This window comes from Microvirga arsenatis (assembly GCF_009910705.1).
Lineage (GTDB): Bacteria > Pseudomonadota > Alphaproteobacteria > Rhizobiales > Beijerinckiaceae > Microvirga > Microvirga arsenatis.
Genome location: NZ_JAAAXJ010000001.1, coordinates 55458 through 113128, shown reverse-complemented (window position 1 = coordinate 113128; position 57671 = coordinate 55458). Strand labels below are relative to the sequence as shown.

Genomic DNA, 57671 nt, shown 5'->3' with positions numbered 1-57671 from the left:
ACGGGCCGCGCGGCGGAGCTCGGCGTGCTCTTCCGCCAGGGCGAGGCGCTGCAGAGCCTGAAGGAGATCGGCGTCGTCGCCCTCGACAAGACGGGCACCCTCACCCAGGGCCGCCCGGAGCTCACCGACTTCGTCACGACCCCGGAATTCGCGGAGGCGGAGACCCTGAGGCTGGTCGCCGCGGTGGAGAGCCGCTCCGAGCACCCCATCGCCCAGGCCATCGTGGCGGCGGCCGCGGGGCGCGGCCTCGCCCTGCCCTCTCCTGACGACTTCGAGGCCGTGCCCGGCTTCGGCATCTCGGCACGGGTCGAGGGACGGAAGGTCGATGTGGGCGCGGACCGCTTCATGGCCAAGCGCGGCCTGTCCGTGGCCGCCTTCGCCGACACGGCCGCCCGCCTCGGAGCCGAGGGCAGGAGCCCGCTCTATGCGGCCGTCGACGGCCGGATCGCCGCCATCGTCGCCGTGGCCGACCCGATCAAGCCCTCGACTCCCGAGGCCGTCGCCTCCCTCCACGCCCTCGGGCTGAAGGTCGCCATGATCACCGGCGACGATCGCAGGACCGCCGAGGCGATCGCGCGGCGGATCGGCATCGACGAGGTGGTGGCGGAAGTCCTGCCCGACGGCAAGGTCGAGGCGGTGAAGCGCCTGCGGCAGGCCCATGGCCGGATCGCCTTCGTGGGCGACGGCATCAACGACGCGCCGGCGCTCGCCGAGGCTGATACCGGCATCGCCATCGGCACCGGCACGGACATCGCCATCGAGAGCGCCGACGTGGTGCTCATGTCGGGTGACGTGCGCGGCGTGGTGAACGCCATCGCGCTCTCCAAGGCAACGATCCGCAACATCCGCCAGAACCTGTTCTGGGCCTTCGCCTACAATGTCCTGCTGATCCCGGTGGCGGCGGGCGTGCTCTACCCGGTCGACGGCACCCTGCTCTCGCCGATCTTCGCAGCCGGGGCGATGGCGCTCTCCAGCGTCTTCGTGCTCGGCAATGCCCTGCGGCTGCGCCGCTTCAAGGCTCCCATCGCATCCATGCGGGCGGCCTCCCCTGCCGCCCGAACTGTTGAAGGTGTCGCATGAATATCGGACAGGCCGCCAAGGCCTCAGGCGTCTCCGCCAAAATGATCCGCTACTACGAATCCATCGGGCTCATCCCGAAGACATTGCGCACGGAATCCGGCTACCGGGTCTATTCGGATCATGACGTGCACACCCTGCGCTTCATCCGCCGGGCGCGCGACCTCGGCTTCTCCGTCGAGCAGATCGCCGACCTCGTGTCGCTCTGGCAGGACCGGGAGCGCGCGAGCAAGGACGTGAAGGCGATCGCGCTCGAACATGTGGGCGTGCTCGAGCGCAAGATCCGGGAGCTGCAGGAGATGGCCTCGACCCTGAAGCACCTGGCCGTGAACTGCCATGGCGACGCGCGTCCGCATTGTCCGATCCTGGAGGAGCTGGCGAGCGACGGCGCCGAGCCCGCTGCCGCGAAGCCCGACGCGAAGTTCGGCGTGCTGGGCAAGACCGCAGCGCGGTAGGCGATCCGAGTGACGGCCTTTATCAGGCCGCCATCTCCACCTCGCGGCTGCGGCCGAGGTCGTGCATGATCTGCACGTAGCGCGGCATGCGCCGGATCTGGCGGCCATAGTGCCGGCGCAGCGCATCGACGAGGCGCCCGTTGCGGGACAGAAGGTCGTCGGCGAAGGCAACCATCCGGGAGTTCGGCCAGGCCTGCGGCCGGATCTCGACCAGGCGCTCGAAGAGCCGATCCTCGTTCTCGTCGGGATGGACCTGCGCCAGGAGCGTCAGCATCGCGGCCGTCGAGCGCGAGACGCCCATATGACAGTGGACGAGAAGGTGCCCCTCGGCCCGACCGTGCCGCCCCTCCGCCACGGCATCGCCGAAGCGCAGCACCGCCTCGACGTGCTCGGGCTGCGGCAGGATCATGCCCTGGACGGGGGCGATGATGTCGTGGAAGCGCAGCACGGTCCGGTGATGGGGATCGTAGGCCTCGAACGCTTCCGGGTCCGGATGATCCGGATCGAGGATGGAGAGCACATGCGTGACGGACCGCTCCCGCTGGTCCGGAAGTTCCGAGATGCCGCAGATCGTCAGCATCTGTATCGAGAGGGGCTGCATCGGTTCGCTCGCAGGCTGGATAAGGCAGGACCATGACAGGTTCTTGTCTACGGGTTAACCCGCGGCGGCTCGATTGGATCGATGCGATCAAAACACTGTGTCTTGCAAACCACAGCGGGTGTTTGCCACATTCCGGCCATGCGAGATCCACCTTCTCGTCACGGCCGAGACTATGTCTTTGCCTGAGCACCGCCGTCGCCTCCGGGGCCGACGGTCACAGCCAAGAACCAGAAAATGCAGGTTTCCCAACTGATGTTTGCTGCGCCGCTTCCGATTCCGTCCCTGCTGCGAAAGGCACTCCGCTTCCTCACCCTTCTGCTTCCGGTGGCGCTTGCGGCCTGCGTCTCGACGCAGCCGCCCGTTCAACAGGCGGTTCGCCGCATCGACCCCGTCTATGCCGCCATGTACGGGCCGCGCCCGGACGAGCCGCACCCGCTGCCGGCTACGGACATTTCCGAGGTCGACCCGCGCTTCCTGCGCCGGGAGGTGGCCTATTACGGCCGCGAGGAACCCGGCACCATCGTCGTCGATACCGATGCCCGGTATCTCTACCTCGTCCGCGAGGGCGGCCGGGCGATCCGCTACGGCATCGGCGTCGGCAAGGAGGGCTTGGCCTGGAGCGGGCGCGCGCGGGTCGGCCGCAAGGCCGAGTGGCCGCGCTGGACCCCGACGCCCGCGATGATCCGGCGCGAGCCCGAGCGCAACGCCCCCTGGGCCGGCGGCATGCCGGGCGGCTTGAACAATCCCCTCGGGGCGCGCGCGCTCTACCTCTACGACAACGGCCGGGACACCATGTACCGCATCCACGGCACCACGGAGCCCTGGACCATCGGGGAATCCGTGTCGAGCGGCTGCATCCGCATGTTCAACCAGGACATCATCGACCTCTACAACCGCGTGCCGGTCGGCTCCCCCGTGGTCGTGCTGCGGGGGCAGCGCATGTTCGATGCCGATAACGAGATGCGCGTGTCGTCGGCCTACTGACCGCCACCGCACCCGCTGGAACAGGCAAAGGGCTATCCTGCCGGGTAGCCCTTTTTCTTAGGTGACCCATGGGCCCGGGTGTAAGATCATGCCGTCTCTGCTGGAGGCATGGTCATGACAGTCGAACGCGCGATCCTCCTGACCGTCGGCGGGCTCATCATCGTCAGCGTGCTGCTCGCCGTCACCGTCAACATCAACTGGCTCTGGCTCACGGGCATTCTCGGCGCCCATCTGGTGCAGGCGTCCTTCACCGGCCTGTGCCCGGTGGTGATGATGTTCAAGCGCATGGGGCTTCCGAGCAAGCCCGGCTTTACCTGATCCCCGCCTTCGGCTGGCCTCTGGAGGCTTCGGCCGCGCGTCCTATGAATCTCTGCTGAGGGCGGAGACATGGGAGCTTTCATGGACGAGTGGTTTTCCCCGGCGCTGAGGCTGATGACGCGCGCCATCGAGATCGGCGGCATCGCCATCATCGTTCTCGGGCTTCTGGGCGCGAGCATCGCCGTGCTCTGGCAGGTCCTGAGGGGCCGATCCGGCGCGGAGGCCTTCGCGCTCTACCGCTCGAACCTGGGACGCGCCATCCTGTTGGGTCTCGAGTTCCTCGTGGCAGCGGACATCATCAGCACGGTGGCCATCGAACCGACGCTCCAGAGCCTTCTCATCCTCGGGGGCATCGTGCTGATCCGCACCTTCCTGAGCTTCTCTCTCGAGGTGGAGATCGAGGGGCGCTGGCCCTGGGACCGGCACAGGAGCGAAGGCGAGCGCTCCTCCCGCGGCACGGCCTGAGCCCGGTCCGGGTTCGACAGAAGAAATCTTCCGTTAGGGCAATCTCAAGACTTTGCGCCCACTCTTGAGCGGATTGCGCGCGGGAAGGGCATGGACGCTCCAGTGAAGACGACAGAAGCAGGGTGCCGAGGGTGCCGGAACGGCGTGGCGCTGCCCTTCTCCTTCACCATGGCCTTCCATCCGATCATCGACCTCCGGCGGCAGGCGATCTGGGGCTACGAGGCGCTCGTGCGCGGCACCGAGGGGCAGTCGGCAGGGTCGATCCTGAGCCAGGTCGACGAGCAGCGGCAGTACAAGTTCGACCAGGCCTGCCGGGTGAAGGCCATCGAGCTGGCAGGGCAGCTCTTCCCGAAGACGGAGGACACGCGGCTGTCCATCAACTTCATGCCGAACGCGGTCTACGAGCCGGCAGCCTGCATCAGGACCTCCCTCGAAACCGCCCGCCGCGTCGGCTTCGATACGCGGCGCATCATGTTCGAGTTCACCGAGAACGAGCGCATGGCGGACACCAAGCACGTGGCCCGCATCATCGCGGAGTACCGGCGCCTGGGATTCATCACCGCCATCGACGATTTCGGCGCGGGCCATGCGGGCCTCAATCTCCTCGCCAATTTCCAGACGGACCTGATCAAGATCGACATGGAGCTGATCCGCGGCATCGCCGGCTCGGCGGCGCGCCAAGCCATTCTCGCCGGCATCCTGGTCATGGCCCGCGCCCTCGACATCACGATCATCGCCGAGGGCGTGGAAACACGCGACGAGCTGACGATCCTGGCGGAGGCGGGTATCGACCTTTTCCAGGGCTTCCTCTTCGCCAAGCCAGCTCTGGAGAGCCTGCCGGCTGTATCGTTCGCAGGCTGACAGGCGAATCCCAACCGGAGCGATTGACGTCGAAATCGGCCGGGATTACGAACGTGGTCCCGGCCCGCCAGCCGTCGCCACTCTTCCAGTGTCCGCCGGCTCCATCCCTGCTCCTCCATGACGTTTCAGCCGTATGGCTGACGGCCCCTCCCGCGCGACCGTTGCGCGGGGGCATGCGAGCAGGCGTTTTTGCGACCCGGCAGCTGCCTTGCGGCACGAAACCCAGCCGCAGCTGCCTCCGACGGGGCAACCCATCATGAAGAACGTTCAATCGGGTCTTTTCCTGAACAGGATCCCCTATGTGAGGACGGGAGGAGATTCCCGCCCCATCGTCGTGCTCAACGGCGGGCAGGCTTTCGTCAGGCGCCCGACGCCGGCGCGCGCAATCCGGGACGCCAGGCGCATCGCGCGCCTCCTGCCCTCCGACCATGCCATCTACATCCTGGGCTACGAGCAGTCGCCTCCGGCCGACTACTCGCTCGACACGATCGTGCGGGACGTCGCGCAGATTCTGCAGGACGAGACCGGCCCAGCCATCATCATGGGCATCTCCTTCGGCGGCTTCGTCGCGGCCCGCCTGGCGGCGGAGCATCCCGGCCTCGTGGATCGGCTGATCCTCCTGGTCAGCGCGCACCGCTTCTCGCCCGAAGGCCGCCGCAGCATCGACCGGCAAATCGAATGCGCGTGGCAGGGCAACTTCCAGGGCTTTCTGGAGGAGTTCGGCCTCGTCTTCCGCCGCCCGTGGCTGAACTGGCTGATGCGCCTGCGGTTCAGGCAGGAGCGCCCGCGCCTGCACGAGATGATGAACGATCCCGCCATCATCGTTCGCGGCCTCAGCGCGGTCGCCGGCGAGGATTTCGGCAGCGATCCCTCGTGGCTTTCCCGCGTCCGGGCTCCCACCCTCATCGTGGGCGGCACGAGGGACCGCTTCTTCGACGTCGAGGCCCTTCAGGAGACGGCGCGCGCCATTCCCTCGGCCCGGCTCGCGCTGTTCAGGCACGAGACCCACATGCTGCCGGTCGAGCGGCCCCGCGGCGTGGCGAAGCTGGTGAAGGACTTTCTGAAATCATCCTCCTCGCAGAGGAACGGCAGCCTGCGCGAGGCCACCGTTCCTCCATGACGTTCAGCCGCTCACATGGACCAGGACGTGTCGTTTTCTGCCGGCGGTGAGCTTCAACGCTCCATCGGCGAGATCCTCTGCGGAAATGCGGAAATCCGCGTCCTGCACGAGGGTTCCGTTGAGCCTGGCGCCCTGGTTGAGCACCAGGCGCCGGGCGTCGCTCCTCGAGGTCGAGAGGCCCGCATGGACCAGGAGTTGCGCAACGGTGACTCCTGCGTCGAGTTCGGCCCGCGGGAGTTCGACGGTCGGCAGACCTGAGGCGCTCTCGCCCTCCTCAAAGACGCGGCGTGCGGTGTCCGCAGCCTCTCGCGCGGCTTCCTCGCCATGGGCGAGCCGCGTCGCCTCGGTAGCCAGGATCTGCTTCGCCTCGTTGATCTCGGCTCCTTTCAGCTGCCCGAGCCGCTGCACCTCGTTCAGGGGCAATTCGGTGAAGAGACGCAGGAAGCGGGCGACATCGTCGTCCTCTGTGTTGCGCCAGAACTGCCAGAACTCGTAAGGGGTCAGGCGTTCGGCATTGAGCCACACGGCCCCGCCCGCCGTCTTGCCCATCTTGGCTCCGGCGGAGGTGGTGATGAGCGGCGTCGTCAGGCCGAAGAGCCGTCGCCCGTCGATGCGGCGGGCGAGTTCGATGCCGTTGACGATATTGCCCCACTGGTCCGACCCGCCCATCTGCAGCACGCAGGCATGATGCCGCGACAGCTCCAGGAAGTCGAAGGCCTGCAGCACCATGTAGTTGAACTCGAGCAGGGTCAGCGGCTGCTCCCGCTCGAGCCGCTGGCGCACGCTGTCGAAGCTGAGCATCCGGTTGATGGTGAAATGCGTGCCGAAATCCCGGAGGAAAGGCAGGTACCGCAGCGGGTCGAGCCAGTCCGCATTGTCGACCATCACCGCATCGGTCGGCCCGTCGCCGAAGGCGAGGTAGCGGGAGAAGACCTGCTTCAGCCCCGCAGCATTCCTTGCGATCTGCTCAGCCTCAAGCAGCGGCCGGCTCGCATCGCGAAAGCTCGGATCGCCGATCTGCGAGGTGCCGCCGCCGATGAGCACCACAGGCTTGTGGCCGCACTTCTGCAGCCAGCGCAGGGCCATGATCTGCACGAGGCTGCCCACATGAAGGCTGTCGGCCGTGGCGTCGAAGCCGATATAGGCCGCGACCGGTCCGGCCGAGAGCCGCTCGTCGAGCGCTGCCAGATCGGTGCATTGGTGGATGAAGCCGCGCTCCGTGAGCGTCTTCAGGAATTCGGATTGAGGTGTGCTCATGTCTGTCTCCTGGGATTTTAGCGGGAGCCGCTGCCCGGAGACCTGATCACCATATGAAGATGCCGCCGGGAGCGGCGGCATCGCACGTCTGGTCGCAACCGAACGGAGCCGCCCTATGGGGACGGCGTAAAATAGTTCACGAAGCTGGTGCGACCGGTGATCATGGGCGAGAAACTACGCGTGCGAAGCGCGATCGTCAACAGCTCTCAGAAATACGCCTTGAGATTTTCTCGTACCCGCTCCAGCACCGGCACGTTCGGATCCGGCAGGGCAAAAGTCTGCCCGGTGATCCGCTCGAAGGCATGGATGTAGACCCTCGAGGTTTCGAGCACCACGTCCTGCGGGATCTCGGGGATCTCGTCCTTGTAGGGATCGCAGCGCGCCACGACCCAGGTGCGGACGAAATCCTTGTCGAAGCTCTCGGGGCGCTCGCCCGCCTCGAAGCGCTCCCGGTAGCTTTCCAGGAACCAGTAGCGGCTCGAGTCCGGGGTGTGGATCTCGTCGGCGATCATGATGGTGCCGCTCTCGTCGATGCCGAACTCGTACTTCGTGTCGACGAGGATGAGGCCGCGTTCGCGGGCCATTGCCCTGCCCTTCGCGAAAAGCGCAAGCGCGTAATCCGAGACCGTCTGCCACTGCTCGCGGGTCAAGAGACCCTGATCGACGATCCCGGCAGGCGTCAGCGGCTCGTCATGGCCGCCGTCGAAAGCCTTGCTCGTGGGCGTGACGATGGTCTGCGGCAGCTTCTCGTTGTCGCGCATCCCGTCCGGCAGCCGGATGCCGTACATCTCGCGCTCACCCTTCTTGTAGAGGGAGAGGATCGAGGTGCCCGTCGTGCCGGCGAGATAGTCGCGCACCACGATTTCCACGGGCAGGATGGTGAGCCTGCGGCCCACCAGCACGTTCGGGTCGGGATACTCGATCACGTGGTTGGGGCAGATATCCGCCGTCTGCTCGAACCAGAACCGTGCCGTCTGCGTCAGCACCTGGCCCTTCAGGGGGATGGCGGCGAGGTTGCGGTCGAAGGCGCTGAGCCGGTCGGAGGCGATGATGATGCGTCGCCCGTCCGGCAGGTCGTAATTGTCGCGCACCTTGCCGCGGTAGTGGTTCGGCAGCTCCGGGATGGTGGCGTCCTCCAGGACGTAACCGGCATAGGCTTCGAGGGCTGCTTGATCCACCATGTTCATCTGCCAAGGGTTTCGAGGGGCCGTGACTGCCGGAGTTCTAGCCAGAATTCCCGCCCATGCCAGATCCTGCGCGCCAGAAACTTCCCCCTGTCCACGGGAAGAGCCTATTGCCCCGCCCGGACATCCCTGCGGTAGGTTGCGTTGAGCCCTGAGAGGGTCACGGTGGTCTCGTAGCCCTGGGCGTCGATGATGGTCCATTGCTTGAGCGCATTGGCCCGGGTGTCGAAGCGCAGGGTGATCTTAGACGTGCCGCCGAGGGTGGCGCTGTCGTCGAAGCGGACCGTGACCACTCCGTCGCGCCCCACCTGCACGTCGCGAACCTTGGTATCCCGGGACAGATCGATATTGTCCTGGACGAGGAACTTCAGGGGCGTCTGGCCGACGGGATAGACGTCGTTGGTGCCGAGCTTCTTGTCGCGGATCGCCACATTCCGGCCGTCGGACACCACCTCGAGGGTGCTCGGCGGCGCATAGGCGAAGTGGAACTGGCCCGGGCGGCGCAGGGAGAGCGTCCCCTCCGCCTGCTGGCCGTTGGGGTTCTTCTGCACGAAAGTGGCCGACAGCTGATCGATGCTGTTGAAATATGCGTTGACCCGGTCGAGCGCCTCCTCCGGCGATTTCGGCCCGGGCGGGGAGGTCGGAGTGGGAGCGGTCGGAGGCGCCGCTACGGCGGTAGCGGCGGTAGCGGCGGGAGCGGCCTGAGCCGGCGTGGATCGGGCAGGCTTCGGCGGCTCGGCGACCTTCGCCGGGGCCGGAGCAGGTGCTGCGGGCCTGGGCTCCTCGACCGTCTGCGCGGGCGGTGCGGGGGCCGGCTTCGGTGGCTCGGGCGCAGCCGGCTTGACGTCCGCTGAGGGCGCGGCGGCAGGCTGCGGCTTCGCCGCCGTGCGCGGCTCAGGACCCGGCTCGGCCTGGGGCTTTGGCTGGGGCTTCGCCGTCCGCTGCGCTGCCGGCGCCTGCGGCTTCGGGGCCGCGGCCCTCGGCTGCGGCCGGGGCTGAGCCTGCGGCCGCGCGGCCGCCGGGGGAGCGGGCTCGGCCTGCGGCGGCGCCTGGGGCGCGCTCGCAGGAGGAGACGGCTTCTTGAAGATGCCGTCGAGGAAACGGGTCAGCGGATCGGAGGGCTGCTGGGCCGCAGCGGGAGCCGCGCATGCCAGGGCGACGGCAAGGCCAAGAATGCAACGCAAGGACGAATGGAGCATGACGCCACTGCTAACCTGAAAAGTCACCGGAGCCCATGCGCAAAAGCATGGCTCGTCAAGAGTTTATCGCCTCGATTAGAGGCTGAATGAAGGCAGGAGCCTTGGCCGTGGCGGGTGGTGCGTCCGAAACGGCTCGCGACTTCCTCTCACGCCGCATCGGCGAGCTCCTCGTCATCCATGCCCTGGCGGACGGGAGCGGGCTTGGGCCTCGGGCTGCGCGGGCGGGACGGCTGCCGCTTCTTGCCTCTGACAGGCTTCCCGTGGCCCTGCAGCCCCCGCCACCAGGCCTGCCAGCTCCACCCGCCGGGCCCGACGAGGCCATAGAAGAGGAGCCCGGCGAGAACGCCGAGATGGGACAGGAACACGGCCTGCTCCGCCTGCCGCGTGAGGCCGCCATAGTCCCAGAAGCGATGGAGGGTTCCGGTCGTCACCACGAGAGCAGCGATCAGCGCGCCGGCGCTCAGGCGCGGGGCCAGGCCGAAGACGAGGGCCAACGGCCCGAACACCTCGGCCAGGACGACGAGGGTCGCCACGACATCCGCGTAGGGCATGCCCTTCATGGTCAGAGCGACGGCGAACCCCGAGATGTTCGCAGCCCGCCCGATGGCCGCCGGCAGGAAGCAGCCTGCCAGCAGCAGCCGGCCCAGCAGCAGAACTCCGTTGATGCCCGCTCCCCTGCCCTCGCCCATGCCTGCCTCCGCGTCACCGATGCGGCCGCCGGGAATCGGCAGCCGGTCCTGATGAGCATTTGAGGCAGAGGTTCTTAACCCGGTCTTAGCGGGATGGAGGATCCGGTGGATCTCACAGCTTGAGGTTCCGCTCCCGGAGCATGCTCTCCCAGCGCAGGGAATGCTCCACGATGGTGGCAAGATCGTCCAGCCGGGGCTCCCAGCCGAGCCTCGAGCGGATGCGGCCCGAATCCGCGACGATGGTCACGGGATCGCCCGGTCGGCGCGACCCGAAGCGTGCCTCTACGGGCTTTCCGGAGACCTTGCGCACCGTCTCGATCACCTCGGAGACGGAATAGCCGTGCCCGTAGCCGCAATTCACCACCATGCTCTCGCCGCCCCGATCGAGGTGCTCGAGGGCGAGCACATGGGCCGCGATCAGATCGGTGACGTGGATGTAGTCGCGGATGCAGGTCCCGTCCGGCGTCGGATAATCGGTGCCGAAGATCTCCATGTGGGGGCGCAGGCCGAGCGCCGTCTGGATCGCCACCTTGATGAGATGGGTGGCGTTTTCCGTGCACTGGCCGTGTCGCAGGGCCGGGTCGGCTCCCGCCACGTTGAAGTAGCGCAGCGTCACGTAGCGCATGCCGTGGGCGGCGGCCACGTCGCGCAGCATCACCTCGGTGAGCTGCTTGGAGCTGCCGTAGGGAGAAAGAGGCGCAAGAGGCGCATCCTCGCCGAGCGGCTTGTCGGAGGCGTTGCCGTAGACCGCCGCGGTCGACGAGAACACGAACTTCTCGACCCCGGCCGCCACCGCCGCCGCCATGAGGGTGCGGCTCTTGACCGTGTTGTTGAGGTAGTAGCCGAGCGGGTCTGCAACCGATTCCGGCACGACAAGCTTGGCCGCAAAGTGGGCGATGGCATCGATCTGATGGGATTGGAGGGTTCGAAGGACCAGTTCATGATCGCCCACATCGCCGACGACGAGGGGAACCCCCTCCGGAACCGACCAGCGGAAGCCGGTCGACAGGTTGTCGAACACGACCGGGTTGTGCCCTGCATCGCGCAGAGCCAGAACCATATGGCCGCCGATATACCCTGCCCCACCGGTGACGAGGACGTTCATGGGATCTCCTCAAAGCATTCTTCAACCTGTTGTCAGTGTGGCTGTATCGGCTCCGGCTTTCCAGATCAAACCGAGCCGGTTAGGCGTTAGGGTAGCCTGTTGAAACTGGAACCGTGCAGAATGGATGATCGCAAGGAATACTGGTGGGTTCGCTATGAGGCTGCGATCCAGCCGGCGGAGGTCGGGTTCGTGGGTGGCATTCCGGTGAGCTTCCGCTTCATCGGAACGGCAGGCAGCATTCCTGCCGCATCGGCGGAGCTGATCGAGCGCCTGCCTGCGCCTCCCGTGCCGCTCTTTCCGCCCCAGGAGGCACCGCCCCAGCCCCGTAAGCCGGAGAAATCCGGTTCCTGGCTGTGGTTCATCGGCATCATCGTCCTGATCCTGATCGCCCAGTTCTCGGGCCGGCTCTTCGACATGCTCAAATGAGGCAATTCCGCCCAAGCTCCTGCTCTCAGTGCGCACCGGCCTAATCCCAGTGGATATGAGAATGCTTCTTGCTACACCTAAGTAGTTACCTCGCCCCACAGAAATAGTTAGCTCCAAATCGACCGGTCCTGAAAGGATATACCTACTACTCTTGATGAAGAATCCGCCATTTAATCGGGCGAAAGTTCTTCATCGAGAGGAAATCCCAAAATGGCGATGACGATCAACGCGGCTGATTATGGCGCGACTGCAAACGACAACACCGACGATACTGCAGCCATCAATGCCGCTCTTAAGGCTGCCCATGAGGCGTACCTTGCCAATCCCGGCGGAGGTAAAGTCACCGTCGTCCTCACGGGCGGAACCTTCATCGTCTCGGGCACGGGCGACAAGAGCGACGGCGCCATTCAACTGCTCAGCGGCACCTCTCTGCAGGGTGCCGGCATGGGGAACACCGTCCTCAAGGTCGCTACCAACTGGGTCGGAGACATCACGGGCGTGGTGCGCACGCCGTTCGACGAAGTCACCAACAATGTCGGCCTGTTCGATCTGAGCATCGACGGCAACCGTAACGGCACGGCCGGCAAGATCGACGGCTTCTATACGGGCGTACGTCCCGGCAGCACGCAGCAGGACGCCGACATTCATGTGTCCCGCGTGGAGATCATGAACTGCTCGGGCTACGGCTTCGACCCGCACGAGCAGACCGTCAACCTCACGATCGAGAACAGCGTCGCGCATCACAACGGCCTCGACGGATTCGTGGCCGACTACATCGTCGACGGCGTTTACCGGAACAACATCGCCTACAGCAACGACCGGCACGGTTTCAACGTGACCACGTCTACGACCAATCTGTTGATGGAAGGCAACAAGGCCTATGCGAACGGATCGGCAGGCATCGTCGTCCAGCGCGGTTCCGAGAACATCGAATGGCCGGATGGGGTGCGCATCATCGGCGGCGAGTACTACAACAATGCCCGCGAAGGCATCCTCGTCAACATGGCGGAGAATGTCACCATCGACGGCGCCAAGATCTATGGCAACCAGCGCCAGGGCGTGAAGATCGAGGGTGGCAAGAACACCACCGTTCAGAACAGCAACATCTACAACAATTCGCAGGAGGGCGACAGCGCCTACGACGAGATCAACATCCGCTTCGACGCGGATGCGGTCACCGGCATCACCTACTACTCGACCGGCACGAAGATCATCGGCAATACGATTTCGTCCACCGGCGCAGTCAATGCCCGCTGGGGCGTTCGCGAGGAACCCACCAACGACGACGGCGGACCGACCGGCACTGTCGTCTCCAACAACACCATCACCGGAATGGACAGCGGCGGCGTTTCGGTTCCGGGACAGGCCAATCCCGTTTCGGGCACGAACGGCGACGACACCCTGGTCGGCACCCCCAACGGCGATGAGATGACTGGCCTGCTCGGCAACGACAGCTACGTCGTCAACCATTCGGGCGACTCGGCGATCGAAAAGGCTGGTGAAGGCAACGATACGGTTTACGCCTACATCAACTACACCCTGGAAGCTCACGTTGAGAACCTTGTGCTCCAAACAGGTGCAGCGACAGGCACAGGAAACGAGCTCAACAACATCATCATCGGCAACGCGGGTGCCAACACCCTCAAGGGCGGCGTGGGCGCCGACATTCTCGACGGCGGCGCAGGCGCTGACAGCCTGGAAGGCGGCGACGGCAACGACAGCTATTACGTCGATTCCGCAGCAGACGTCATTCTCGAGAAGGAAAATCTGGGGGCCGGCGGCATCGACACCGTCTACAGCTCCGTGAGCTACTCGGTTTCCGCTTTCAAGGAAGTCGAGAACGTGACGTTGCTCGGCTCCCTCAATATCAACGCCACGGGCAACTCGGGGGCCAACCGCCTGATCGGCAACGCAGGCAACAACGTCCTCGACGGCCAGGGCGGCGCCGACCTGATGGCGGGCGGCCTAGGCCATGACGCCTATGTAGTCGATCACAGCGGCGACGTGGTGACCGAAGAAGCAAATGCAGGATCCGATACGGTCTACAGTGCACTGGGCACCTCGACGCTTCGCGACAATCTCGAGAACCTGGTTCTGATCGGCGCCGCCGTTACCGGCAACGGCAACGGGCTGAACAATGTCATCATCGGCAACGCTCTGGCGAACAAGCTCACCGGAGTGGGCGGGGACGACGCTTTCGACGGCGGCGGCGGCGACGACACCCTGAGCGGTGGCCTCGGCACGGACACGGCCGTCTATGCCGGCAACCGTGCCGACTACGTCATCAGCGGCACGCTGACCAATCGCACGATCAGCGGCGGTGCCTCCGGCACGGACACGCTCGATGACATCGAGATCGTGCAATTCGCCGATGGTCGCCTCGTTGGCGATGTCTGGGAACCGAAGCCCGTTCCGGCTCCGGAGCAGCCCACAGAGAGGAGGACAGGCTCGTCCCGTTCCGAGACCTTCACCGGCAGCGATGCCAAAAACTTCACCAAGGGTATGGGCGGCAACGACTTCATTCGAGGTCTGGGCGGCGACGACAGCCTCTATGGCGGCACCGGCAACGACAGGGTTTATGGCGACAGCGGCAACGATGCGGTCTACGGCGAATCCGGCAACGATCAGCTTTACGGAGGCCTAGGCAATGATCGGGTCAGCGGCAGCTTGGGCAATGACCGGGTGTACGGCCAAGGGAATGACGACCGGGTGTATGGCGGATCCGGTAACGACACCGCGGATGGCGGCTCGGGCAATGACTGGGTTGTAGGCGACAGCGGCAACGACTGGGTCTTCGGCAACTCGGGCAACGACACGGTCTTCGGCGGCTCGGGCAACGATCGCCTCTATGGCGGCTCAGGCGGCGATGCCTTCGTGTTCAACGCGCGGCTGGGCAGCGCCAGCACCGACCGGGCGGTGAGCTTCGACCGGATCGTCGACTTCAGCGTCGCAGCCGACAGCCTGTGGCTCGACAACGCCATCTTCCGGAAGCTCGGCGCCGGCAGCCTCGCCGCTCCGGCCGAGCTCAACAGCGAGTTCTTCGTGATCGGCAGCCGGGCGCGCGAGCGCGACGACTACCTGATCTACAACAAGACCACCGGCGTGCTGTCCTACGATGCGGACGGCTCCGGCGCCCGCCAGGCGGTGGAGTTCGCCCAGCTCGGCAAGAACCTGAAGCTCACCTTCAAGGACTTCCTCATCGTCTGACATCCCTCACCCCACACAGCACCGTGCCCCGCCCCAAAAGGCGGGGCACTTCTGTTACTGGCGCGCGATGAAGTACAACGGGAGGGAAAGCCAAGCTTCCGAGTGGTTACCCCTCAATAAACCGCGCCATACCTTGAGTAGATAATATCCATTCGTCTCGCTGATCGTAGAATCCCAATCTTGAACGTCCGAGACAACGCTGAATCATCGATGCCGCATTGCTTATCAGATCACCTCCACGCCTGCACCTCGGCTCGTGCAGGATCTCGCATGCTGGGTGAAGAAGCGCCCTCGAGCACATCGCGTCTGACGAATATGGATTCTTTTCCAGCTGATGCGCCACCGCAATATCGCGGCGGCTCGTCATCTCTGCCGATCGCCACTCCCCCTCGTTCGAGCATCCAAGCCCCAGCTGGTGTCCCGAGCCGGGTCTACTCGTAAGGATTTCGAGAATGGCCACTATTTTTGTCAAAGGGCCCACCGGCAAGGCAAAGCAAGATACGGCGGCCATCAACAACGCCATTCAGAAGGCTTATGAAGCCTATCTCGCTGATCCTACGAAGACTCCAGTCAAGGTTCAGCTTGCCAAGGGCACCTATGTTGTCACCGGCGACAAGACCAATCCCTCCAAGGGCGCTATCGAACTCCCCTCAGGCATCGAGCTGACGGGCTCGGGCACGCGGGAGTCTATCGTCAAGCTTGAGAACCACTTCGATGCCAGGATCAACGGCATCGTGCGCACGAAGCTGGAAACGGTCGAGAACGTCACGGTTTCGAACCTCATCATCGACGGCAACCGCGCCAACAACACGGACCACCAAGCCGGCTTCATCTGCGGCGTCAAAGAAGACGGCAGCGGGCGCATCCAGAAGAACATCACCATCGACGGGGTCGAGGTCAGGAACTGCACCGCCTACGGCCTCAACCCCCATGAAGTCACCTACAACATGGTGATCAAGAACAGCACCGCGCACAACAACGGCCTCGACGGATTCGTCGCCGATGCGGTCCGCGGCGGCGTCTACATCAACAACAAGGCCTACAACAACGACCGTCACGGCTTCAACATCCAGAACGAGACCAAGGGCCTTAAGCTGCAGGACAACCTCGCCTACGACAACGGCTACAGATACCTGTATCAGGGGCAGCTGGCGGGCGGAGCCGGCCTTACCATCCAGCGCGGGAACATCCCTCCTGTGGGCTCGACAATCATCCCCTGGGTTTCGGACGTCGAGATCATCGGAGGCCAATACTACAACAACGGCAAGGAAGGCATTCTCGTCAAGCTCTCGGAAAGGATCCTCATCAAAGGCGCCTGGATCTATGGAAACGAGCGCCAGGGCGTGAGGATCGAAGGCTCGAAGGACGTCACCGTCGACTCGAGCCGCGTCTACAACAATTCGCAGGAGGCCAATGGCGTCTACGACGAGATCAACATCCGCCTGCGCTTCGACGACGATTATTCCCAGCTGACCTACTACTCGCTGAACACGCGGATCACCAACAACACGATCTACGCCGACGGTGCGATCCGGTCGCGCTACGGCATCCGGGAAGAGCCGACCAATGACGACGGCGGGCCGACAGGCACCTTCCTGGACGCCAATACGATCTACGGCATGGTGTCCGGCTTCGTGTCCGTTCCCGGTTATCTCAACCCCGTCGTCGGCACGAGCGGCGCCGACAACCTGGTCGGCACGCCCGACGGCGACGAGATGAAGGGCCTCGGCGGCGACGACACCTATACCGTCAATCATACGAGCGACGTGGTGATCGAGGATGCCGGCGCAGGCACCGACCACGTCTTCTCGTCGATCAAGTTTATCCTCGGCCCCAATGTCGAGAACCTGACCCTGACGGGGACCGCCGTCATCAACGGCACCGGCAACGAACTCGCGAACAAGCTCTTCGGCAATGGCGCACGAAACGAGCTGAAGGGCCTCGGCGGCAGCGACACTCTCGATGGCGGCGGTGGCGACGACGAGCTCCAGGGCGGCGACGGCAACGACACCTATTACATCGACTCGACGGGCGATGTGGTCATCGAAAAGGAGAACCTCGGCGCCGGCGGCGTGGACACGGTCAACAGCACCATCAGCTATACCCTCACGCAGGATGTCGAGAACCTCACCCTTCTGGGATCGGCCAACATCAACGCCACCGGCAACGCGTCCGCGAACGTGCTGACCGGCAACTCGGGCGCCAACGTCCTCGACGGCTTGGCGGGCGCAGACCGCATGATCGGCGGGGCCGGCGACGATACGTATTTCGTGAACAATACCGGGGATGTCGTTGTCGAGAATGCCGATGAGGGACTCGACCGTGTTGTCAGCACCATTTCCCACGTCCTGGCGCAGAACGTCGAGAACCTGACTCTCCTCGGGGCAGCCCTCAACGGAACCGGCAACGCCCTGGACAACACCATCCTGGGCAACGACCAGGCCAACAAGCTCACAGGCGCGGATGGCAACGACACCCTCGATGGAGGCTTGGGCAACGACACCCTGGACGGCGGCATCGGCACGGATACGGCGGTGTATGCCGGCAATCGGGCCGATTATGCGATCACCGGCACGCTTTCCGACCGCACCATCACCGGCGGCACCTCCGGCACCGATGCGCTCAGGGGAATCGAGATCCTGCAGTTCGCCGACGGGCGTCTCGTCGGCGACACATGGGAGCCGACCACTCCGCCAGATCCGGGCAATCCAGGTGGCGGCTCGGGCGGCGCACAACCCGGCAATCAGCCTGCCCCCGCCCCTTCCCCGATCGTGTCGAGTCGGACGGGCACGAACCGTTCCGAAATCCTCAATGGCAGCGGTGCCGACAACATCATCAAAGGCATGGGCGGTCACGACGTCATCAGGGGCTTCGGTGGCAACGATAGTCTCTACGGCAATTCGGGGCACGACCGCTTGAACGGCCATTCGGGCAATGACCGGGTATCCGGCGGGGCCGGCAACGACAGCGTGGACGGCGGGGCCGGCAACGACCGTGTCTTAGGCGATAGCGGCAACGACCGGGTTGCGGGCAGCGACGGGGATGATTGGGTCCATGGAGGCACGGGTTCCGATACCGTCGGAGGCGGTGCGGGCAACGACACAGTCTTCGGCGGGTCCGGCAATGACACCCTGTATGGTCGCGGGGGCCTGGATGCCTTCGTGTTCAACGCGCGGCTGGGCAGCGCCAGCACCGACCGGGCGGTGAGCTTCGACCGGATCGTCGACTTCAGCGTCGCAGCCGACAGCCTGTGGCTCGACAACGCCATCTTCCGGAAGCTCGGCGCCGGCAGCCTCGCCGCTCCGGCCGAGCTCAACAGCGAGTTCTTCGTGATCGGCAGCCGGGCGCGCGAGCGCGACGACTACCTGATCTACAACAAGACCACCGGCGTGCTGTCCTACGATGCGGACGGCTCCGGCGCCCGCCAGGCGGTGGAGTTCGCCCAGCTCGGCAAGAACCTGAAGCTCACCTTCAAGGACTTCCTCATCGTCTGACATCCCTCACCCCACACAGCACCGTGCCCCGCCCTAAAAGGCGGGGCTTTTTCTTCGGGACCCTAGGGTGCGGATCGCAGTTGAGTGATCGCTGAGCCAGGTGACAATTCACGTCGGCAGCTATAAGGAGAAGAAAATTCTACATATGCAATAGCCAACGCTCTAGATTAAACATAAGAAAGACGTGAAATGGCGGCTCATGGAGCTCTGGACCTGATCGGAAGGACCCCTCTCGTGGAGGTGACGCATCTCGATGCCGGTCCCTGCAGGCTCTTCCTCAAGCTGGAGAGCGCCAATCCCAGCGGCTCCATCAAGGACCGCCCAGCCCGCGCCATGATCGAGGCGGCGGAAGCCGATGGTCGGCTGAAGCCCGGCGGCACCATCGTCGAGGCGACGGCCGGCAACACCGGCGTCGGGCTGGCGCTGGTCGGCGCGAGCAAGGGCTACCGCACCCTCCTCGTGGTGCCGGACAAGATGTCCCGGGAAAAGGTGCTCCACGCCAAGGCTCTGGGCGCAGAGGTGGTGATCACCCGCTCCGACGTGGGCAAGGGTCACCCGGACTATTATCAGGACCTCGCCCAGGAGATCGCCCGCAGGACGCCGGGCGCCGTCTACATCAACCAGTTCGAGAACCCCGCCAACCCGGCCGCCCATGAAGCGAGCACCGGCCCCGAGATCCTGGGCGGGATGGATGGGGATGTGGACGCGGTCGTGGTCGGCGTCGGATCCGGCGGCACGCTCACCGGCGTCGGGCGCTTCCTCAGGAAGGCCTCGCCGAAAACCGCCATGGTGCTGGCCGATCCGGCGGGCTCGATCCTCGCGCCGCTGGTGGAGACCGGGCAGATGACCGAGGCCGGTTCCTGGGCTGTCGAAGGCATCGGCGAGGACTTCGTGCCGCCGAACTGCGATCTCTCCCTGGTCAAGAAGGCCTATTCCATCACCGACAAGGAGAGCTTCTCGGCAGCCCGCGAGCTCCTGCGCAAGGAAGGAATCCTGGCAGGCTCCTCCTCCGGCACGCTGCTGGCGGCGGCTCTCCGCTACTGCCGCGAGCAGACCGAGCCAAAGCGGGTCGTCACCCTCGTCTGCGATACGGGCGCCAAGTACCTGTCGAAGGTGTTCAACGATGCCTTCATCGCGCAGGAGGGCTGGCTCGACCGCAAGGTCACCGGCACGGCCCGCGACGTGGTGATCAATCCCTTCGGCGAGGGCGCCACCGTCTTCGTCTCGCCGGGCGAGACCCTGCGCTCGGCCTTCGCCCGTATGCGCTCGTCGGACATCTCGCAGCTGCCCGTGATCGAGAACGGCCGCGTGGTCGGGCTGATCGACGAAAGCGACATCCTCGATGCGCTGGTGGCGAACGAGGGCGCGCCCCAGGGCGTGTTCGACAAGCCGGTGCGCGACGTGATGGTGACGCGCCTCAAGACCATCGCCGCCGATGCTCCCGTCCGGGAGCTTCTGCCCCTCTTCGCCGCCGGCCTCGTGCCGGTGATCGTGGATGGCGACGCCTTCGTGGGCCTCGCCACCCGCATCGATCTCATCAACTTCTTCCGGATCCAGCCCCAATGACCGTCCGCAACCAGCTCGATTTCGCCACCCGCTGCATTCATGCGGGCCAGTCGCCGGATCCCACCACCGGCGCGGTGATGATGCCGATCTACGCCACCTCCACCTTCGCGCAGGAGAGCCCCGGCGTGCACAAGGGCTTCGAATATGCCCGCTCGCAGAACCCGACCCGCATGGCCTTCGAGCGCTGCATCGCGGATCTCGAAGGGGGCTCGGCCGCCTTCGCCTTCTCGTCGGGACTTGCAGCGAGCGCCACCGTGCTCGACATGCTGGAGCACGGCTCGCACATCGTCGCCTCGGACGACCTCTATGGCGGCACGCGCCGCCTGTTCGAGCGCGTGCGCCGGAAATCGGCGGGGCTCGACATCACCTATGTGGATCTCGGCGATGCCGATGCCGTGAAGGCGGCCTTGCGCCCCAACACGAAGCTCGTCTGGGTCGAGACGCCGACGAACCCGCTCCTGAAGCTCGCCGATCTCGAGGCCATTGCTGCGGCGACGCGCGGGCATGGCACCTGGCTCGTGGCCGACAACACCTTCGCCAGCCCTTATGTGCAGCGCCCGCTCGAATTCGGCTTCGACATCGTGGTGCATTCCACCACGAAGTACCTGAACGGTCATTCCGACATGGTGGGCGGCGTGGTCGTCGTGGGCCAGAACCAGGAGATTCGCGAGAAGATCGCGTTCCTGCAGAACGCGGTCGGCTCCGTCTCCGGTCCCTTCGACAGCTTCCTGGCCCTGCGCGGTCTCAAGACCCTCTCGCTGCGCATGGAGCGGCACTGCACCTCGGCGCTCAAGATTGCGCAGTTTCTGGAGTCCCATTCAGGCGTGGACGGCGTGATCTATCCGGGTCTCGCCTCGCATCCGCAGCACGAATTGGCCAAGCGCCAGATGCGCGGCTTCGGCGGCATCATCACCGCCCGCATCAAGGGCGGGCTCGACGGCGCGACGCGCTTCCTGGAACGCTGCCAGCTCTTCACGCTGGCGGAGAGCCTGGGCGGCGTCGAGAGCCTCATCGAGCATCCGGCGATCATGACGCACGCTTCGGTGCCTCCGGAGGTGCGGGCCGAACTCGGCATCGACGACGGCCTCGTGCGCCTCTCGGTCGGCATCGAGGATGCGGACGACCTGATCGAGGATCTGCGCTCCGCGCTCGCATAAAGGTTGTCGAAGCCGCGATCCCGACTGCATGGGGCACAGAGCTTCACGGCCTCCTTGGCTTCCATGCGGGAGGGTCGCGGCTCGTTTCTCTTGTCACAGAGCCAGCGCCTTCGGGCCCGCAGCGTGAGCTGCGGGCCGTCAGGGTTGCTCGAGGGTGGCGCTTGGGGCAGCCCGGCTCGATGGGTGATGGTGGTGAGTGTGAGAGCCGGACTGCTCGTCACGCGCGGTTCTTTTCAGGCGGACCTGGAACAAGCCAGGATCGGCCTCCCGCGACCACAGGCGTGCGAGACCTGCGGCGGGACCGCGCCCCGTCCCGCATCTGCGACGCCTCGCGAGCGCGCCCCTCACCGGACGAGGATGAGCCATGATATAGCCCAGCTTGCAGCCGAAGTCAAGAACAAAGTGAGAACATTGCACCTACCCGCACCTCGCCCTCTCCCCGCAGCGGGAGAGGGTGGCCTGCGCCCTCTCCTGCACGCGATCCCGGATCGCCGCTGCGCGTCGTCATGCGACCGGCGAGAAGCGCCCGACGAGCTGGTGCCGGTCGCCGGGATAGGTGATCCGCGCCTCGGTGACGAAGGCGCCTGCCTGCCAGGTGCGCCGCTCCAGCACGAGACAGGCCGCGCCCGACTGGATCTGGAGCCGCTTCGCCATGGTGCCGTCCGCGTTGACGGCGCGCACGATATGCTCCGCATCCGTCCAAGGCACGCGGCGCAGAAGCCACGTGCCCGGCGGATCGTCCTTGAACGGCTCCGTGCCCGCCTCCGGCACGGTGGCGAGGTTGATCAGGCGCTGCTCGAAGGCCTGGGGCACATTGTCCATCACATGCAGGGTCGAGAGGCAGAGCATCTGCGTGCCCGCCGGCAGGCCGGTGCGCTGCGCGGCGGCGACGTCGATGGGCTCGACGGAGCGGCTCAGGATCTTGAAGCGATACTCGACGCCGGCACGCGCGGCCTCCAGGGCAAAATCCTGGATCTGCAGCACCGCCTGCTGGCTGCTCGGCTCCGCCACGACCGTGCCCGCGCGGCGCCGGCGCGTGATGAGGCCGTTGGCGGCGAGCGTCGAGAGCACCTTGTTCACGGTCATGCGCGAGCAGCCGTATTCCGCCATCAGCTCATGCTCGAACGGGATGCGGTGCCCCGGCGCCCATTCGCCGGACATGATCCTGGCCTCGATGTCGTCGCGGATGCGCTGGTGCAGATGTTTCATGCCGGCGGGATCCTCCTTCATGCCAGGATGCGGGCCATGGCGCGCGCGTAGCGGGCGCGGATCGCCGCGCGGTTCACGTGCCGGCCGCTCCTTACCACGGCCTTGCCCGCAGCGAACACCGTATCGATGGCGGCCCTGCCGGCCACGAACGCGTAAGAATCGATCCAGCGGTCGCCCGACACGGTTGCAAGATCGGGATGCTCCGCATCGAGCACGACGAGGTCGGCGCGATGCCCCTCGGCGATGGCGCCGATCCGCCGGCCGAGCGCCTGCGCCCCGCCTGCCAGCGCCTTCTCGTAGAGGCTGCGCCCAGTCGACTGCCCTTCCCGCTCGGCCAGAACGTTGCGGGCCCGGTGCTTGAGCCGCTGGCTGTATTCGAACTGCTTGAGTTCCCCAGGCGCGCTGATCTCGATGTTGGAATCGGATCCGACGCCGAAACGCCCACCGGCTGACAGATAATCGACCCCTTCGAAGATGCCGTCGCCGAGATTGGCCTCGGTGATCGGGCACAGGCCCGCCACTGCCCCGCTTGCAGCGATGCCCTTCACCTCCTGCGTGTCGAGATGGGTGGCGTGAATCAGGCACCAGCGCCGGTCGACGGGCGCATGATCGAGCAGCCATGCGACCGGGCGCTGGCCCGACCAGGCGAGGCAATCCTCCACCTCCTTGACCTGCTCGGCGATATGGATGTGAATCGGCCCCTCGCCTGCCATCGCGACGACTGCGCGAAGGCTCTCGGGCGTGACCGCGCGCAGGCTGTGAGGCGCGATGCCGACAACGGCATCGTCAAGACCGGCAACGGCTTTCCGCGCACCCTCGAGCAGGCGGGCATAACTCTCGACGTCGTTGATAAAGCGCCGCTGCCCTTCCGTCGGCGCGGCCCCGCCGAAGCCGCCCTGCGCGTAGAACACCGGCAGCAGCGTCAGGCCCATGCCCGTCTCGTGCGCGGCTGCTGCGATACGACCCGACAGTTCCGCGATGTCGGCATAGGGGCGGCCCTCCGCCTCGTGATGGAGGTAATGGAACTCGGCGAGCGCGGTGAAGCCGCCCTCCAGCATCTCCATCATGGCGAAGGCCGCGATGGCCTCCACATCGTCCGGCGTGAGGGAGCCCAGGAAACGGTACATCACCTGCCGCCAGGTCCAGAAGCTGTCTCCTTGAGGCCCGCGCGTCTCGGCAAGGCCCGCCATGCCGCGCTGGAAGGTGTGGCTGTGGAGGTTCGGCAATCCGGGCAGCGCGATTCCGGCGACGCGCTCCCGTCCCTCGGCCGGGGCCTCCGGGTGCACGGCGGCGATCGTGCCGCCCTCGATGTCGAGACCGACATTCCGGGCCCAGCCGCGGGCAAGGAGGGCATGATCGAGAATGAGCCTGCGCATCGCTGTCACCTTTGCTGAGAAGCGGCAGCCGCCAAAAAGCCATGCCGCCGCCCGACCATCAGAGCCGATCGAATACGTCTAGACAATATCGATCATTCGCGATTATGTATAGACATTATCGGAACCTCACCGGAGCAGGAACATGCGCTTCGACCGGGTCTGGCTCAACGCTCGCCTCGCCACGCTCAGGGGCAACGGTCTCGGGATCGTGGAGAGCGGAGCCGTCGCTGCGAAAGACGGACGCATCGCCTTTGCCGGACCGGCGCAGGACATGCCCGCAGGCTGGGATGCCGCCGAACGCATCGACTGCGAGGGCCGCTGGATCACCCCCGGGCTCGTCGATTGCCACACCCATCTGGTCTATGGCGGCGACCGGGCGCATGAGTTCGAGCTGCGCCTCAAGGGGGCGAGCTACGAGGAGATCGCCCGGGCCGGCGGCGGCATCGTCTCCACCGTGAAGGCGACCCGTGCGGCGGGCGAAGATGAGCTCGTTGCGAGCGCCCTGCCCCGCCTCGACCATCTCATCAGTGAGGGCTGCACCACCATCGAGATCAAGTCAGGCTATGGCCTCGACCTGGAGACGGAGGCCCGGTGCCTGCGGGCGGCGCGGCGCCTCGCCCATGAGCGCCCCGTCTCCGTCTCCACTACCTTTCTCGGCGCCCATGCCCTGCCGCCGGAGGCGAACGGCGACAAGGACGCCTTCATCGACACGGTCTGCCGCGAGATGCTGCCGGCTCTCGCCCGCGAAGGTCTGGCCGATGCGGTGGATGCCTTCTGCGAGGGCATTGCCTTCTCGCCGGAGCAGACCGCCCGCGTGTTCGATGCCGCGAAGGCGTTGGGTCTGAAGATCAAGCTCCATGCCGACCAGCTTTCCAACCTGCATGGCGCGAAGCTCGCGGCCGAGCATGGCGCCCTCTCCGCCGACCATCTCGAGTACACGGACGAGGAGGGTGCCGCCGCCCTGGCGAAGGCCGGCACGGTGGCGGTGCTGCTGCCGGGCGCCTTCTACATGCTGCGCGAGACGAAGGTTCCGCCGATTGCCGCGTTCCGCGAGGCTGGCACGCGCATGGCGCTCGCGACCGACTGCAACCCCGGCACCTCGCCGCTCACCTCGCTGCTGCTCACCATGAACATGGGTGCGACGCTGTTCCGCCTGACGGTCGAGGAATGCATCGCCGGCGTGACGCGCGAGGCGGCCCGCGCCCTCGGCAAGCTCGACGAGATCGGCACGCTCGAACCCGGCAAGAGCTGCGATCTCGCCATCTGGAACATCGAACGGCCCGCGGAGCTCGTCTACCGCATCGGCTTCAACCCGCTTCACGCCCGTGTCTGGAGGGGACAGTGACACAAATCATCATGCTTCATCCCGGCTCCGTCTCTCTCGCCGATTGGCGTAGCATCTATTTCGGCGCCGACATCGCCCTCGACCAGGATTGCCGCGCCGCCATCGAGGCGGGAGCCAAGACCATCGAGGCCATCGTCGCCAAGGGCGATCCGGTCTACGGCATCAACACGGGCTTCGGAAAGCTCGCCAGCGTGCGCATCGGCACCGCGGATCTCGCGGCGCTCCAGCGCAACATCGTGCTCTCGCATGCGGCCGGCGTCGGCGAACCTCTGCCGCCGTCCGTCGTGCGGCTCGTCATGGCGCTCAAGCTCGCGAGCCTCGCTCAAGGAGCGTCGGGCGTGCGCTGGTCCACCATCGAGCACCTGACCGCCTGCCTGAAGGCCAATCTCATCCCCGTCATTCCGGGCCAGGGCTCGGTCGGCGCCTCAGGGGACCTCGCACCGCTGGCCCACATGACCGCAGCCCTCATGGGCGTCGGCGAATTTTTCGTGGACGGGGTTCGCATGAAGGCGGAGGCGGCCCTTGCCCGCGCCGGTCTTACGCCGCTGACCCTCGGCCCCAAGGAGGGTCTTGCGCTTCTCAACGGCACGCAGGTCTCGACCGCGCTCGCCCTCGCGGGCCTGTTCGAGGCCGAGCGGGTGTTCCGCGCGGCCCTCGTGACGGGAGCGCTGGCGACCGACGCGGCCAAGGGGTCCGACGGGCCGTTCGACGAGCGCATCCAGAAGCTGCGCCGTCATCGCGGGCAGATCGAGGTGGCGGCGGCGCTTCGCGCCCTGATGCAGGGCAGCGCCATCCGCGCCTCTCACCTCACCAACGACGACCGCGTGCAGGACCCTTACTGCCTGCGCTGCCAGCCCCAGGTGATGGGCGCGGTGCTCGACCTTTTGCGCCAGGCGGGCGAGACGCTCGCAACGGAAGCGAACGGCGTCTCCGACAACCCGCTCGTGTTCTCAGAAACCGGCGAGATCATCTCCGGCGGCAACTTCCATGCGGAGCCCGTGGCTTTTGCTGCCGACATGATCGCGATGGCGCTCTGCGAGATCGGCTCGCTCGCCGAGCGGCGCATTGCCATGCTGGTCGACCCGACCCTGTCGGGCCTGCCGGCCTTTCTGACGCCGAAGCCCGGCCTCAATTCCGGTTTCATGATCCCGCAGGTGACGGCTGCGGCCCTCGTGTCCGAGAACAAGCAGCGCGCCTATCCGGCAAGCGTCGACTCGATCCCGACCTCCGCCAATCAGGAAGACCATGTGTCGATGGCGACCCATGGCGCCCGCAGACTCCTGCCGATGGCGGCGAACGCCGCCAATGTCATCGGCATCGAGTACCTCGCCGCCGTGCAGGGCTGCGACTTCCACGCGCCGATGACCTCGAGCGAGCGCCTCGAGCGCGCCCGCGCCCTGCTGCGCGCGAGAGTTCCGCATCTCGACGACGACCGGTACATGGCGCCCGAGATGGAAGTGGCGACCGCCCTCGTGGCCTCCGGAGAGCTTGCGGACGCTGTCGGTGGCGACGTGCTGCCGCTCGTGGCGGATGAGGCAGCCGCATGAGCAGCGAGCATCCCGACTGGCTCACGATCGTCCGCGGCGAGGCGCCCCTCGTGGTGAGCCTGCCGCATACCGGCACCGAGATCCCGGCCGCGTATGAACGCGGCCTCGTCTCGCCCTGGCTCGCGCGCAAGGATGCGGATTGGTGGATCGAGCGGCTCTACGATTTCGCCGCGGGCTTAGGCGCCACGGTGATCCGCACAACGATCTCCCGCACGGTGATCGACGTGAACCGCGACCCGTCCGGCGTCTCGCTCTATCCGGGACAGGCGACGACCGAGCTTTGCCCCACCACCACCTTCGACGGCGAGCCGCTCTATAGGCCGGGCACCGAGCCCATGGCGGAGGAGATCGCCGGTCGCCGCGCCCGCTTCTTCGACCCCTATCACGCGGCGCTTCGCGCCGAGATCGAGCGCCTGCGCTCCAGGCACGCCCATGTGGTGGTCTATGACTGCCACTCGATCCGCTCGGTCATTCCGCGCCTCTTCGACGGCACCCTGCCCCATTTCAACATCGGCACCAATGGCGGCGTCACCTGTTCGCCCGCGCTGAGCGAAGCCATCGAAACGATCTGCGTCGGCAGCGGCTTCAGCCATGTGGTCAACGGTCGCTTCAAGGGCGGCTACATCACCCGCAGCCTGGGCAGGCCCGAGGCAGGCGTGCATGCCGTCCAGATGGAGCTTGCCTGCCGCGGCTACATGCGCGAGCCCCTCGGCTCCGTCTCGGAAGGCCAGTGGCCGACCCCTTACGACGAGGCCTATGCGGCGCCCATGCGCGCGGCGCTCACACTCATCCTTCAGACCTGTCTCACCTTCGCCCAATCCAAAGCCTGAGGATCGTCCCATGACCCGCATCGACAACGCCCGCGTGATCCGCGCTCCCCACGGCACCGAGCTGTCCGCCAAGAGCTGGCTGACGGAAGCACCGCTTCGCATGCTGATGAACAACCTCGATCCGATGGTCGCCGAGAAGCCCGGCGAGCTCGTGGTCTATGGCGGCATCGGCCGCGCCGCGCGCGACTGGGACAGCTTCGACCGCATCGTGGCGGCCTTGAGGAACCTGGAAGCGGACGAGACCCTGCTCGTGCAGTCCGGCAAGCCCGTCGGCGTGTTCCGCACCCACGCGGATGCGCCCCGCGTGCTCATCGCCAATTCCAACCTCGTGCCGCACTGGGCCACCTGGGACAAGTTCCACGAGCTCGACCGCAAGGGGCTCATGATGTACGGCCAGATGACGGCCGGCTCCTGGATCTATATCGGCACCCAGGGCATCGTGCAGGGCACCTACGAAACCTTCGTGGAGGTGGGCCGCCAGCACTATAACGGCGATCTCTCCGGCCGCTGGATCCTCACCGGCGGCCTCGGAGGCATGGGCGGCGCGCAGCCGCTCGCTGCCACCATGGCCGGCGCCTCCTGCCTTGCCGTCGAGTGCCAGCCGAGCCGCATCGAGATGCGCCTGCGCACCGGCTATCTCGACCGGCGCGCCGACACCCTCGACGAGGCGCTCGCCATCATCGAGCAATCCTGCCGCGACAGGAAACCCGTGTCCGTCGGCCTCCTCGGCAACGCCGCCGAGATCTTCCCGGAGATCTACCGCCGCGGCATCCGTCCCGACGCGGTGACGGACCAGACCTCGGCGCATGACCCCATCAACGGCTACCTGCCGAAGGGCTGGACGCTGGCCGAATGGGAGGCGAAGCGCGAGACCGACCCGAAGGCCGTGGAGCATGCCGCCAAGCAATCCATGGCCGAGCACGTGCGCGCCATGCTCGACTTCTACAAGGCCGGCGTGCCGACCCTCGACTACGGCAACAACATCCGCCAGATGGCGAAGGAGGAAGGCGTCGACAACGCCTTCGACTTCCCGGGCTTCGTGCCGGCCTATATCCGCCCGCTCTTCTGCCGCGGCATCGGGCCGTTCCGCTGGTGCGCCCTCTCGGGCGATCCGGAGGACATTTTTAAGACCGACGCCAAGGTGAAGGAGCTGCTGCCGGACAACAAGCACCTGCACAACTGGCTCGACATGGCGCAGAAGCGCATCAAGTTCCAGGGCCTGCCTGCCCGCATCTGCTGGGTGGGTCTCGGCGACCGCCACCGCCTGGGCCTCGCCTTCAACGAGATGGTGGCCAGGGGCGAGCTGAAGGCGCCCATCGTGATCGGCCGCGACCATCTCGATTCCGGTTCGGTCGCAAGCCCGAACCGCGAGACGGAGGCCATGAAGGACGGCTCGGACGCCGTCTCCGACTGGCCGCTCCTGAACGCGCTCCTCAACTGCGCGTCGGGCGCCACCTGGGTGTCGCTGCACCATGGCGGCGGCGTCGGCATGGGCTTCTCGCAGCATTCGGGCATGGTGATCGTCTGCGACGGCACGCCGGAAGCGGCCAAGCGCATCGAGCGCGTGCTCTGGAACGATCCGGCCACCGGCGTGATGCGCCATGCGGATGCGGGCTACGACATCGCCATCGACTGCGCCCGCGAGTTCGGCCTCAACCTGCCGAGCCTGGGCTGATGGCGGCGCGGGTAATCCGCAACCACGATCTCGTGCGCGTTCCCTGGAAGAACGGCGGCGGCACCACCGCGGAGGTCGCCGCCTTTCCGGAGGGCTCGGGCTTCGACACGTTCGGCTGGCGCATCAGCCTGGCGGATGTGGCCTCCGACGGGCCGTTCTCGGTCTTTCCGGGGATCGACCGCACGCTCATCGTGGTCGAAGGCAGCGGCATCGAGCTCAACGTGGAGGGCATCGCCTACCGGCTGGACAGGGACTCTCCCAAGCTCTCCTTCTCCGGCGACGACACGACCGCCGGGCGGCTTCTCGCGGGACCGATCCGCGACCTCAACGTGATGACCCGGCGCGGGCTGTTCCGGCACCGGACGCGGTTCGTGGAATCGGGCGTGGCGCTGCTGGCGGAGGGCACGAGCGTCGCCTTCCTCGTGGCGCTCGACGGCTCCTTCGACGTCACCGTGGCTTCGACGATCCATTCCCTCCAGGTGCTCGACGCGTTGATGCTGGAGGCCCCGCAGGATCTCATCCTGCTCTCCGGATCCGGCCGGGCGATCCTCGTCGAGATCGCGTCGGACACACCGAGATAGGAGTGCAATTTCCGCGGATGATGCCCAAAACAGCAGCATATTTAAATGTCTAGACATTTGACATTGCCGCTTCGTCATGGTGCCATTCGCCCGCTCGGAAAAAGAATGCCCGGTGCAGGGATCTTGAGATCCCCTCGAAGGGCGGAAGACATGACGGGTCAGAGGATCGAAGCAATGGAGGCTGCAATGAAGGCGGTATTGGGTGGTTTGGCCGTGTTGGCGCTGGCGGCAGGATCCGCTTCGGCGCAGGAGACGAAGGTGGCCATCGGCATCTCGGGCTGGACGGGCTTCGCGCCGCTCACGCTCGCGAAGGAGGCCGGCATCTTCAAGAAGAACGGCCTCGACGTGACGATCAAGAAGGTGCCGCAGGCAAGCCGCCACCTCGCCATCCAGTCCGGCGACATCCAGTGCGCCGCCACCACGGTGGAGACCTGGATCGTCTGGAACGCCAACGGCGTGCCCACCAAGCAGATCTTCCAGCTCGACAAGAGCTACGGCGCCGACGGCATGGTCGTGCGCAACGACGTCGCCTCCATCAAGGACATCAAGGGCAAGACGGTGGCGGCCTCCGCGCCGGGGACGTCGCCCTATTTCGTGCTGTCCTGGATGCTGAAGAAGAACGGGTTGTCCGTGAAGGACGTGACCGTCGTGAACATGGAGCCGGGTCCTGCCGCCCAGGCCTTCATCGCGGGCCAGAACGATGCGGCCATGACCTATGAGCCGTACCTGTCTTCCGTGCGCGCGGCGCCCCAGGCCGGCAAGATCATCGCCACCACCCTCGACTATCCGGCCGTGATGGACACCTTCGGTTGCACGCCGAAATTCCTCGCCGACAACCCGAAGGCTGCGAAGGCTCTGGCCGACAGCTATTTCGAGGCCCTCGACATGATCGCCAAGGATCAGGCCAAGGCCTACGAGATCATGGGCGCGGACGTGAAGCAGACCGGCGAGGCCTTCGGCAAGTCGGCCCAGTACCTGCGCTGGCAGGACCGCGAGGCCAACAAGAAGTTCTTTGCCGGCGAGTTCAGGACCTTCTCGGCCGAGGCCGCCGACCTGCTGCTCGAGACCGGCGTCATCAAGCAGAAGCCGGACATGGAAGCGCTGGCGGACACGAGCTTCATCCAGTAACGCATTCTTCCGGCGGCCCGCTTCCGTGCGGGCCGCCCGGTCGTTTCACCATCCTGGCGGTCCGAACCTGTGGTGCGGCCCGCAGAGCAGATCCCATGCCTCGTCCCCTCGAACCCGTCAGCCAGAGCACGCGCATCACGCTCGGCATCTCCTTCTTCGTCCTCTTCGTGGCGGCCTGGGCCTTCGCGACGCTGGGCGGCTTCGTCTCGCGCACCTTCCTGGCCGATCCCATCACCATGGTGCAGGACGGCTGGCTGCTGCTTACGCGCTTCGGATTCTTAAGCGATATCGGCGTCACGGTCTGGCGGGTCGTCGGCGGCTTCATCCTCGCTGCCATCATTGCGGTGCCGCTCGGCATCCTGATGGGCGCCTACAAGACCTTCGAGGCCTTCCTCGAGCCCTTCGTGTCCTTCGCGCGCTACCTGCCCGCCTCCGCCTTCGTGCCGCTGCTCATCCTCTGGGCCGGCATCGGCGAGATGCAGAAGCTCCTCGTGATCTTCATCGGCTCGGTGTTCCAGATCATCCTGATGGTGGCGGTGGCCGTGGGCAACACGCGCCGCGACCTCGTCGAGGCCGCCTACACGCTGGGCTCGAGCGACCGGGGCGTGGTCAGGCGGGTGCTGATCCCCGCCAACGCGCCGGAGATCGCCGAGATCCTGCGCCTCGTGCTCGGCTGGGCCTGGACCTACGTGATCGTGGCGGAGCTGATCGGCTCGTCGTCGGGCATCGGGCACATGATCATCGACAGCCAGGCGCTGCTCGCCACGGGCCAGATGATCTTCGGCATCATCGTCATCGGCATCATCGGCCTGATCTCCGATTTCCTGTTCAAGGCCTTCAACCGCAAGCTCTTCCCGTGGAGGCTCGCATGAGCAGCACGATCCTCCAGATCGACAATGTCTCGCGGGTGTTTCCCGGCGTGCGCGGCGGCGCACCCGTGCGGGCGCTCGAACCCACGAACCTGCAGGTGGCGAAAAACGACTTCATCACCATCCTCGGCCCCTCCGGCTGCGGAAAGTCCACGCTCCTGCGCATCGTGGCGGGCCTCGACCGGCCGAGCGGTGGGCGCGTGCTGCTCAACGGGCGCGAAATCAAGGGCCCGGGCGCCGACCGGGGCATGGTGTTCCAGTCCTACACCCTCTTTCCGTGGCTCACGATCGCCGAGAACATCGCCTACGGCCTGCGCGAAAAGGGGGTGCCGAAAGCCCAGCGCCAGGAGATCGTCGCCTCCTACACGGAGAAGGTGGGCCTGCGCGGCTTCGAGAACCACTACCCCAAGCAGCTCTCCGGCGGCATGCAGCAGCGCACGGCCATCGCCCGGGCGCTCGCCAACGACCCGGAGATTCTTCTGCTCGACGAGCCGTTCGGAGCCCTGGACAACCAGACCCGCGGCCTGATGCAGGAGCTGCTGCTCGGCATCTGGGAGCGCGAGCGCAAGACCGTGCTCTTCGTCACCCACGACATCGAGGAGGCGATCTTCCTCGCCTCGCGCGTCGTTGTGATGTCGGCGCGTCCCGGGCGCATCAAGGCCGACATCCCCGTCGAGCTGCCGCACCCGCGGCACTACACCATGAAGACCACGCCGGAATTCTCAAGCCTGAAGGCGCAGCTGACCGAGGAGATCCGCGTGGAGGCCATGCAGGCGGAGGGCGTGCACTAGCGGCCGGCCGCCCCAGGGCGGCCGGCCTTGCTGCCCATGGACCTCAGATCGTCCTCCGAGGGCGCAAAGGAGCTGTTGAGCGGATGCGGGTTCCAGCCCCGGGACGAGGAGGACGGCACCGCCTTGATCATTCCGGACCAGCGACGCTTGAAGCGCGCTGCCATTTCCGGATCCTCGAACCCGATCAGGCCCCACGTATCGAGCAGATGGTAGAAGTCCCAGGATGCACCCTGCTGGTTGAGCCAGCCGATCACCTCGCGCCTGAGATGTTTCCGGCTCCCGTCCCAGACGTCCCAGTCATTGACCATGAGCACGTGGGGCCAGCGCCTGGCATAGGCTTCGACGCCGTAGCAGGCGGATGAGGCCATCTCCTCGTCGCGCCACTGATCGACGATGATGGCTTTCATTCTCTCCAATTTGGCCATCGTCCTAATCCCATCTGGTATAGTCCGTAAAAACCGGAACCCCACCATTGTTCCCATGGCGGCCCTCTGTTCTACCCCTATAGGGGTAAACAGGAAACTATCTTTTCATCTTGGCCGTGCGATAAGCTGGCGCATGACCGACGAAGCCCCCTACTCCCGCAGCACCACCGCCCTCTCCGAGCTCACCGGCCAGCCCGTGAACACCTGGTCGGAGGAATGGCGGGTCGAGTGCGAGGTGAGAGCCCTCCTGAAGATGTCCAAGGCCGAGCGGGACGCCTTCTTCAATGGCCGGAAGGACGAGAACGGCAAATCCATCGACCGCGGCGTCGTCGCGATCCGCGGCGTGAAGGCGGCCGAGACCCTGAAGGCCCTCATGGAGCAGTTGCAGGAGATCCGCAGCCGCAAGGGCTGATCGGCCTTGCAGACAGAGGGCCCCTAGCTCTTTTGCGGAATTGCGTCCCATCCCGGCGGACGTTAAAAATCCCCTCTAAACGAAGGGGAAAAGAATGGCGACGCTCACCTGGAACGGCTCGTGGGGGTTCAAGCTGTCGGACCTCGACCTGAGCAACCTCTTCTACGCGGACGACTACATCCGAACCTCGACCCGCTTCTCCGCCTATTACTACGACATCGGATACCGGGACGAGTTCAGGGGCTATGGCTTCACCTATGACGTGTACGGGGTTCCGACGGGCGGCGTCGTGACGGGCTACGCGTCCATCGTCTCCGGCAGGAAGGTGGCCTCTCTCGACGGCGGATCCGTCCCGGTGACCAGCCTGGTGAACGCGGCCTCGACCTTCTCCACCTCCGATGATCGCGGCATCTTCCGGTCCGTTCTCTCGGGCAACGACAGGATCACCGGCGGCGGCTACAACGACAGGCTGGAAGGATTCGCCGGCAGAGACGTGCTCTACGGGCGCCAGGGCGCCGACAAGCTCTATGGCGGGCTCGACGCCGACACGTTCACCTTCAAGTCCATCCGGGACAGCACGGTCTCGTCCAGCGGACGGGACACGATCCAGGATTTCTCGTTCTCGCAGGGGGACAGGATCGATCTGCGCGCCATCGATGCCAATGCGACGGCCGCCGGCAACCAGGCTTTCCGCTTCATCGGCAAGGCTGCGTTCCAGGACCGTGCAGGCGAGCTCCGCTCCGAGAAATACGGAAGCGGGTATCTCGTGAGCGGCGATGTCGACGGCGACGGCGGCGCGGACTTTTCGGTCTACCTGAAGGGTGTCGCCAGCGTCTCGAAATCCTATTTCATGCTCTAGGCATTTCGTCGGGTCGAAGGCCGCATGGCCTTCGGCACACCCATTGTTATCATTCGCCGTGGCACACTCGATGTCTTGGCGCGAGCAGCAGAGTTGGGGCGGGAGCATCTCATGAAGGGAATGAAAGCCGGTTCAGGGATCGATTGGCGCCAGCTGCCGCTGATCGTGGTCGCGGGCCTCCTGATCGGCACCCTCTTCGGGCAGGCGCTGAAAGCCTACGCGCCTGCGACGACAATCGTGGCGACGAAATCCAAGCTGCGTCCGTGAGCGGGAGAAACAACCCGGATCGTCGTCTGGAGAGACCGTGTGAACGAGAGAGGCTCCATGCTTGCCTTCGAAAGGACCGCACAGCCTGAGCTGAATTTCTGACGGCGAACCGGATCCACGTCGCCGAAAAATCCTCTAGCTCGCAAGCTGCCTGCGTTTCACGGGCTCCGAAGCCTCGCCCAGGTAAAGGGTCATATGGCGACGATAATTCTCGGCGTCCGAGGTCAGGCGCGATTCGACATGAGCCGAGAGAACTGCGTTGTCACCCTGCGCCTCCGCTTCCACCAGGTAGCGGATGACGTCCGCAAGGGCGCCCGGGCTGCCGGCGGAGAAAGGCAGGTCGACCCGGGGGTCCGCCTTCTCGGCCATCCCACCGATATCGGCATAGATGATCGGCCGACCGGCCATACGGGCCTCCTGAATCACGATGGGCGAGTTCTCCCACCAGATGGACGGAATGATGATCCAGTCGCTGCCCCGCATGAGGTCGAGGACCTCCTGATTGCGATAGGCTCCCATCATGCGGACCACACCGCGCGTTTCCTCGAGAAGACGATCGACCTTGCGGCCGAAATCGGTGTCGCGGAAATGCTTGTTCTCGCCGTGAATGCGGACCTCGATGCGCTTGCGCGTGCGCTTCGGCAACGAGGCGCATGCCTCCAGCAGCACATCGACGCCCTTGTAGGGGTTGATCTGACCGAAATAGGCGAGTGTCAGGCGCCGGTCGCCTTCCACGCGCAGCACTTTGCGATCCGAGAGGGAACGGACCTTCCGGAGGACGTCCTGATCCATGATGTTCTCGATCACCGCGATGCGTTCGGCCGGCAGCCCCCAGGCCACGTAGCGGTCCTTCAAAAAGGCGCTGGGCGAGACGAACATGTCGACGTTGCCGAAGAACTGCTTCAGGATCGATTCCCGCACGAAGAACTTGCCGGCGCTGATCGACGGGAAGCACCCGCTGCACTCCGCCGGCGAGGCGGCATAGCACAGACGGCCGTTCGTCTTGATCATCTGACCGAAATGCGCGCAGATCGCCGCATATTCATGGAAGGTGAAGATGACGCGGACGCCGGCTTCCCGGAACAGCTCGAAGATGTCGAGTCCCCAGTAGATGAAGTGGTGGATGTGCACCACGTCCGGCTGCACATGGCGGATGAGTTCCTGGATGAGCTGCTTCAGCAGATCGTAGTTCTGGCTCTGGAACGTGAGGCCGTCCACAGGCGGAGGGGCTGCGAGGATCTCGTCAGGGCGGCCGCGGAAGCTGCCGAAGAAGGCGCTATGGCCGATCGCATCGTGCTCCGCGCGGGCCACGAATACGGCCTTCTCGACCGTCGGATCGGTCTTGAGCGCCTGAAACAGGGAATAGGCAGCGCGCTCGGCGCCGCCAGCCCCGAGATCCGGATGCCCGTGTGAAAGGACCATGACGCGCATGTGGGAGAACCTATCTGCTGAATGGATAACCGACGCACATCCTGGGCGCCTTTCGGAGACGATGGGCGGTCAGGCCGGCGCCTTGGGCGCGGAGACCTTGAACACGCGCTTCGGACGCGTCAGCTCCGCTTCCCAGCGCCGGTTGAATTCCGCGCAGTTCATGTAGGTGACCATGGCTCTGATATCGTCGTCTCCCATGGACGGGATGGACTGGCGTTCGAGGTGGTACAGGCCGGGATGGACGTGAACCTGGATCTCGGCCCCGAGCTGGCGTGCCCGGAGGCAGAGATCCGCATCCTCGAAGTCGCCGCGCTCGTAGCGCAGGTCGAACCCGTTCAGTGCCAGGAAGAGGTCCTTCGACAGAGCCATGAGCGCCGCCGTGACGGCCTGGGCCGGGCGGATCGCGTCACCGTCGTAGAGGTCGAAGGGCAGACCCTTCATGGGGTGATCCGCCACGAGCAGATTGCCCATGGCGGAGGAGCGCGGGAAGGTCATCCCCAGATGCTGGATCGTGTTGTCCTCGTAGAGAAGCGAGAAGCCCACCACGACCATAGCTCAGCGCAGGCAGGAAATTCGTGAACGCAACCGGGCCTTATGAGTTTGCTTGTAGATATTGATCGCGCGTAAGCTACAGGCAAGATGTACTGGGAAAGTCCATGAATACGACACCGTTCTGCCTTCATCCCGAGTACATCTCGCGCCGCGAAGGTGTGCCGTTTGATGATCGTAGGTACCGCGATGAGTGGCAGAGAGAAGTTTATGAATTAGCTCGTGAATTGTTCGACAAACATAGATGTAAGAAGGCCGTCGATTTTGGCTGCGGCTCCGGTTTCAAGCTTATAAAATACTTTGGTGACGTCGAATTTGCCGGTGTTGAGATAGAGCCTGCTTTAAGCTTTCTGCGTCAGAAATATCCAGACCGGATTTGGCACAGTGGAGAAGAGATCACTTCTGAGTTATTCGATTCAGATATCGTCATTTGCTCTGATGTAATTGAGCATTTGTCGGATCCCGATGTCCTTCTCAGCGCGATCGGTGAGTCATCTGCCAAGATTGTGGTGATTTCGACACCAGCATTGGAACTCCTTGCTGATCGCGGTCTGTCCCCTCGCCTTGGCCCACCAGCAAATCCAGCACATCTAAGGGAATGGACCACACTGGAATTCAAGCAGTACGTGTCTCAGTTCCTGCCAATCTCGCGTCATTTAGTAACTAACATCGCGCAGTGTACACAAGTTATAGTTGCCATCCGCTCAGACTTACTCTTCTGAGCACAAGTAATATTTCTCATAAAATAGATACCGATTCATCGCGCCGTCGTAACTTCGACTCACGCTCCAAAAGTGATGGAGGCACATCAACCTGGGATGCAATCTGCTCAAGGTGGTCGAGATTATTCCGTTTTACCCTTTGAGCCCGATCTCCTATTTTCTTTCCAAACTCCAACCCATTACGCGATAGGAACGAAATATAGCGCTCACGCAACAGTGGGTAGCTTGAGTTAAATAGAGAAAAGTCTGCGAATTCAGCCAAGTCTTCCAGTGAAAAACTTGCTTCAAAGTCCTCGAGTGGGATATGTGGCAGATTAAGATACTCGACCATCTCACGCGTTCGGGTATCGAATGGCATATTAAGTGCTGGTGTTCCGGCCATGATGGCAGCCATATTGCCATGGAAGCGAGATCCATAAACGAAGTCATAGCCCTTCATCGCTTCGATCCATGAGGTCATGCCAAAATAGATTTGAGCATGGCCACTCATCCAGCTCTCAAATTGATCGTGAGAAAGGTAGCCGTGTGTGTAGTATCGAGAGTGCGTATCGGTTTCGTACTGCTCTCGAAGACTTGGCATGTCCGGCAAAATATAAGGCATCATCCAACCTTCAGATTGAATGATATAGTCTGCCTTATGTTCAAACCCATGCTTGAATAAGGCCCCAACAGCATCTCGGAAATTACCATCTGGCGTGCAATGTATGGCTAGCCGCGGCTCTCCAGACGCAGAACCATTGAAAGGACGGACATCTGGAAAGTCGTTCCAAAACGCAGTGGGACAGCCAATTACCTCGATGTTTTTGATCCCAAAATCATTAAGTATCTCTGCTGTATAGAAGCCTCGCACACCGATAGAAATACTCTTATCGGCCAGCAGATCGAGAAAGCGTCTCGTTTCTTTCTTGAGTTCAATGCTATCATCGTAGCGATATGATTGAGCGCCGGCACCAATCATTACCATTTGGTCGATTTTGCGAGACTCTAGCTCCTCGCACCAGCCTGTGAGATCAGCAGCTGGGCTGATGAAGTTTGACATCGACAAGACGAGCCGGGTGATATTCTGCGGGAGCCCCTCAAGAGTGTTATGGACTTCAAGATAAGGCATATGGCTGGCAACAGCTTCCTCAAAGAAGTAGTTACCAGTGTTATATACCGCAGCCTCAAAGCGCTTCTGAACAGGATCTGAAGGATAGGAGTGTCGGGTGCTGCGCAGAAAAATCTCAGTCACGTTCAATCCTCACTTGAACTGCCATGAACAAGGTGCAGTTCCACTCAGCCCCAGAAGAACAAGCATGCTCAACGTTAATGAAATGCCTGCTAAGCCTTCGGAGCAATTTTGAATATACGTCGCTGCTCTTGGCCACGTGGAATGGCGCCAGAAACACCGAAAACATCCCCAATTGTCCAAGGAGTCACCTCCCACCCCTTGGCCTTACGCATCTCGGCGCAAAGCGCAAAGAGGCGCTGATAACCCTCTTCACCCTCAATGAGTCCATGCTCCTTGTAGTGGTGCAGACCGCTTACAAATCGCTTCTCTACCTTCACCATCTGCTGAACCTCAGGATGGGCTTGGAAGTAGTCCGCTTCATCGGCTCTGAAAAGCGCTTCAATGATCTGATGAATAGTTCTTTTATCCGAATGTCCTTGCGCAATCAGAATAGCTGAAGTTGCGACCGAAATCTGATGCTCTGGCTGAATCTTGCTTTCAAGAAGGCGATCTAGGAGGAGCCTATATGCATTGGAGCCTAGATCGCTGCCGGCTTGGCGGACAGCTTCGCGGACGAGTTCAGCCAAGGTGAGGTCAATCACCTGCCTGCGCATAAGCAGGTCTGCCAAATGAGCTGCTGCTTTTTCAGCGCGCTGCATGGAAAGATCAAGGAGGATACCTGCATCCTCGAATGTCAGACCAGAAGCGACTACCGGCTGAGGCACTTCGACCTCCTGCCGTGCGATGAGACGGATCGGCTCATCATGCGTGTTGTCCAGAGCCATGCCTTGCACCGGACTCCGCTGATCGGATTTCGTCGAAGCTCTCCATGCTTGAGCGAGAAATGGAGCTCCAATAGCCTCTGCGTAGGTTGCGAGCATCTCAGCATATTCAGAAGTCGCATTGTTGCTCGTACGCAAAGGTACCAGATGCGCACTGAGCGGGTCACTTCTGTACTCCCACTCAATGCGATTCAGGCTATTCATGAGAGCCTCGCGACCTGTGAAAAGTTCAATGAAATCCCGCCATTCGGAATGATTCTTCGACAGATCAATAGCATCAAGGATGCGCTGGTAATTCTGCATCGCAGACGTGTTGGAGATCATGCTTGGACGTCCAACCTCGTAAAGGTAGAGAGCCCTAGGTACGATCTGCAGGGTAGCGCCCTCTTGCAACGAGCGAAGATAAAATTCGTAATCTTCGAACCCAACTCCATAGATCTCAGTGTAGCCGCCGATCTTCTCGAAATGCCTCCGTCGGATCAGCGCCGTAGCTGCACCAAGGGTATTCTCATAAGAAGCGATCGATAGCGGCCCACCAATTGGAGCATAGCTCAACTTTTGTTCAAACTTTTCCGGCATGATGGCCGGCTTTTCCTTCTGACGACGAACCTCTTCCATGAAGAGGTTGAAGCATCCCGTAATATCCGCCTTGGTTGCCTCGGCTGCTTGCACAAGGGTTTCCACCATCGTGTCGAAGGCAAGGTCATCATCATCAAGGAAAACCAGATAGTCGGATTTCGTGTTCTTGGCGATCGTGTTGCGTGCAGCTCCAAGATAGCCATTCTCCCGACGAATCAAGCGGCCTCCAAGCCGCTTGAGCAGAACCTCGATGTTTGCCAGTTTCTCAAGTGTCTCGGGTTTGCTGGAGCCATCGTCGACTACTACGATCTCCAGATTCTCGTAAGTCTGTCGGGCGGCCGACATAAGGGCCTCCAAGAGCTTGTCTGGACGCTCGTAATGAGTGATGCCCAATACAACCTTTGGCTTCTTGACCCTCTCCGTCACTTTGGCAACAGGTGTCGGCGCCGGCAGGTTATTGTGAAATTCAGCCCAGCGCTTCTCAATGCTCTCGGGTGTCTCATCGAGCAGAGCACCAGGCAATCCAACGGTGACCGCTTGCAGAAGCTTGTCGGCAAGATCCTTAGGAGTGATTGGGCATAGGAGTTGGTCGTGCAAGCTTGCGTCAATCAGTTCACGGGCGCCGCCGTGAATGGAGGTGATAACCGGCTTCCGAAGCACAACAGCTTCAAGCACTGTGTATGGAGAGTTTTCCTCCGGCGATGGGATCACAACCACTGAACGGGGATTGCTACCCAGATAGTTCAGCGAGGCATAACGATCCCACTTGGTGCGAATGTTGATCGGGAATTTCCAATTCTTTGCGCGATTCGTCAGCTCGACGCCGGAAGGACGACCATTTATCTCTCCAAGCTTGCCAAGGAATGTCACCGTGATCTGGCGCTCGGCTAGAATACCAGCAATTGAGTCGACAGCTTTACAGAACTCGATGAACCCTTTGCGGCCTTCATGACGTGCGAAAAACACGATCTCATTGGCTGGGGTGGCCGCCACAGGAGCCTCAGATGCCAGGCTTCGTGAGAAACGCGTCGCTAAAGTACAAACATTCTTGATGATGTGAACGCGATCCGGCGCTGGAAGGGCGTATCCATGAGACACCATCCAGTCGACAAGATATTGGCTGGGGCTTACCAGGAAATCTGCCAGTTCAATCGACTTCCTTTCCATGAAATCGATTTTGATCTGATCCTGATGGGTAAAGAGGGACTTGTTTGCTTCAAGGGCCCATCGTGTTGGCCCGTGAGCCTGCACGACCAACACGGTTGACTGGAAGTCCAATCCTTGGCGCTTTGCTGCCAAACAGAAATACGCCAAGCCTTTGTAGTCATGAAAATGAATGGCATCATAATGCGGCACCATTCGACGCAAGGTCTCATAGACCGAATACGCACGCTTCTCATGAGCCTCCCCTCCCCAAACGAACCGGTTGAAGTCCATAGAGATGAATTGGATGTTGTCCCGCATAAATCGCTCGAATAGACGGCGGGCCTCATCTTCAGACGGTGGTGCGATCGGAGCATGCAGGATATCAACGATGTAACCATTTACGGAAAGGCTGACAGCCAACTCTTCAAAAGCTGCACCAATGCCGCCTGAACCGCCGAACCCAGCGATCTCTTCAGTAACGAGGCAGATCCGCTTTTTTTTATTGGTTGGGTAGAGGGTCGTCACGTCATTCATTCCGTTCAAATTGATGTTGAGCCCTAAGCGGCCGTGGTTACATCGCAAAGGCACTTCCAACGAGGAAGTTGTGTTATCGAAATAAGCGAATCATCTACTAATGAGCAAGCTCCATCTCATGAGCTTCTGCTTGATATCATATGACGGTATGACGCAACGGGAGAATAATGGAGAATCTTGAAGTCCGATGTGAGCTAAGCTTGAGTAGATACAACCTGTTAGCTTCCCGCTGTAACTTGATCTATACATCCGTATCGTAATCGGTTTCCCATGAACCTCCTCCTCCTCCACCCCAATTTTCCCGGCCAGTTCAAGCGGCTCGCCAAGGAGCTGATGGGGCGGGAGGAGTGGCGGATCGTGGGGATCGGCGAAGGGGAGCGGGGGTCCGGCGGGGCGGAGCGGATCACCTACCGGGGCTATTCGCACCCGACCGGGCCGGCGGAGGCGGCGTTTCCTCTCGGCACCGACTTCGCCGAGCACGCGCGCCGGGGGCGCACAGTGGCGGATCTCGCGCAAGCCTTGAAGGACAAGGGCTTCAGGCCGGACGTGATCCTGGCGCATCCGGGCTGGGGCGACGCCCTGTTCGTGCCGGAGGTGTTTCCCGAGGCCCGGTTCATCGCCTATCTCGAATACTTCTACCGCGCGCAAGACAGCGACCTCGATTTCGATCCCGAGCTGAGGGTCCGCAGCCGCGACCTGCGCACCGTTCCCCTGCGTAATGCCACCAATCTCCTGGCCTTCGCGGCGGCGGATTGCTGCGTCACGCCGACCCGTTGGCAGGCCGGCCTGTTCCCGCCGCAGATCGGATCGCAGATCGAGGTGATCCACGAGGGCATCGACACGGCCCATGCGGCGCCCAACCCCGCCGCCGCCTTCGCCCTGCCGAACGGCGCGGTGTTGAGCCAGGCCGACGAGGTGGTGACCTACGTATCGCGCTCCCTCGAACCCTATCGCGGCTTCCATGTGTTCATGCGCAGCCTGCCGGAGATCCTGAAGCGGCGGCCGAAGGCGCAGGTCGTGCTGGTGGGCCGGGAGGAGATCAGCTACGGGCAGAACCATGCGAGCGGGCAGAGCTGGAAGCGCGTGATGCTCGAGGAGGTCGGCGCCGATCTGGACATGAGCCGCGTGCACTTCCTGGGCCAGCTGCCTTACGACGCTTATCTCGATCTGCTGCGGGTCTCGTCCGTGCACGTCTATCTCACCTACCCGTTCGTGCTGTCCTGGTCGTTTCTGGAGGCCATGGCCTGCGGCTGCACCATGCTGGGCTCCGCCACGGGCCCGGTGCTGGAGGTTCTGAAGGACGGCGAGAACGGGCGCAGCGTGGGCTTCTTCGACCGCGCGGCGCTGGTGGACACCCTATGCGAGCTGCTCGACGACCCGGCCCAGCGCCGGCGCCTCTCGCAGGCCGCCAGAGAGACCGTGCTGGAGCATTACGACTTCAAGACGCGCACCTTCCCGCGCTATCTCGATCTCCTGACACAATGAAAAAGGCGAGCCGGTGGGCTCGCCCTTCTCTGGTTCTGCCTGCGCGATCACCGCTCGCGCAGGGCGTAATCCGTCACCTGGAAGATCGGATCGAGCAGGTATTCCAGAATGGTGCGCTCGCCGGTCTCGATCACCACATTGACGGGCATGCCGGGCACCAGCTCCACCTGAGCCCGCTGCAGCTCGCCCGGAGCGATGCTGACCGTGCCGCGATAGTAGCTGGCTCCGGTCTGCGGGTTGTCGAACCGGTCGGCGGAAACCTTGTCGAGCCGGCCTTTGATCACCGACTGGTAGCGCTGCGAATAGGCCAGGAGATGCACGGTCACATGCTGGCCCCTGCGCACCCGCTCCACATCCTTGGGGCTGATCTCGACGCTCAGCACCAGCGCATCGGTCGAGGGCACGATCTCCATCACCGTCTGGCCGGGAGCGATGACGGCGCCCGGGTTGAAGACGGCAAGGCCATAGACATAGCCGGATTCCGGCGCGACGAGGGTGGTGTTCTGGAGCCGCTCGCTGGCCGAGGTCAGGCGCGGCGCCACTTCGGCGAGGCGCGCCTCCATCTCGGCGATCTCTCTCGCCACCGCCTCGCGCCGGTCCTTTTCAAGCTGCGCGATCTGCGTCTCGGCCTGCTGGATGCTGCTGCGTTCCGCGTCGATCTGCGACCTGATGGTCTGGATGTCGGCGGTCAGGGAAGCGGAGGTTCGTTCGAGCGCGAGCACGCGCGGCCGGGCGATGAGCCCCTTTTCCACCAACGGCAGCAGCGACAGATGCTCCTGATCGACGGAGGTGAGCTGGCTCTGCATGGCGACCAGGCGGGCCTCGAGGCCGGCGATCTGGCGCTCACGACCCTCGATCTGCTGGCGGAGCAGGTTGATGTTGCCGCGATAGGCGGTGAGCCGGGCCTCGAACAGGGCCGTTTCCTGATCGATGATGGAGCGGGCTTGAACCCGATCGCGCAGTGCGTTCACATCGGACGACCAGAGTATCTGGCTCTCGTTCCGAGCCTCGGTCCGAAGACGCCCGAGCCGCACGATGGTGGCCACGCGCGTACTGTCCAGAATCGCGACCTCGGCCTGCAGATCCGTCGGATTGAGCTCGATCAGCGGCTGCCCTTTCTCGACGCGCTGTCCCTCGCGCACCAGAATGGCTTTGACCGTCCCGCCCTCCCGATGCTGCAGGGCCTTGCGATTGCCCTCGAGAGCGACCTTGCCGTTGGCGACCGCGCCTCCGGCGACCGACATCATCGAAGCCCAGACGCCGAAGATCAGGATCATCAGCACGGCCGCAATGCCGCCGATCAGAAGCGGCGCGCGCGGCGAGTCGAAGCCGGCGTCGATCGTGCTGCCGCTCGAAAGCGAGGATGCCATGCTCATTGTGCCACTTCCTCTCCGTTGCCGGAGGCATTCCTGACGACCACCGGGCGGCCGAGGCGCTTGAAGACGTTTTCCGTCGCACCGGCGCTGACCACATGCCCATCCTTCAAAACGACCGCATGGTCGAGATCGCGCACCAGCGTCGGTCGATGCGTAATCAGAACGCAGGTGATGCCGCGCTGCTTGAGGCCCGCAATGCACGCAACCAGCGCTTCTTCCGCCTGTCCATCGAGGTTTGAATTCGGCTCGTCCAGAACCACCAGGGCCGGCGATCCGGCGATGGCCCGCGCCAGGGCAATCAGCTGCCGCTGGCCGCCGGACAGCGGATGCCCGTTCTCCCCGATCTCCGTATCGTAGCCCTTCGGCAGACGGAGGATCATGTCGTGGACGCCGGCGGCCTTGGCCGCCGCGACGACCTCCTCGTCGCTGAGCTTGCCAAAGCGGCCGATGTTTTCGGCCACCGTGCCGCTCAGGATCGAGATGCTCTGCGGCAGATAGCCGATATGCCGGCCGATATCCTCGCGGCTTGCAGACCAGAGCTCGACGCCATCGAGGCGCAGCTGGCCGCGCGTCGGCTTGAGATTGCCGACGAGGAGGCGCGCGAGCGTCGTCTTGCCGGACCCGTTCAGGCCGATGAGGCCGAGCGACTCTCCCGGCCGGATTGCGAGGTTGACGTTCGACAGAATCGGCTGCTCCCCTCCGGGGGGTATGTAGTAGAGGTTGTAGCAGGTCAGATGGCCCTGCGGCTTCGGCAGAGCCGTACCGGCTCGCGAGCGGGGCGTCTCCGAGAGCAGAGCCTCGATGCGCTTCAGCGCCTGGCGCGCGGGGATGTAATCGTCCCAGGCCGCGACCAGCTGATCGATGGGCTTCATGGCGAAGCCGGCCACGATCAGCGCGGCAAACAGCATCCCGGTAGGCGCGTCGCTGTAGAGAATCTCGATCACGCCAGCCATCATGATGACGGCCTGAACAAGGATCCGCGCCGAGCCCAGAATTGCGTTGAAAAGCACGCCGACCTGGCTCGTCTTCACCTGAGTGTCCAGGCCGGGATTTCTCAGATGGCGCCACTTGCCGACGACCGATCCGACCATGCCCATGGCAACGATGGCTTCGGAGCCTCGCAGGTTGGCCTCGGCAAACCCATATGACTTGTTCGAATATTGCGAGGACTCGGCGATGGCGCGCTTTGTCAGCGCGGTATTGGCAATCGTCGCGACGGCCATGAGAAGGATGCAGGCCAATGAAACCAGCCCGACCTGAAGATCGAGGATCAGCAGCACGCCCGCAAAAAGGATAGCCCAGGGGGCATCGATCGCCGCAAGGGCGCCCTTACCGGTCGCAAACTGCCGGAAGGAATCGAGATCCCGAAGGGCCTGGCTGCCCTCCGATGACGTCCCGCCGGCATTGCGCTCGATCAGGGCCGTCAGGATTCGATCCGCAAGCAGCCGATCCAGCCGCACGGCGGCACGGACGAACAGTGCTCCCCTCGCCCATTGGAACACGGCCTTGAAGATGAGAGCGATCACCAAGCCGGTGCTCAGAACGATCAAAGTCTCGATGCTGCGCGAGCTGAGCACCCGCTCGTAGACCTGGATCATGAAGATCGGGTAGGCCAGGAGCAGGATGTTGATGAAAACGTTGAAACCGAGCGCATAAGCAAAGTGAGCCCTGCAATGCCGGAGGGCTTCTGCGACGATGGTTTCGCCAGGCTTCTTGCTCATGCTCGATCCAATACTTCCGACCTTGGACTGATGTCGGGGCGGTCACCCAAATCAGACGCTTAGCACGTTCGTAGGGCTTGTGGGCATGTCGCGGTGTTCTGTCGCGCAGATTTCGCGCGACAAAGAGATCCCGTCGACTTCGATTCCAAATCTATCGTGATCCCTGGAGCCATCGACTTCCAGGAAATCGAGGGCGGCATGCGGCATGACCTTCACACCCTGCCTAAACCCCTCGATGATCCTCTCTATCCAAGATCCGGCAAGAGTATGGCAGACAGCCTCATCGACGATACGGCCCATCATGCCAGCCGGTGCCGCAATGGCCGCAATGGCGTCATGGGCAAGAAGACGAAGCAGCGTTTCCGGATCGAGCCTATCCAGGGCGAGCCCGAACGGGATCCGGCTTGGCGCCAGGCCCACAAGGAACGTGTCGGGTCTTTGCACGATCTGCTCTACGATCTCATCCAACCAGCCTGCCCCGGGCGGGATGAAGCCGGCTCTGATCGCAACCGCGACCTCCGCAGATGGGCGCAACCTCAGGCTTGCTGCCGCGGAATCGGGTGCGTTGGCCGGTAGAATCTGGAGTTCGCCATCTATTCCGTAACGTTCCGCCCATTCAATCGCTTTTGAGCACCTCGCCTCGATATCATGGCTGGAGGGAAGCGTTATCCTGAGGGCTTGGCCACGAGGAACAGAGGCCTTCAAGCCAATCAACGTTCCGTGCAGCAGCTCGATTGAGGCTCCGGCAAAGATCTGCAGATCAACCGTGGAACTCGCGTTCTGACGGGCTCCCAGTCTGACGATCCGCGCTAACTCTTTGACTGGATGCCGCGCCCAAGCTTGCGCGAACGGCACTCCAACTTCCGTTAGGTAATGATCGTCCCTGTCAGCAAGAGGCCAGAACCTACGAGCAAAGCCGAGGCTTTCGGCTGAGCCGCCCTGTTGAACGTGAACCCAGTGCTGGATGCTACGCCCTTCGATCTGAAGGATGACCTTGCACGCGGAAGCCTGTCTCCCGTCAAGGCAGGCTTTCACGACGATGCAAGTCGCAGGCAGGGCTTCTGCGGAGTCGACTGAACAGGTCAGCAAATCGGTCCGACGATGCGCGCTTCCTGCCCCTCCGAAAAGCTCGAGCCGTACGTCGTCCAGAGCCGCCGTGCCTGCTACCCGCAGAAACACGAACAATGAGCCTGAGGCCTCGAAGCAACCTTCGACGGCAGCCTCCGAAGAAGGCTCGCTCAAGGGAAAGATCGCTGTCTTCAGTGAAGCCGTGACATAGGCCGGAAGACCGATAGGCTCGGCCTCCGAAGCGGCCGAAAGACAGTCCAGCAAACGGCTCTTGGCCGATGGTGACAAGCCTTTCAGCCATTCCACCGTGTCCTGAGCGGCAACGGAGGTGTCGGCAAACGCGAGTTCAACCAGATCGCCGCCCAGATCTGCGTAAGCTCGCTCCGGAGATCCCTGCGAGATCCTGAAGATGCTGCTGTCATTGTCGCCGAAGCTGTCGACGACCTCGCGCGTGAGCCTCCCCTGCCTCAGCACAAAACATGTCTGCCGCTGCGCGAGATGACGCGCTGCCACATCGAACTCATAAAGAGAATGGTTGCCGATCTGCGCCTTGAGGCGGGCCGAGGATCTCCACGAGCTGGCCAGCGACAGGAAGCGTTCGAGCGTCTCATGATCGCCTGAGGCGGCGCGCTTCGAGAGAATGCGGGAGATGATGAAGGAGACGATCTGCGGCGTGCCTTCGACCTGCCAATGCGCCAGCCTGAGTTCGAGCGTGTGCTCGACATCGGCCCCATCGCCTCCTCGCAGGATCACGCGAAGATGCTGCCCGTCCTGAAGACCATGGCCGGAGATCGTGTAGAAGTTGGTGGAAAATTGCGGCGAGAAGATGCGATGCCGCTCGAGTGGCGTCTGCAGACCTGCTCCACCGACAAGGCCGACGATGTCGAGCTCAGGCGAGAGATTGTGCCAAACCGCGACGATGCCTGCCGCAACGGGCACGCACCAGAGTGGGCCAGAAGCCACCGAAGCACCATGAGGGTGCGTCGCTTCATTCTGGCCCACTCGGTTATCCATTAGAAGTCGAAGAACGAGCTCTTGATCTCATCGGGATCGAAGCCGACGAGCTTGATCTGAACGCCGCCCTTCACCGTGATGATCGTGCCGTCCTTGTCGGCAGCGAACTTCAGGTCGCGCATGCTGTTTGCGCTGGTGTCGGACAGATCGATCACGTCCTGACCGGCACGGAAATCGCGAATCGTGTCGATCTCGCCCGTCTGCTTGGCGATCTCGAAGACGTCGCGGCCCGAGCCGCCCAGGAAGGTGTTCGAACCCTTGTCGCCGACGATCGTGTCGTTGCCGCTTCCGCCCGTCAGGATGTCGTCGCCCGTGCCGCCGAACAGCTTGTCGTTGCCGGCGTCGCCGTAGACCTTGTCATCGTCAGCGCCGCCATAGACGCTGTCGTTGCCGGCGCCGCCATAGACGCTGTCGTTGCCGGCGTCGCCGTAGACCTTGTCGTTGCCGGCATCGCCGTAGACCTTGTCGTCGCCGGCGTCGCCGTAGACCTTGTCGTCGTCGGAGCCGCCATAGACGCTGTCATTGCCTTCGCCGCCCCGGACGAGATCCTCTCCGGCGTCGCCGTAGACCTTGTCGTCACCCGAGCCGCCGAGGACCGTATCCTCATCCGCGCCGCCATAGAGCTGATCGTTGCCAGCTCCGCCGGCAACCACATCTTCGCCGGCCTGGCCCTTGATGGTGTTGGCGCCGGCGTTGCCGAACAGGTTGTTGTCGGCATTGTCGCCGGTGACGCTGGCATTGGTCGAGCCGGTCAGCTTGACGGCGTCGATGCCGGTACCGCCGATGCTGAAGCTCTGATCGGTCACGACCGCATCATAGCCACCACCGGACGACTTGATCTTATCGCCAGCGCCGAGCACGAAGATGTCGTTGCCCTTCGTCCCCACGAACTGATCGGCACTCGCCGTGCCCGGATACAGCTTCGTGAAGCTCTTTGCCCCGTTCTTCAAAGCATAAGAGACAGCCTCAGGCGCCCCACTGTCCTTAAAAAATGCACTTGGCGTCGTCGCCATCGCGTCACCCCTTGTCAAAATTATTCAATCTTTGGGATAGTCCCGCGGACCGTGTAACTGGTTCTGAGAACTTTGTCTCTAAGGGATTACCGCATAAGAGGGAGGTATGCGACGATTTTGGGACACTGTTGCAGCTAAACAACTCGGATCAATTTGTTCTTCTGATTATAATAACTTAGATCTAAGCAGCCTCGTCTGATAAAGCATAGGTTCGAGCCAGGACCTCTGATGTATTGGCGCTGGTTTTATTTATCGGCAGACTGCGACCTAAACCACACAGTGCCTCTCACACCGCTCAGCTTACGATCTTGAGAAGGAGCTGGCGCTGAAGACGCTAGGGCAGCCGCGCTTGCATGGGGATGTCAGAGTTGCGACCTGCTCCACGATACTCGAAGTCTATCACTGCAGCGAGCGGCAAAGCGAAGAGGTTTCTTGGGATGACTTTGGGAGTAGTCCCGAGCCCACGCGAGGACCCATCCTAAGACCAGAACAGGACCAGCCGCTTATCTTGGAGGAGTGGTGCCCAGGGGCGGAATCGAACCACCGACACTGCGATTTTCAGTCGCATGCTCTACCAACTGAGCTACCTGGGCATCCGATGCGCGGCGAAGCCGTGCGCGTCGTGGAGGGGTGTATAGTCAGACATGGAACGCATGTCCAGCGGGTCGGCGGAGAAAAATTCTCCCTTCGACCGGCCGCTCAGGCTTCCCGCTCGCTTTCGTCTTCGTCGACCTCTTCGCTCTCCACGGCCGGAATGGCGTAGCCCCCGGACAGCCAGCGGTTCAGGTCCACGTCGGCGCAGCGCTTCGAGCAGAAGGGCCGGTACTGAGACTCGGCCGGCTTGCCGCAGATCGGGCACTTGCCGGAGGATGCCAGGGGCTTGTTCTCGTTGGCAGGGTTCATCCTCACCTCCCTCGGTTACCGGCAACGTGGTGCCTGCCGCCGCCCGGCGCAAGGCGGCGCCCTGCCCCGGGGCGGAAGGGCCTCACGCGGCCTCGAGCCAGCTGGAACGGACGGGATAGCCCTCCCCGTCCAGCAGGGCCACGGCCTCGTAAAGGGGCAGGCCGACCACGTTCGAGTAGGAGCCGACGAGCTTGACCACGAAGGTGCCGGCGAGCCCCTGGATGGCATAGCCGCCGGCCTTGCCGCGCCACTCGCCGGATGCGAGGTAGCGCTCGAACTCGTCACGCGACAGGCGCTTGAAGCGCACCCGCGTTTCCACGAAGCGCTCGCGAACGGTGTCCTTGGGGGTGATCAGGCAGATGGAGGTGTAGACCCGGTGGGCGCGCCCCGAGAGCAGGCGCAGGCAGGCCGCGGCCTCGTCCGCCACCTCCGCCTTGGGCAGGACCCGCTTGCCGACCACCACGACCGTATCGGCGGAGAGGATGTAGGAATCCCGCAGCTCGTCCCGGCCGCGGGCCACCTTGCGGGCCACCTCGGCCTTGGAACGGGCGAGGCGCTTGGCGAGCTCCTTGGCGCTCTCGTTCTTCAGGGGCGTCTCGTCGATGTCGGCGGGCAGGAGGGCATCGGGCTCGATCCCGACCTGCTGCAGGAGAGCGAGCCTCCGGGGCGAGGCGGAGGCGAGAACGAGCTTCGGCCGCGCACTGGGATTCGACACCTCGGAAGACGACGCCACTTTTCTCTCCACGCTTCGGGAAGGCTCAGGTTAGCGCATCGTGCGGAAAAGTGGATCCGGTTTTCCGGTCCACACGATGTGCCCTTCAAGGAATGAGCATCGGATGGATCCCAAAAGTGAAGATCCACTTTTGGGTCCGATGCCCTGGACCCGGTGACAACATGGCACCAGGCGATAATGAATCAAGCAGCCGGCGGCTCCGGCTCGGAGGCCGCGGGCTGGGCATGGGCGCGGTCGAGCTGCCGGTAGCGCATGGCGCTTACGGGAATCGAGCCCAGGAACAGCACCGAGATGGCGGTGAGCATCTCCCAGGGAAAGTTCGCCAGGAGCCCGAAGACCGCCGCCGAGAGAACGAAGATCGGCAGGACCCATTGGCGCGGCACCTTCAGGCCGATGGTCTTGCCCGAATAGACCGGAATGGTGGAGACCATCAGGAAGGCTAAGCCCAGCAGGTAGACGAGCGCGATCGGCGCGGCGGCCGGTCCCATCGGTACGCCCAGGAACGACAGGTAGAGGGGCAGCATCGAGGTCAGGGCCCCCGCGGGCGCCGGCATGCCGGTGAAAAAGTTCTTCTTCCACTCGGGCCGGTGGGGATCGTCCAGCATCACGTTGAAGCGGGCAAGCCGCAGCACCATGGCGATGGCGAAGACCAGCACCGCGATCCAGCCCACCGCCTTCAGCTCGTTCAGGAGGAAGCTGTAGAGGATGAGGGCCGGCGTGACGCCGAAATTGACGAAATCGGCGAGCGAATCGAGTTCCGCGCCGAAGCGGGACGTGCCCTTGAGCATGCGCGCCACCCGCCCGTCGATCCCGTCCAGCAGCGCCGCCACCACGATGGCGACGACCGCCGGCTCGTAGCGTCCCTCGAAGGCCAGCCGGATCGCGGTGAGCCCCAGGCACAGGGCGATCAGGGTGATGATGTTCGGGATGATGACGCGGACCGGCACCGGCGTGAAGAGCCGGCGGCGCGGCTCGTTCGGATCGGGGGCGAAGGGGGGAAAAAGATCGCTCATGCCATCACATCTAGGGGTTGCCAGCTTGGCCGGCAACCGGCCCTATCCCACCCGGTACTCGCGCGCGGGCTCATTGGCCGTGAGATCCGCGAGCACCGTCTCCCCCGCCACGGCCGTCTGGCCGAGGCCGACGAGCACCTGGGCGTTGAGCGGCACGAAGATGTCGAGGCGGGAGCCGAAGCGGATCAGGCCGAAGCGCTCACCGGTGCTCAGGTGATTGCCCACCTTCACGAAGGAGACGATGCGGCGCGCCACGAGACCGGCGATCTGGACCACGCCGATCTTGGTGCCCGCCGTCTCGATGACGAGGGCGTTGCGCTCGTTGTCCTCGCTCGCCTTGTCGAGCTCGGCATTGAGGAAGAGGCCCGGCGTGTAGAGGATCTGGGTGATCCGCCCCGTGACCGGCGAGCGGTTCACGTGGCAGTCGAACACGTTCATGAAGACCGAGATGCGGGTCATGGGCTCGGGCGGCAGGTCGAGCTCCGCCGGCGGAACGGCGGTGGTGATCAGGTTCACCCGGCCGTCGGCGGGGGAGACCACGAGGCCTTCCCGGATCGGCGTCACCCGCGGCGGATCGCGGAAGAAGTAGCAGACCCAGACCGTCAGGATCGCCCCGATCCAGCCGAGCGGCGACCAGAGCCAGGCCAGCACCAGCGTCGCAAACAGCGCGATCAGGATGAAGGGATAGCCCTCCTTGTGGATCGGCACGAAGATGCGGCGCATCGATTCCAGGATGTCGGTCATTCTCTCACAGCCTCAAAAGAGTTTGCGTGGGGATGGCAGGCGAAAGGGCTTCCGTCAACCGGCCACGCTCTCGGGGCTGCGCTCTTCCTCCTCCGCCCGCTTGAGGGCCTCGCGGGCCTCGTCGGCCTCGCGCTGGCGGTTCCACATGGCGGCATAGACCCCGCCGAGGGCCAGCAGGCTGGCATGGTCGCCGCGCTCCACGATCCGTCCGTGGTCGAGGACGATGATCTCGTCGGCGCCGATCACCGTGGACAGCCGGTGGGCGATCACCAGGGTGGTGCGGCCGCGGCTGACCCGGTCGAGGGCGTCCTGGATCTCCTTCTCGGTGAAGGTGTCCAGCGCCGAGGTCGCCTCGTCGAGGACGAGGATGGGGGGCGCCTTCAGGATGGTGCGGGCGATGGCCACGCGCTGCTTCTCGCCGCCCGAGAGCTTCAGGCCGCGCTCGCCGACCGGAGTGTCGTAGCCTTCGGGCAGGAGGCTGATGAAGCGGTCGATCTGGGCGAGGCGGGCCGCCTCCCTCACCTCCTCCGGCGTGGCGTCCCAGCGGCCGTACTGGATGTTGTAGCCGATGGTGTCGTTGAACAGCACCGTGTCCTGCGGGACCATGCCGATGACCTTGCGCAAGGAGGCCTGCTGCACCTCGGCGATGTCCTGGCCGTCGATGAAGATGCGGCCGCTGGTGGGCTCGTAGAAGCGGAACAGCAGGCGCGAGATCGTGGACTTGCCGGCGCCCGAGGGGCCGACGATGGCCACCGTGTGCCCGGCCGGCACCTCGAAGCTCACGCCCTTGAGGATCGGGCGCTCGGGGATATAGGCGAAATGCACGTCCTCGAAGCGCACCACGCCCTCCCTGACCGCGAGGGGCTTCGCGCCGGGCCTGTCCTGGATCTCGGGATTGCGGTCGATGATCTGGAACATGTCCTCGATGTCGATCAGGGCCTGCTTGATCTCCCGGTAGAGCATGCCCATGAAGTTCAGCGGGATGTAGAGCTGCACCAGCATGGCGTTGACGAGCACGAAGCTGCCGATGGAGGCGTTGCCGGCCATGATGTCCTGAGCGGCGAGAACCATCACGATGGCCATGCCGATGGAGAAGATCACCGCCTGGCCCGCATTGAGCACGGCGAGCGAGGTGTAGGTCTGGGTCGAGGCCTTCTCGTAGCGCTCCATGGAGCGGTCGTAGCGGGCGGTCTCCCGCTGCTCGGCGCCGAAATACTTCACCGTCTCGTAGTTCAGGAGCGAGTCGACGGCCTTGGTGTTGGCGTCCGTGTCGGAGTCGTTCATCTGCTTGCGGATCGCGATCCGCCACTGGGTCGCCCTGTAGGTGTAGTAGAGGTAGACGACCACCATCACGAAGACGACGGCCGAATAGACCCAGTTGAACTCCCAGGCGAGCAGCCCCAGCACGAGCACGAATTCGAGGATCGTCGGCAGGAGGGTGAGGACCACAAGGCGCGAGAGCTCCTCGATCCCCTCGCGGCCGCGCTCGAGCACGCGGGTCAGGCCGCCGGTCTTGCGCTCCAGGTGGAAGCGGAGGGAGAGGCGGTGCATGTGCTCGAAGGTCTGCAGGGCGAGCTGCCTCACCGCATGCATGGCGACCTTGGCGAAGATGCCGTCGCGCACCTGCGTGAGGACCGCCATGAGGATGCGGGTGACGCCGTAGATGACGGTCAGCAGGATCGGCGCCTTCCAGATCCATGATCCGGCCGTGGCGGCGGCCTCCGTCGCCTGGTTGCCGCTGCTCGTGACGGCCACGAGCGCATCCGTCGCCCATTTGAAGGCAAAGGGCGTGACCATCGTGACGCCCTTGGCGACCAGGAGCAGGGCGAAAGCCAGGAAGACGCGCCGCTGAAGATCGGGGCGCCCATGGGGCCAGATATAGGGCCAGAGCTTCTTCCAGGTGGCGGTCAGTCCGCTCGGCTTCGGCTGGGCTGCGCCTGTCGGGGGGACGGCGGTGGAGGGGGGCATAGGCTTAAGGATCCGATCGAACGCGAGAGCCTCGATATAGGCGATCGCCCGGATGAATTCACCCTGCCCCGGGCGATCTCCTGTTGAGCGCGCGTCGGCCCGCCGGGCGGGCCGCCCGGCTGGTTGCTCCGGCTAGTTGCTCTTGGGCTGCTCGTTCGGCAGCACGAAGACCTGACCCGGATAGATGAGATCCGGGTTGCGGATCTGGTCCTGGTTGGCGCCGTAGATCACCGTGTAGCGCAGGCCCTGGCCGTAGACCCGCTGGCTGATGCGCCAGAGGTTGTCGCCCCGGGACACGATGGCGGTGTTGATGTTGGGGATCACCACGGTTCCGGCATCGGCCACCTGCGCCTGCGGCGCTGCGGGAGCCGCCTCGCGGGAGGCCGGCGCCGAGGGCTGCGCCTGCGGTGCGGCGGAGGCCTGGGGCGCGGGTGCGGGCTGCGCCGGGGCCGGAGGGGGAGCGGCCGCCGGCGGCTGGGCGGCCGCCATCTGCACGGGCACGTTGAAGCCCACCTCCGCCCGGGACCGGACCTGGCCCGAGACCGGGTCCACGTCGTCGAGGCGGATCCGGTAGTCGCCGGGCTTCACGCCAGCGCCGATGGAGAAGGACACCTTGCCGTCGCCGCCCGCGCCGCCGGGGGCGATGAAGCTCTCGTTGAGATAGAGGCGCACGGTGGCGCCCGGGGCGGACTGGCCGGAGACGAACAGCTTGCCCTGCTCGGCCTCCACGGTGACGATCTTGATCTCCGGCCGGGCGGCCGGCGGGGCCGCAGGAGCGAGCGGCGGCGGAGGCGAAACCGTCGGCGCGGCTGCCGCCGGGGGCTGGGCAGGCGGTTCCGGGGGCTTGGCCTCGGCGGTCTTGGCCTCGGCGGTCTTGGTTTCGGCGGTCTTGGTTTCGGGCTTCGGCTCCTCGGCCGCCTTGGCCGGCGGCTCGGGATTGGACAGGACGACCGTGGGCTTGTCCGGGGAGGTCAGGGCGACGAGCGGGCGCGACTTGGCATCCGTGATGACCACCGTGACGTTCTGCTCGGAGCGCTGGCGCGTCCCGTCCGGGGCGATGGATTGCAGCGCCACCTGATGCGAGCCCGGCGGCAGGGGCGGCGGCACGATGGCGAACAGCCCGGAGGCATCGGCGACGGCGCGGGCATGGACCTGATCGCCCCGCATGAGCTCGATGGTCGCCCCGGGGGCGGCGCGGCCGGCGATCACGCTGTCGCCGTTGGGCTCCACCCGCACCAGATCGAAGGAGGGAACGACGGGGGCATCCTTGGCCGGAGCCGGGGGCGGCTCGGGCTTCGCGGCGGCCTGCTGGGGCGGCTGGGAAGCCTCGGGCTGCGCGGGAGCGGAGGGCTGCGCCGTCTGGACGGGAGCTGCATTCGGCGCCTCGGGGGTCCCCTGCCACGACCAGTACAGCACGCCGACGAGAACCGCGACGACGGCAGCCGCCGCAGCGCCGAGAAGCGCGATCGTGCCCTTCAACTCTTTTGGATGCGCCATGGTGCTTTTTCTCGAACGCGGCACTTTCCTGCATTTAAACCGTTTATCTTTCAAAAGGCTACGGCCATAAAGGACAAAATAATGCTCTACGACTCAGCGCGGGAGGCTCCCCGCTTCCCCGAAATGCCCATGTCATCCTTCAAACCCATCAAATCCATTTGCGTTTATTGCGGCTCGGGCTTCGGCGACGATCCCATTTTCGCCGAGAATGCCGTAACGTTAGGTCGCTCCATGGCCGAGCGGGGCATCAACCTGGTCTATGGCGGGGGCAATGTGGGCCTCATGGGCACGGTGGCCCAGGCCGTGCTCGACCACGGCGGCTATGTCACGGGCATCATTCCGGACTTCCTGAAATCCCGCGAGAAGCTCCTCGACGACGTGCAGGAGACCATCGTGGTCCCCGACATGCACACCCGCAAGCGCCTGATGTTCGAGAAGGCCGACGCCTTCGTCGCCCTCCCCGGCGGCATCGGGACGCTGGAGGAGCTCGTCGAGCAGATGACCTGGTCGCAGCTCGGCCGGCACACCAAGCCGATCCTGATGCTGAGCATCAAGGGCTTCTGGAAGCCCCTCCTCACCCTCATCGCCCACATGCGCGAGCAGGGCTTCATCCGCCCCGGCCTGGAGCTGAACTACCTCGTGGCCGAGCGCGTCGAGGAGGTGATCCCCATGCTGGAGAACGCCGCCCGGCGGGTCGGGATCGTGGGCAACGAAGAGGCGATCGAGAGCCGGTTCTGACGTACCTACCCCGTGCGGAGAGTCACCCTTCCCTCGCGGGGAGGGACAATGACCTTGGCTCCTCGCGTTAAAGCGCTGCCCCGCCCTTCAACAGCTTGTAGATCATGGAGTCCGTCAGCGCCTGGAACGAGGCGTCGATGATGTTGGGGGAGACGCCGATGGTGGTCCAGCGCTCGCCCGTGGCGTCGGTGAACTCGATCAGCACGCGCGTCACCGCGTCCGAGCCGCCCTGGTAGATGCGCACCTTGTAGTCCACCAGTTCCAGGTCCTCGATCAGGTGCTGGTACTTGCCGAGGTCCTTGCGGAGCGCCACGTCGAGCGCGTTCACCGGGCCGTTGCCTTCGGCCGCCGAGATCAGCACCTCGTCGCCCACGCGCACCTTCACGATGGCCTCCGACGCCGTGACGAGCTCGCCCAGGGCGTTGAAGCGGCGCTCCACGTTGACGGAAAAGCGCTCCACGTCGAAGAAGGCCGGCACCTCGCCGAGCATGCGCTTGACGAGCACGTAGAAGGAGGCGTCCGCCCCCTCGAAGGCGAAGCCTTGCGCCTCCTTGCGCTTCACCTCGTCGAGCACGCGGGCGATGCGCGGATCGCCCTTTTCGAGCTCGAAGCCGCAGCGCTTCAGCTCGGCCAGCACGTTCGACTGGCCGCCCTGGTCCGAGACCAGAACCTTGCGCGCATTGCCGACGATTTCCGGCTCCACATGCTCGTAGGTGCGCGGGTCCTTGAGCACGGCCGAGGCGTGGATGCCCGCCTTGGTGGCGAAGGCGCTCGATCCCACGAAGGGCGCGTGCCGGTTCGGCTGGCGGTTGAGGATCTCGTCCACCTGGCGCGACACATGGGTGAGCTGGCCCAAAGCCTCGTCGGCGACGCCGAGATCGAAACGGGACGCGTAAGGGGCCTTCAGCTTCAGCGCGCCGATGAGGGTGATGAGGTTGGCATTGCCGCAGCGCTCGCCGAGGCCGT

Annotated in this window: 50 protein-coding genes and 1 tRNA gene (2 of these 51 cut by a window edge); 26 read left to right on the top strand and 25 right to left on the bottom strand. The window is 64.1% G+C overall.

The features are described from left to right. Together GR303_RS00520 and cueR are read left to right on the top strand one after the other, a co-directional pair. Positions 1–1080: the 3' end of a heavy metal translocating P-type ATPase gene (locus GR303_RS00520; RefSeq protein WP_161721455.1), read on the top strand. Its footprint begins 1446 nt before the window's first position; 1080 of the gene's 2526 nt are visible here — the last part of the coding sequence; its start codon lies off the left edge, out of view; its stop codon occupies positions 1078–1080. Continuing rightward, a complete protein-coding gene (gene cueR, locus GR303_RS00515) occupies positions 1077–1532 on the top strand; it encodes a Cu(I)-responsive transcriptional regulator (protein WP_161721454.1) in 456 nt (151 codons plus the stop codon). The genes GR303_RS00520 and cueR overlap by 4 nt, the downstream gene beginning before the upstream one ends. 22 nt (positions 1533–1554) lie before the next feature. Here the strand turns inward: cueR and GR303_RS00510 are convergent, their stop codons facing one another. Further along, the gene (locus GR303_RS00510) at positions 1555–2133 is read right to left on the bottom strand and encodes a tyrosine phosphatase family protein (RefSeq protein ID WP_161721453.1); all 579 of its coding nucleotides are present in this window, start codon (positions 2131–2133) and stop codon (positions 1555–1557) included. A 234-nt stretch (positions 2134–2367) separates the two neighbouring features. Between GR303_RS00510 and GR303_RS00505 the strand changes: the two genes are divergently transcribed. The 5 genes from GR303_RS00505 (at position 2368) to GR303_RS00485 (ending at position 5881) form a co-directional block, all read left to right on the top strand. Next, positions 2368–3117, top strand: coding sequence for a L,D-transpeptidase (locus GR303_RS00505; RefSeq protein ID WP_425487086.1), 750 nt, complete (start codon positions 2368–2370; stop codon positions 3115–3117). Between the two features lie 114 nt (positions 3118–3231). Beyond that, positions 3232–3435, top strand: coding sequence for a YgaP family membrane protein (locus tag GR303_RS00500; protein WP_161721452.1), 204 nt, complete (start codon positions 3232–3234; stop codon positions 3433–3435). An 81-nt stretch (positions 3436–3516) separates the two neighbouring features. Beyond that, positions 3517–3900, top strand: coding sequence for a DUF1622 domain-containing protein (locus GR303_RS00495; protein WP_246205300.1), 384 nt, complete (start codon positions 3517–3519; stop codon positions 3898–3900). A 168-nt stretch (positions 3901–4068) separates the two neighbouring features. Continuing rightward, complete coding sequence (locus GR303_RS00490) at positions 4069–4761, top strand: EAL domain-containing protein (protein WP_246205326.1); 693 nt, start codon at positions 4069–4071, stop codon at positions 4759–4761. 256 nt (positions 4762–5017) lie between these two features. Beyond that, positions 5018–5881 carry an alpha/beta fold hydrolase gene (locus tag GR303_RS00485; protein ID WP_161721450.1) on the top strand — a complete coding sequence of 288 codons (864 nt, stop codon included), beginning with the start codon at positions 5018–5020 and terminating at the stop codon, positions 5879–5881. A gap of 3 nt (positions 5882–5884) precedes the next feature. On the opposite strand, the gene tyrS is transcribed toward GR303_RS00485, so the two are convergent. From tyrS to galE, 5 genes are all read right to left on the bottom strand, one after another. Further along, on the bottom strand, positions 5885–7138 hold the full coding sequence (gene tyrS, locus GR303_RS00480) for a tyrosine--tRNA ligase (protein ID WP_161721449.1): 1254 nt from the start codon (positions 7136–7138) through the stop codon (positions 5885–5887). Positions 7139–7344: 206 nt separating this feature from the next. Further along, positions 7345–8319: a phosphoribosylaminoimidazolesuccinocarboxamide synthase gene (locus GR303_RS00475; RefSeq protein WP_201751839.1), complete on the bottom strand. Its 975-nt coding sequence runs from the start codon at positions 8317–8319 to the stop codon at positions 7345–7347. Between the two features lie 110 nt (positions 8320–8429). Continuing rightward, positions 8430–9521 (bottom strand): LolA family protein, encoded by a 1092-nt coding sequence (locus GR303_RS00470; RefSeq protein ID WP_161747565.1) that lies wholly within the window; start codon positions 9519–9521, stop codon positions 8430–8432. Positions 9522–9667: 146 nt separating this feature from the next. Further along, entirely contained in the window at positions 9668–10210 is a 543-nt protein-coding gene (locus GR303_RS00465) for a DoxX family protein (protein WP_161723278.1), read from the bottom strand. Between the two features lie 112 nt (positions 10211–10322). Further along, a complete protein-coding gene (galE, locus tag GR303_RS00460; RefSeq protein WP_161723277.1) occupies positions 10323–11315 on the bottom strand; it encodes a UDP-glucose 4-epimerase GalE in 993 nt (330 codons plus the stop codon). A 120-nt stretch (positions 11316–11435) separates the two neighbouring features. Between galE and GR303_RS00455 the strand changes: the two genes are divergently transcribed. The 5 genes from GR303_RS00455 to GR303_RS00435 all read left to right on the top strand — a co-directional run bounded on the left by GR303_RS00455 (position 11436) and on the right by GR303_RS00435 (position 21165). After that, positions 11436–11741 (top strand): hypothetical protein, encoded by a 306-nt coding sequence (locus GR303_RS00455; protein WP_161723276.1) that lies wholly within the window; start codon positions 11436–11438, stop codon positions 11739–11741. Positions 11742–11951: 210 nt separating this feature from the next. Then, positions 11952–14948, top strand: a complete 2997-nt coding sequence (locus GR303_RS00450; RefSeq protein WP_161723275.1) for a right-handed parallel beta-helix repeat-containing protein — start codon at positions 11952–11954, stop codon at positions 14946–14948. Between the two features lie 452 nt (positions 14949–15400). Next, positions 15401–18442, top strand: a complete 3042-nt coding sequence (locus GR303_RS00445) for a hypothetical protein (RefSeq protein ID WP_161723274.1) — start codon at positions 15401–15403, stop codon at positions 18440–18442. A gap of 189 nt (positions 18443–18631) precedes the next feature. Beyond that, the gene (locus GR303_RS00440) at positions 18632–20008 is read left to right on the top strand and encodes a pyridoxal-phosphate dependent enzyme (protein ID WP_161723273.1); all 1377 of its coding nucleotides are present in this window, start codon (positions 18632–18634) and stop codon (positions 20006–20008) included. Then, positions 20005–21165 (top strand): cystathionine gamma-synthase, encoded by a 1161-nt coding sequence (locus tag GR303_RS00435; protein WP_161723272.1) that lies wholly within the window; start codon positions 20005–20007, stop codon positions 21163–21165. The genes GR303_RS00440 and GR303_RS00435 overlap by 4 nt, the downstream gene beginning before the upstream one ends. 504 nt (positions 21166–21669) lie before the next feature. On the opposite strand, the gene hutC is transcribed toward GR303_RS00435, so the two are convergent. Together hutC and GR303_RS00425 are read right to left on the bottom strand one after the other, a co-directional pair. Next, entirely contained in the window at positions 21670–22374 is a 705-nt protein-coding gene (gene hutC / locus GR303_RS00430; RefSeq protein WP_161723271.1) for a histidine utilization repressor, read from the bottom strand. Between the two features lie 17 nt (positions 22375–22391). Further along, positions 22392–23750, bottom strand: a complete 1359-nt coding sequence (locus GR303_RS00425) for a formimidoylglutamate deiminase (protein ID WP_161723270.1) — start codon at positions 23748–23750, stop codon at positions 22392–22394. Positions 23751–23892: 142 nt separating this feature from the next. Here GR303_RS00425 and hutI point away from each other — a divergent pair, with 142 nt between their 5' ends. The 8 genes from hutI to GR303_RS00385 all read left to right on the top strand — a co-directional run bounded on the left by hutI (position 23893) and on the right by GR303_RS00385 (position 32516). Then, positions 23893–25095, top strand: a complete 1203-nt coding sequence (gene hutI, locus GR303_RS00420; protein ID WP_161723269.1) for an imidazolonepropionase — start codon at positions 23893–23895, stop codon at positions 25093–25095. 11 nt (positions 25096–25106) lie between these two features. Continuing rightward, a complete protein-coding gene (gene hutH, locus GR303_RS00415; protein ID WP_201751858.1) occupies positions 25107–26642 on the top strand; it encodes a histidine ammonia-lyase in 1536 nt (511 codons plus the stop codon). Further along, positions 26639–27472, top strand: a complete 834-nt coding sequence (hutG, locus tag GR303_RS00410; protein ID WP_161723267.1) for an N-formylglutamate deformylase — start codon at positions 26639–26641, stop codon at positions 27470–27472. Before hutH ends, hutG begins: the two co-directional genes overlap by 4 nt. Positions 27473–27482: 10 nt before the next feature. Next, positions 27483–29147, top strand: a complete 1665-nt coding sequence (gene hutU / locus GR303_RS00405; protein WP_161723266.1) for a urocanate hydratase — start codon at positions 27483–27485, stop codon at positions 29145–29147. Next, positions 29147–29728 carry a HutD/Ves family protein gene (locus tag GR303_RS00400; RefSeq protein ID WP_161723265.1) on the top strand — a complete coding sequence of 194 codons (582 nt, stop codon included), beginning with the start codon at positions 29147–29149 and terminating at the stop codon, positions 29726–29728. The genes hutU and GR303_RS00400 overlap by 1 nt, the downstream gene beginning before the upstream one ends. Positions 29729–29914: 186 nt before the next feature. Further along, complete coding sequence (locus GR303_RS00395; protein WP_161723264.1) at positions 29915–30856, top strand: ABC transporter substrate-binding protein; 942 nt, start codon at positions 29915–29917, stop codon at positions 30854–30856. A gap of 95 nt (positions 30857–30951) precedes the next feature. Continuing rightward, positions 30952–31728: an ABC transporter permease gene (locus GR303_RS00390; protein WP_161723263.1), complete on the top strand. Its 777-nt coding sequence runs from the start codon at positions 30952–30954 to the stop codon at positions 31726–31728. Then, on the top strand, positions 31725–32516 hold the full coding sequence (locus GR303_RS00385; protein WP_161723262.1) for an ABC transporter ATP-binding protein: 792 nt from the start codon (positions 31725–31727) through the stop codon (positions 32514–32516). The genes GR303_RS00390 and GR303_RS00385 overlap by 4 nt, the downstream gene beginning before the upstream one ends. On the opposite strand, the gene GR303_RS00380 is transcribed toward GR303_RS00385, so the two are convergent. Continuing rightward, positions 32513–32923: a hypothetical protein gene (locus GR303_RS00380; RefSeq protein WP_161723261.1), complete on the bottom strand. Its 411-nt coding sequence runs from the start codon at positions 32921–32923 to the stop codon at positions 32513–32515. The genes GR303_RS00385 and GR303_RS00380 overlap by 4 nt on opposite strands. Positions 32924–33074: 151 nt before the next feature. Here GR303_RS00380 and GR303_RS00375 point away from each other — a divergent pair, with 151 nt between their 5' ends. From GR303_RS00375 to GR303_RS00365, 3 genes are all read left to right on the top strand, one after another. Then, entirely contained in the window at positions 33075–33353 is a 279-nt protein-coding gene (locus tag GR303_RS00375; protein ID WP_161723260.1) for a DUF7696 family protein, read from the top strand. 94 nt (positions 33354–33447) lie between these two features. After that, on the top strand, positions 33448–34212 hold the full coding sequence (locus tag GR303_RS00370; RefSeq protein WP_161723259.1) for a calcium-binding protein: 765 nt from the start codon (positions 33448–33450) through the stop codon (positions 34210–34212). A 111-nt stretch (positions 34213–34323) separates the two neighbouring features. Beyond that, positions 34324–34479 (top strand): hypothetical protein, encoded by a 156-nt coding sequence (locus GR303_RS00365; protein ID WP_161723258.1) that lies wholly within the window; start codon positions 34324–34326, stop codon positions 34477–34479. A 135-nt stretch (positions 34480–34614) separates the two neighbouring features. Here the strand turns inward: GR303_RS00365 and GR303_RS00360 are convergent, their stop codons facing one another. Both GR303_RS00360 and GR303_RS00355 read right to left on the bottom strand, forming a co-directional pair. Then, complete coding sequence (locus GR303_RS00360; protein ID WP_161723257.1) at positions 34615–35910, bottom strand: glycosyltransferase family 4 protein; 1296 nt, start codon at positions 35908–35910, stop codon at positions 34615–34617. A 69-nt stretch (positions 35911–35979) separates the two neighbouring features. After that, on the bottom strand, positions 35980–36456 hold the full coding sequence (locus GR303_RS00355) for a glycosyltransferase family 2 protein (protein ID WP_161723256.1): 477 nt from the start codon (positions 36454–36456) through the stop codon (positions 35980–35982). 110 nt (positions 36457–36566) lie between these two features. On the opposite strand from GR303_RS00355, the gene GR303_RS00350 reads away from it, so the two are divergent. Beyond that, positions 36567–37181: a class I SAM-dependent methyltransferase gene (locus GR303_RS00350; RefSeq protein WP_161723255.1), complete on the top strand. Its 615-nt coding sequence runs from the start codon at positions 36567–36569 to the stop codon at positions 37179–37181. A gap of 16 nt (positions 37182–37197) precedes the next feature. Here GR303_RS00350 and GR303_RS00345 read toward each other — a convergent pair whose 3' ends face one another. Both GR303_RS00345 and GR303_RS00340 read right to left on the bottom strand, forming a co-directional pair. Continuing rightward, positions 37198–38412, bottom strand: a complete 1215-nt coding sequence (locus GR303_RS00345) for a polysaccharide pyruvyl transferase family protein (RefSeq protein WP_161723254.1) — start codon at positions 38410–38412, stop codon at positions 37198–37200. Between the two features lie 89 nt (positions 38413–38501). Then, on the bottom strand, positions 38502–41423 hold the full coding sequence (locus tag GR303_RS00340; RefSeq protein ID WP_161723253.1) for a glycosyltransferase: 2922 nt from the start codon (positions 41421–41423) through the stop codon (positions 38502–38504). A 279-nt stretch (positions 41424–41702) separates the two neighbouring features. On the opposite strand from GR303_RS00340, the gene GR303_RS00335 reads away from it, so the two are divergent. Beyond that, entirely contained in the window at positions 41703–42917 is a 1215-nt protein-coding gene (locus GR303_RS00335; RefSeq protein WP_161723252.1) for a glycosyltransferase, read from the top strand. A gap of 47 nt (positions 42918–42964) precedes the next feature. Here the strand turns inward: GR303_RS00335 and GR303_RS00330 are convergent, their stop codons facing one another. From GR303_RS00330 to GR303_RS00280, 11 genes are all read right to left on the bottom strand, one after another. Beyond that, positions 42965–44293 carry an HlyD family type I secretion periplasmic adaptor subunit gene (locus tag GR303_RS00330; RefSeq protein ID WP_161723251.1) on the bottom strand — a complete coding sequence of 443 codons (1329 nt, stop codon included), beginning with the start codon at positions 44291–44293 and terminating at the stop codon, positions 42965–42967. Continuing rightward, positions 44290–46014 (bottom strand): type I secretion system permease/ATPase, encoded by a 1725-nt coding sequence (locus GR303_RS00325; RefSeq protein WP_161723250.1) that lies wholly within the window; start codon positions 46012–46014, stop codon positions 44290–44292. Before GR303_RS00325 ends, GR303_RS00330 begins: the two co-directional genes overlap by 4 nt. 51 nt (positions 46015–46065) lie before the next feature. Next, entirely contained in the window at positions 46066–48084 is a 2019-nt protein-coding gene (locus GR303_RS00320; RefSeq protein WP_161723249.1) for a hypothetical protein, read from the bottom strand. 11 nt (positions 48085–48095) lie between these two features. Then, positions 48096–49046 (bottom strand): calcium-binding protein, encoded by a 951-nt coding sequence (locus GR303_RS00315; protein WP_161723248.1) that lies wholly within the window; start codon positions 49044–49046, stop codon positions 48096–48098. 580 nt (positions 49047–49626) lie between these two features. Then, positions 49627–49702, bottom strand: a tRNA-Phe gene (locus tag GR303_RS00310). A 106-nt stretch (positions 49703–49808) separates the two neighbouring features. Beyond that, on the bottom strand, positions 49809–50012 hold the full coding sequence (yacG, locus tag GR303_RS00305) for a DNA gyrase inhibitor YacG (RefSeq protein WP_161723247.1): 204 nt from the start codon (positions 50010–50012) through the stop codon (positions 49809–49811). An 82-nt stretch (positions 50013–50094) separates the two neighbouring features. Further along, positions 50095–50745: a Maf-like protein gene (locus GR303_RS00300; RefSeq protein ID WP_161723246.1), complete on the bottom strand. Its 651-nt coding sequence runs from the start codon at positions 50743–50745 to the stop codon at positions 50095–50097. Between the two features lie 182 nt (positions 50746–50927). Then, a complete protein-coding gene (gene pssA / locus GR303_RS00295; protein WP_161723245.1) occupies positions 50928–51758 on the bottom strand; it encodes a CDP-diacylglycerol--serine O-phosphatidyltransferase in 831 nt (276 codons plus the stop codon). 42 nt (positions 51759–51800) lie between these two features. Next, complete coding sequence (locus GR303_RS00290) at positions 51801–52502, bottom strand: phosphatidylserine decarboxylase (RefSeq protein WP_161723244.1); 702 nt, start codon at positions 52500–52502, stop codon at positions 51801–51803. 54 nt (positions 52503–52556) lie between these two features. Further along, positions 52557–54470, bottom strand: a complete 1914-nt coding sequence (locus tag GR303_RS00285; RefSeq protein ID WP_161723243.1) for an ABCB family ABC transporter ATP-binding protein/permease — start codon at positions 54468–54470, stop codon at positions 52557–52559. A 132-nt stretch (positions 54471–54602) separates the two neighbouring features. After that, the gene (locus tag GR303_RS00280; protein ID WP_161723242.1) at positions 54603–55967 is read right to left on the bottom strand and encodes a LysM peptidoglycan-binding domain-containing protein; all 1365 of its coding nucleotides are present in this window, start codon (positions 55965–55967) and stop codon (positions 54603–54605) included. 129 nt (positions 55968–56096) lie between these two features. On the opposite strand from GR303_RS00280, the gene GR303_RS00275 reads away from it, so the two are divergent. Then, positions 56097–56705 (top strand): LOG family protein, encoded by a 609-nt coding sequence (locus GR303_RS00275; RefSeq protein ID WP_161723296.1) that lies wholly within the window; start codon positions 56097–56099, stop codon positions 56703–56705. Between the two features lie 67 nt (positions 56706–56772). Here GR303_RS00275 and cimA read toward each other — a convergent pair whose 3' ends face one another. After that, a protein-coding gene (gene cimA / locus GR303_RS00270; RefSeq protein ID WP_161723241.1) for a citramalate synthase crosses the window boundary here: on the bottom strand, positions 56773–57671 show its 3' portion. 697 nt of this gene lie beyond the right edge of the window; 899 of the gene's 1596 nt are visible here — the last part of the coding sequence; its start codon lies beyond the right edge, outside the window — the gene reads right to left on this strand; the stop codon is at positions 56773–56775.

Coding starts and splice junctions, on each gene's coding strand:
- cueR (WP_161721454.1), top strand. CDS start 1,077: ATGAATATCGGACAGGCCGCCAAGGCCTCAGGCGTCTCCGCCAAAATG.
- GR303_RS00510 (WP_161721453.1), bottom strand. CDS start 2,133: ATGCAGCCCCTCTCGATACAGATGCTGACGATCTGCGGCATCTCGGAA.
- GR303_RS00505 (WP_425487086.1), top strand. CDS start 2,368: ATGCAGGTTTCCCAACTGATGTTTGCTGCGCCGCTTCCGATTCCGTCC.
- GR303_RS00500 (WP_161721452.1), top strand. CDS start 3,232: ATGACAGTCGAACGCGCGATCCTCCTGACCGTCGGCGGGCTCATCATC.
- GR303_RS00495 (WP_246205300.1), top strand. CDS start 3,517: ATGGACGAGTGGTTTTCCCCGGCGCTGAGGCTGATGACGCGCGCCATC.
- GR303_RS00490 (WP_246205326.1), top strand. CDS start 4,069: ATGGCCTTCCATCCGATCATCGACCTCCGGCGGCAGGCGATCTGGGGC.
- GR303_RS00485 (WP_161721450.1), top strand. CDS start 5,018: ATGAAGAACGTTCAATCGGGTCTTTTCCTGAACAGGATCCCCTATGTG.
- tyrS (WP_161721449.1), bottom strand. CDS start 7,138: ATGAGCACACCTCAATCCGAATTCCTGAAGACGCTCACGGAGCGCGGC.
- GR303_RS00475 (WP_201751839.1), bottom strand. CDS start 8,319: ATGGTGGATCAAGCAGCCCTCGAAGCCTATGCCGGTTACGTCCTGGAG.
- GR303_RS00470 (WP_161747565.1), bottom strand. CDS start 9,521: ATGCTCCATTCGTCCTTGCGTTGCATTCTTGGCCTTGCCGTCGCCCTG.
- GR303_RS00465 (WP_161723278.1), bottom strand. CDS start 10,210: ATGGGCGAGGGCAGGGGAGCGGGCATCAACGGAGTTCTGCTGCTGGGC.
- galE (WP_161723277.1), bottom strand. CDS start 11,315: ATGAACGTCCTCGTCACCGGTGGGGCAGGGTATATCGGCGGCCATATG.
- GR303_RS00455 (WP_161723276.1), top strand. CDS start 11,436: ATGGATGATCGCAAGGAATACTGGTGGGTTCGCTATGAGGCTGCGATC.
- GR303_RS00450 (WP_161723275.1), top strand. CDS start 11,952: ATGGCGATGACGATCAACGCGGCTGATTATGGCGCGACTGCAAACGAC.
- GR303_RS00445 (WP_161723274.1), top strand. CDS start 15,401: ATGGCCACTATTTTTGTCAAAGGGCCCACCGGCAAGGCAAAGCAAGAT.
- GR303_RS00440 (WP_161723273.1), top strand. CDS start 18,632: ATGGCGGCTCATGGAGCTCTGGACCTGATCGGAAGGACCCCTCTCGTG.
- GR303_RS00435 (WP_161723272.1), top strand. CDS start 20,005: ATGACCGTCCGCAACCAGCTCGATTTCGCCACCCGCTGCATTCATGCG.
- hutC (WP_161723271.1), bottom strand. CDS start 22,374: ATGAAACATCTGCACCAGCGCATCCGCGACGACATCGAGGCCAGGATC.
- GR303_RS00425 (WP_161723270.1), bottom strand. CDS start 23,750: ATGCGCAGGCTCATTCTCGATCATGCCCTCCTTGCCCGCGGCTGGGCC.
- hutI (WP_161723269.1), top strand. CDS start 23,893: ATGCGCTTCGACCGGGTCTGGCTCAACGCTCGCCTCGCCACGCTCAGG.
- hutH (WP_201751858.1), top strand. CDS start 25,107: ATGCTTCATCCCGGCTCCGTCTCTCTCGCCGATTGGCGTAGCATCTAT.
- hutG (WP_161723267.1), top strand. CDS start 26,639: ATGAGCAGCGAGCATCCCGACTGGCTCACGATCGTCCGCGGCGAGGCG.
- hutU (WP_161723266.1), top strand. CDS start 27,483: ATGACCCGCATCGACAACGCCCGCGTGATCCGCGCTCCCCACGGCACC.
- GR303_RS00400 (WP_161723265.1), top strand. CDS start 29,147: ATGGCGGCGCGGGTAATCCGCAACCACGATCTCGTGCGCGTTCCCTGG.
- GR303_RS00395 (WP_161723264.1), top strand. CDS start 29,915: ATGAAGGCGGTATTGGGTGGTTTGGCCGTGTTGGCGCTGGCGGCAGGA.
- GR303_RS00390 (WP_161723263.1), top strand. CDS start 30,952: ATGCCTCGTCCCCTCGAACCCGTCAGCCAGAGCACGCGCATCACGCTC.
- GR303_RS00385 (WP_161723262.1), top strand. CDS start 31,725: ATGAGCAGCACGATCCTCCAGATCGACAATGTCTCGCGGGTGTTTCCC.
- GR303_RS00380 (WP_161723261.1), bottom strand. CDS start 32,923: ATGAAAGCCATCATCGTCGATCAGTGGCGCGACGAGGAGATGGCCTCA.
- GR303_RS00375 (WP_161723260.1), top strand. CDS start 33,075: ATGACCGACGAAGCCCCCTACTCCCGCAGCACCACCGCCCTCTCCGAG.
- GR303_RS00370 (WP_161723259.1), top strand. CDS start 33,448: ATGGCGACGCTCACCTGGAACGGCTCGTGGGGGTTCAAGCTGTCGGAC.
- GR303_RS00365 (WP_161723258.1), top strand. CDS start 34,324: ATGAAGGGAATGAAAGCCGGTTCAGGGATCGATTGGCGCCAGCTGCCG.
- GR303_RS00360 (WP_161723257.1), bottom strand. CDS start 35,910: ATGCGCGTCATGGTCCTTTCACACGGGCATCCGGATCTCGGGGCTGGC.
- GR303_RS00350 (WP_161723255.1), top strand. CDS start 36,567: ATGAATACGACACCGTTCTGCCTTCATCCCGAGTACATCTCGCGCCGC.
- GR303_RS00335 (WP_161723252.1), top strand. CDS start 41,703: ATGAACCTCCTCCTCCTCCACCCCAATTTTCCCGGCCAGTTCAAGCGG.
- GR303_RS00330 (WP_161723251.1), bottom strand. CDS start 44,293: ATGAGCATGGCATCCTCGCTTTCGAGCGGCAGCACGATCGACGCCGGC.
- GR303_RS00325 (WP_161723250.1), bottom strand. CDS start 46,014: ATGAGCAAGAAGCCTGGCGAAACCATCGTCGCAGAAGCCCTCCGGCAT.
- yacG (WP_161723247.1), bottom strand. CDS start 50,012: ATGAACCCTGCCAACGAGAACAAGCCCCTGGCATCCTCCGGCAAGTGC.
- pssA (WP_161723245.1), bottom strand. CDS start 51,758: ATGAGCGATCTTTTTCCCCCCTTCGCCCCCGATCCGAACGAGCCGCGC.
- GR303_RS00290 (WP_161723244.1), bottom strand. CDS start 52,502: ATGACCGACATCCTGGAATCGATGCGCCGCATCTTCGTGCCGATCCAC.
- GR303_RS00285 (WP_161723243.1), bottom strand. CDS start 54,470: ATGCCCCCCTCCACCGCCGTCCCCCCGACAGGCGCAGCCCAGCCGAAG.
- GR303_RS00280 (WP_161723242.1), bottom strand. CDS start 55,967: ATGGCGCATCCAAAAGAGTTGAAGGGCACGATCGCGCTTCTCGGCGCT.
- GR303_RS00275 (WP_161723296.1), top strand. CDS start 56,097: ATGTCATCCTTCAAACCCATCAAATCCATTTGCGTTTATTGCGGCTCG.